54 protein-coding genes (1 of these 54 running past the window's edge) are annotated in these 57,671 nt (G+C 47.3%); 32 read left to right on the top strand and 22 right to left on the bottom strand.

What is annotated here, in order from left to right:
- The 3 genes from LZU85_RS15560 to envZ all read left to right on the top strand — a co-directional run.
- A protein-coding gene (locus LZU85_RS15560) for a carbohydrate-binding protein (protein ID WP_176299385.1) crosses the window boundary here: on the top strand, window positions 1-386 show its end. Its footprint begins 1,801 nt before the window's first position; 386 of the gene's 2,187 nt are visible here — the last part of the coding sequence; its start codon lies beyond the left edge, outside the window; the stop codon is at window positions 384-386.
- A gap of 203 nt (window positions 387-589) precedes the next feature.
- A complete protein-coding gene (gene ompR / locus LZU85_RS15555; protein WP_176299384.1) occupies window positions 590-1,309 on the top strand; it encodes an osmolarity response regulator transcription factor OmpR in 720 nt (239 codons plus the stop codon).
- Window positions 1,310-1,401: 92 nt separating this feature from the next.
- On the top strand, window positions 1,402-2,700 hold the full coding sequence (gene envZ, locus LZU85_RS15550; RefSeq protein WP_237287605.1) for a two-component system sensor histidine kinase EnvZ: 1,299 nt from the start codon (window positions 1,402-1,404) through the stop codon (window positions 2,698-2,700).
- Window positions 2,701-2,782: 82 nt separating this feature from the next.
- Here the strand turns inward: envZ and LZU85_RS15545 are convergent, their stop codons facing one another.
- The 6 genes from LZU85_RS15545 to gmk all read right to left on the bottom strand — a co-directional run bounded on the left by LZU85_RS15545 (window position 2,783) and on the right by gmk (window position 10,658).
- The gene (locus tag LZU85_RS15545) at window positions 2,783-4,186 is read right to left on the bottom strand and encodes a uracil-xanthine permease family protein (RefSeq protein WP_237287603.1); all 1,404 of its coding nucleotides are present in this window, start codon (window positions 4,184-4,186) and stop codon (window positions 2,783-2,785) included.
- 255 nt (window positions 4,187-4,441) lie between these two features.
- Window positions 4,442-6,523 (bottom strand): ATP-dependent DNA helicase RecG, encoded by a 2,082-nt coding sequence (recG, locus tag LZU85_RS15540; RefSeq protein ID WP_198102553.1) that lies wholly within the window; start codon window positions 6,521-6,523, stop codon window positions 4,442-4,444.
- A 183-nt stretch (window positions 6,524-6,706) separates the two neighbouring features.
- Window positions 6,707-7,393 (bottom strand): tRNA (guanosine(18)-2'-O)-methyltransferase TrmH, encoded by a 687-nt coding sequence (gene trmH, locus LZU85_RS15535; RefSeq protein ID WP_176299381.1) that lies wholly within the window; start codon window positions 7,391-7,393, stop codon window positions 6,707-6,709.
- An 87-nt stretch (window positions 7,394-7,480) separates the two neighbouring features.
- Window positions 7,481-9,601: a bifunctional GTP diphosphokinase/guanosine-3',5'-bis pyrophosphate 3'-pyrophosphohydrolase gene (gene spoT / locus LZU85_RS15530; protein WP_176299380.1), complete on the bottom strand. Its 2,121-nt coding sequence runs from the start codon at window positions 9,599-9,601 to the stop codon at window positions 7,481-7,483.
- A gap of 34 nt (window positions 9,602-9,635) precedes the next feature.
- Complete coding sequence (gene rpoZ / locus LZU85_RS15525) at window positions 9,636-9,908, bottom strand: DNA-directed RNA polymerase subunit omega (protein WP_017420484.1); 273 nt, start codon at window positions 9,906-9,908, stop codon at window positions 9,636-9,638.
- Between the two features lie 126 nt (window positions 9,909-10,034).
- Complete coding sequence (gene gmk, locus LZU85_RS15520) at window positions 10,035-10,658, bottom strand: guanylate kinase (RefSeq protein WP_176299379.1); 624 nt, start codon at window positions 10,656-10,658, stop codon at window positions 10,035-10,037.
- Window positions 10,659-11,314: 656 nt separating this feature from the next.
- Between gmk and LZU85_RS15515 the strand changes: the two genes are divergently transcribed.
- From LZU85_RS15515 to LZU85_RS15495, 5 genes are read left to right on the top strand one after another with little or no spacing between them, the layout of a single operon-like run.
- The gene (locus LZU85_RS15515) at window positions 11,315-12,340 is read left to right on the top strand and encodes an ABC transporter permease subunit (protein WP_176299378.1); all 1,026 of its coding nucleotides are present in this window, start codon (window positions 11,315-11,317) and stop codon (window positions 12,338-12,340) included.
- Window position 12,341: 1 nt separating this feature from the next.
- Window positions 12,342-13,385 carry an ABC transporter permease gene (locus LZU85_RS15510; protein WP_176299377.1) on the top strand — a complete coding sequence of 348 codons (1,044 nt, stop codon included), beginning with the start codon at window positions 12,342-12,344 and terminating at the stop codon, window positions 13,383-13,385.
- Window positions 13,386-13,426: 41 nt separating this feature from the next.
- A complete protein-coding gene (locus LZU85_RS15505) occupies window positions 13,427-15,256 on the top strand; it encodes an extracellular solute-binding protein (protein WP_176299376.1) in 1,830 nt (609 codons plus the stop codon).
- 24 nt (window positions 15,257-15,280) lie between these two features.
- A complete protein-coding gene (locus LZU85_RS15500; protein WP_176299375.1) occupies window positions 15,281-16,150 on the top strand; it encodes an ABC transporter ATP-binding protein in 870 nt (289 codons plus the stop codon).
- A gap of 10 nt (window positions 16,151-16,160) precedes the next feature.
- Window positions 16,161-17,000 carry an ABC transporter ATP-binding protein gene (locus tag LZU85_RS15495; protein ID WP_176299374.1) on the top strand — a complete coding sequence of 280 codons (840 nt, stop codon included), beginning with the start codon at window positions 16,161-16,163 and terminating at the stop codon, window positions 16,998-17,000.
- Between the two features lie 72 nt (window positions 17,001-17,072).
- On the opposite strand, the gene LZU85_RS15490 is transcribed toward LZU85_RS15495, so the two are convergent.
- Window positions 17,073-18,884: an LTA synthase family protein gene (locus tag LZU85_RS15490; protein ID WP_237287601.1), complete on the bottom strand. Its 1,812-nt coding sequence runs from the start codon at window positions 18,882-18,884 to the stop codon at window positions 17,073-17,075.
- 483 nt (window positions 18,885-19,367) lie between these two features.
- Entirely contained in the window at window positions 19,368-20,234 is an 867-nt protein-coding gene (locus tag LZU85_RS15485) for a YicC/YloC family endoribonuclease (RefSeq protein ID WP_011078902.1), read from the bottom strand.
- Between the two features lie 192 nt (window positions 20,235-20,426).
- On the opposite strand from LZU85_RS15485, the gene rph reads away from it, so the two are divergent.
- Both rph and pyrE read left to right on the top strand, forming a co-directional pair.
- On the top strand, window positions 20,427-21,143 hold the full coding sequence (rph, locus tag LZU85_RS15480; protein ID WP_011078901.1) for a ribonuclease PH: 717 nt from the start codon (window positions 20,427-20,429) through the stop codon (window positions 21,141-21,143).
- 128 nt (window positions 21,144-21,271) lie between these two features.
- Window positions 21,272-21,913 (top strand): orotate phosphoribosyltransferase, encoded by a 642-nt coding sequence (gene pyrE / locus LZU85_RS15475; RefSeq protein WP_011078900.1) that lies wholly within the window; start codon window positions 21,272-21,274, stop codon window positions 21,911-21,913.
- Between the two features lie 140 nt (window positions 21,914-22,053).
- On the opposite strand, the gene LZU85_RS15470 is transcribed toward pyrE, so the two are convergent.
- From LZU85_RS15470 to coaBC, 3 genes are all read right to left on the bottom strand, one after another.
- Window positions 22,054-22,992 carry a Kdo(2)-lipid IV(A) acyltransferase gene (locus tag LZU85_RS15470; RefSeq protein ID WP_237287599.1) on the bottom strand — a complete coding sequence of 313 codons (939 nt, stop codon included), beginning with the start codon at window positions 22,990-22,992 and terminating at the stop codon, window positions 22,054-22,056.
- A 3-nt stretch (window positions 22,993-22,995) separates the two neighbouring features.
- A complete protein-coding gene (gene slmA / locus LZU85_RS15465; RefSeq protein WP_011078898.1) occupies window positions 22,996-23,586 on the bottom strand; it encodes a nucleoid occlusion factor SlmA in 591 nt (196 codons plus the stop codon).
- A 150-nt stretch (window positions 23,587-23,736) separates the two neighbouring features.
- The gene (gene coaBC, locus LZU85_RS15460) at window positions 23,737-24,942 is read right to left on the bottom strand and encodes a bifunctional phosphopantothenoylcysteine decarboxylase/phosphopantothenate--cysteine ligase CoaBC (RefSeq protein ID WP_176299371.1); all 1,206 of its coding nucleotides are present in this window, start codon (window positions 24,940-24,942) and stop codon (window positions 23,737-23,739) included.
- Between the two features lie 277 nt (window positions 24,943-25,219).
- Between coaBC and LZU85_RS15455 the strand changes: the two genes are divergently transcribed.
- The 7 genes from LZU85_RS15455 (at window position 25,220) to LZU85_RS15425 (ending at window position 32,063) form a co-directional block, all read left to right on the top strand.
- Window positions 25,220-26,887: a methyl-accepting chemotaxis protein gene (locus LZU85_RS15455; RefSeq protein ID WP_237287598.1), complete on the top strand. Its 1,668-nt coding sequence runs from the start codon at window positions 25,220-25,222 to the stop codon at window positions 26,885-26,887.
- A gap of 113 nt (window positions 26,888-27,000) precedes the next feature.
- The gene (radC, locus tag LZU85_RS15450; protein WP_176299369.1) at window positions 27,001-27,675 is read left to right on the top strand and encodes a RadC family protein; all 675 of its coding nucleotides are present in this window, start codon (window positions 27,001-27,003) and stop codon (window positions 27,673-27,675) included.
- A gap of 311 nt (window positions 27,676-27,986) precedes the next feature.
- Window positions 27,987-28,223 carry a 50S ribosomal protein L28 gene (rpmB, locus tag LZU85_RS15445; RefSeq protein WP_176299368.1) on the top strand — a complete coding sequence of 79 codons (237 nt, stop codon included), beginning with the start codon at window positions 27,987-27,989 and terminating at the stop codon, window positions 28,221-28,223.
- 15 nt (window positions 28,224-28,238) lie between these two features.
- Window positions 28,239-28,409, top strand: a complete 171-nt coding sequence (rpmG, locus tag LZU85_RS15440; RefSeq protein WP_011078893.1) for a 50S ribosomal protein L33 — start codon at window positions 28,239-28,241, stop codon at window positions 28,407-28,409.
- Window positions 28,410-28,627: 218 nt separating this feature from the next.
- Window positions 28,628-29,125: a hypothetical protein gene (locus LZU85_RS15435; protein ID WP_237287594.1), complete on the top strand. Its 498-nt coding sequence runs from the start codon at window positions 28,628-28,630 to the stop codon at window positions 29,123-29,125.
- A gap of 29 nt (window positions 29,126-29,154) precedes the next feature.
- Window positions 29,155-29,964, top strand: a complete 810-nt coding sequence (gene mutM / locus LZU85_RS15430) for a bifunctional DNA-formamidopyrimidine glycosylase/DNA-(apurinic or apyrimidinic site) lyase (protein WP_237287593.1) — start codon at window positions 29,155-29,157, stop codon at window positions 29,962-29,964.
- A gap of 122 nt (window positions 29,965-30,086) precedes the next feature.
- On the top strand, window positions 30,087-32,063 hold the full coding sequence (locus LZU85_RS15425) for an LTA synthase family protein (RefSeq protein ID WP_237287591.1): 1,977 nt from the start codon (window positions 30,087-30,089) through the stop codon (window positions 32,061-32,063).
- A gap of 43 nt (window positions 32,064-32,106) precedes the next feature.
- Here the strand turns inward: LZU85_RS15425 and coaD are convergent, their stop codons facing one another.
- Genes coaD through LZU85_RS15405 form a run of 4 tightly spaced genes read right to left on the bottom strand, consistent with a single transcriptional unit; the run spans window position 32,107 to window position 35,504 of the window.
- Entirely contained in the window at window positions 32,107-32,583 is a 477-nt protein-coding gene (gene coaD, locus LZU85_RS15420) for a pantetheine-phosphate adenylyltransferase (RefSeq protein WP_237287590.1), read from the bottom strand.
- Window positions 32,584-32,586: 3 nt separating this feature from the next.
- Window positions 32,587-33,621, bottom strand: a complete 1,035-nt coding sequence (locus tag LZU85_RS15415; protein WP_237287587.1) for a glycosyltransferase family 4 protein — start codon at window positions 33,619-33,621, stop codon at window positions 32,587-32,589.
- Window positions 33,622-34,458, bottom strand: a complete 837-nt coding sequence (locus tag LZU85_RS15410) for a glycosyltransferase family 2 protein (protein ID WP_237287586.1) — start codon at window positions 34,456-34,458, stop codon at window positions 33,622-33,624.
- Entirely contained in the window at window positions 34,443-35,504 is a 1,062-nt protein-coding gene (locus tag LZU85_RS15405; protein ID WP_237287584.1) for a glycosyltransferase family 9 protein, read from the bottom strand. The genes LZU85_RS15410 and LZU85_RS15405 overlap by 16 nt, the downstream gene beginning before the upstream one ends.
- Window positions 35,505-35,605: 101 nt before the next feature.
- Between LZU85_RS15405 and LZU85_RS15400 the strand changes: the two genes are divergently transcribed.
- The 15 genes from LZU85_RS15400 to LZU85_RS15330 all read left to right on the top strand — a co-directional run bounded on the left by LZU85_RS15400 (window position 35,606) and on the right by LZU85_RS15330 (window position 50,174).
- Entirely contained in the window at window positions 35,606-35,995 is a 390-nt protein-coding gene (locus LZU85_RS15400) for a diacylglycerol kinase (RefSeq protein ID WP_013572545.1), read from the top strand.
- 23 nt (window positions 35,996-36,018) lie between these two features.
- Window positions 36,019-36,729 carry a 3-deoxy-D-manno-octulosonic acid kinase gene (locus tag LZU85_RS15395; RefSeq protein ID WP_237287582.1) on the top strand — a complete coding sequence of 237 codons (711 nt, stop codon included), beginning with the start codon at window positions 36,019-36,021 and terminating at the stop codon, window positions 36,727-36,729.
- 44 nt (window positions 36,730-36,773) lie between these two features.
- Window positions 36,774-38,609: a DUF3413 domain-containing protein gene (locus tag LZU85_RS15390; protein WP_237287580.1), complete on the top strand. Its 1,836-nt coding sequence runs from the start codon at window positions 36,774-36,776 to the stop codon at window positions 38,607-38,609.
- 11 nt (window positions 38,610-38,620) lie between these two features.
- Window positions 38,621-39,484, top strand: coding sequence for a glycosyltransferase family 2 protein (locus tag LZU85_RS15385; RefSeq protein WP_237287579.1), 864 nt, complete (start codon window positions 38,621-38,623; stop codon window positions 39,482-39,484).
- Window positions 39,481-40,542 carry a dTDP-glucose 4,6-dehydratase gene (gene rfbB, locus LZU85_RS15380; protein ID WP_176299357.1) on the top strand — a complete coding sequence of 354 codons (1,062 nt, stop codon included), beginning with the start codon at window positions 39,481-39,483 and terminating at the stop codon, window positions 40,540-40,542. Before LZU85_RS15385 ends, rfbB begins: the two co-directional genes overlap by 4 nt.
- A gap of 78 nt (window positions 40,543-40,620) precedes the next feature.
- Window positions 40,621-41,508, top strand: a complete 888-nt coding sequence (gene rfbA / locus LZU85_RS15375) for a glucose-1-phosphate thymidylyltransferase RfbA (protein WP_176299356.1) — start codon at window positions 40,621-40,623, stop codon at window positions 41,506-41,508.
- The gene (gene rfbD, locus LZU85_RS15370; RefSeq protein WP_237287577.1) at window positions 41,505-42,386 is read left to right on the top strand and encodes a dTDP-4-dehydrorhamnose reductase; all 882 of its coding nucleotides are present in this window, start codon (window positions 41,505-41,507) and stop codon (window positions 42,384-42,386) included. Before rfbA ends, rfbD begins: the two co-directional genes overlap by 4 nt.
- A complete protein-coding gene (gene rfbC, locus LZU85_RS15365) occupies window positions 42,386-42,940 on the top strand; it encodes a dTDP-4-dehydrorhamnose 3,5-epimerase (RefSeq protein WP_237287575.1) in 555 nt (184 codons plus the stop codon). The genes rfbD and rfbC overlap by 1 nt, the downstream gene beginning before the upstream one ends.
- 202 nt (window positions 42,941-43,142) lie before the next feature.
- Complete coding sequence (locus LZU85_RS15360) at window positions 43,143-44,333, top strand: UDP-N-acetylglucosamine 4,6-dehydratase (protein ID WP_237287573.1); 1,191 nt, start codon at window positions 43,143-43,145, stop codon at window positions 44,331-44,333.
- A gap of 12 nt (window positions 44,334-44,345) precedes the next feature.
- Window positions 44,346-45,491: a LegC family aminotransferase gene (locus tag LZU85_RS15355; protein ID WP_237287571.1), complete on the top strand. Its 1,146-nt coding sequence runs from the start codon at window positions 44,346-44,348 to the stop codon at window positions 45,489-45,491.
- A gap of 14 nt (window positions 45,492-45,505) precedes the next feature.
- Window positions 45,506-46,684, top strand: coding sequence for a UDP-N-acetylglucosamine 2-epimerase (gene neuC, locus LZU85_RS15350; protein WP_237287569.1), 1,179 nt, complete (start codon window positions 45,506-45,508; stop codon window positions 46,682-46,684).
- Between the two features lie 6 nt (window positions 46,685-46,690).
- A complete protein-coding gene (gene neuB, locus LZU85_RS15345) occupies window positions 46,691-47,764 on the top strand; it encodes an N-acetylneuraminate synthase (protein WP_237287567.1) in 1,074 nt (357 codons plus the stop codon).
- The gene (locus LZU85_RS15340; protein ID WP_237287566.1) at window positions 47,757-48,395 is read left to right on the top strand and encodes an acetyltransferase; all 639 of its coding nucleotides are present in this window, start codon (window positions 47,757-47,759) and stop codon (window positions 48,393-48,395) included. Before neuB ends, LZU85_RS15340 begins: the two co-directional genes overlap by 8 nt.
- 25 nt (window positions 48,396-48,420) lie before the next feature.
- The gene (locus LZU85_RS15335) at window positions 48,421-49,482 is read left to right on the top strand and encodes a nucleotidyltransferase family protein (protein WP_237287565.1); all 1,062 of its coding nucleotides are present in this window, start codon (window positions 48,421-48,423) and stop codon (window positions 49,480-49,482) included.
- Window positions 49,482-50,174: an acylneuraminate cytidylyltransferase family protein gene (locus tag LZU85_RS15330; protein ID WP_237287564.1), complete on the top strand. Its 693-nt coding sequence runs from the start codon at window positions 49,482-49,484 to the stop codon at window positions 50,172-50,174. The genes LZU85_RS15335 and LZU85_RS15330 overlap by 1 nt, the downstream gene beginning before the upstream one ends.
- A 25-nt stretch (window positions 50,175-50,199) precedes the next feature.
- Here the strand turns inward: LZU85_RS15330 and LZU85_RS15325 are convergent, their stop codons facing one another.
- From LZU85_RS15325 to rfaD, 7 genes are read right to left on the bottom strand one after another with little or no spacing between them, the layout of a single operon-like run.
- Window positions 50,200-51,201 (bottom strand): alpha-2,8-polysialyltransferase family protein, encoded by a 1,002-nt coding sequence (locus LZU85_RS15325; RefSeq protein ID WP_237287560.1) that lies wholly within the window; start codon window positions 51,199-51,201, stop codon window positions 50,200-50,202.
- Window positions 51,198-52,376, bottom strand: coding sequence for an O-antigen ligase family protein (locus tag LZU85_RS15320; protein WP_237287558.1), 1,179 nt, complete (start codon window positions 52,374-52,376; stop codon window positions 51,198-51,200). The genes LZU85_RS15325 and LZU85_RS15320 overlap by 4 nt, the downstream gene beginning before the upstream one ends.
- 1 nt (window position 52,377) lies before the next feature.
- The gene (locus LZU85_RS15315) at window positions 52,378-53,097 is read right to left on the bottom strand and encodes a glycosyltransferase family 25 protein (protein WP_237287557.1); all 720 of its coding nucleotides are present in this window, start codon (window positions 53,095-53,097) and stop codon (window positions 52,378-52,380) included.
- Between the two features lie 14 nt (window positions 53,098-53,111).
- The gene (gene waaA / locus LZU85_RS15310; protein WP_237287555.1) at window positions 53,112-54,374 is read right to left on the bottom strand and encodes a lipid IV(A) 3-deoxy-D-manno-octulosonic acid transferase; all 1,263 of its coding nucleotides are present in this window, start codon (window positions 54,372-54,374) and stop codon (window positions 53,112-53,114) included.
- Complete coding sequence (gene waaF, locus LZU85_RS15305; RefSeq protein ID WP_237287554.1) at window positions 54,368-55,426, bottom strand: lipopolysaccharide heptosyltransferase II; 1,059 nt, start codon at window positions 55,424-55,426, stop codon at window positions 54,368-54,370. The genes waaA and waaF overlap by 7 nt, the downstream gene beginning before the upstream one ends.
- Entirely contained in the window at window positions 55,423-56,415 is a 993-nt protein-coding gene (gene lpxM, locus LZU85_RS15300; RefSeq protein WP_237287552.1) for a lauroyl-Kdo(2)-lipid IV(A) myristoyltransferase, read from the bottom strand. Before lpxM ends, waaF begins: the two co-directional genes overlap by 4 nt.
- Window positions 56,416-56,460: 45 nt before the next feature.
- Window positions 56,461-57,402, bottom strand: a complete 942-nt coding sequence (rfaD, locus tag LZU85_RS15295; protein ID WP_237287550.1) for an ADP-glyceromanno-heptose 6-epimerase — start codon at window positions 57,400-57,402, stop codon at window positions 56,461-56,463.
- Between the last annotated feature and the right edge of the window lie 269 nt (window positions 57,403-57,671).

Raw genomic sequence — 57,671 nt, 5'->3', positions numbered from 1 at the left:
ACCAAATTACTGCTTCCGTCAGTGGGGTGGGTGGCGTCATTTCGCCAACACCAGATGCCGCTGGCGTGATCTCGGCACAAGGTGGCGCTGACTTTACGGTGAACTTCATTGCTGACACGGGCTATAAAGTGAGCACTATCGTGGTCAACGGTGTGACGCAACCTGTGGCGAGCAGCTTTACATTCCCATCTTTAGCCGCAAACCAAACGCTGGTGGTGAGTTTTGAACCGGGTAGTGCTTGTCCTGCCAACTGGGTTGCAGGACAAGTGTATGTTGGCGGCGATCAAGCGGTTTATCAAGGAAACATCTACCAAGCGAAATGGTGGACCAATAATGATAGACCCGATCAGGGTGGTCCTTGGCAGTTCGTTGCGCCATGTAACTAACGCTATTTTAGTTGAGACATCAAACCCGCCTTGTGCGGGTTTGTTTTATCTCAACGATTAGTGATGTGTAACGTTGCAACCTTGTGGTGCATAAGCTAAAAAGTAATAAAGATTAACAATTCTTTGCGCCACATTAGAATGATTGGTGTTACATTTTACCGAACCAAATTTGGTGGAAGCTTAGGAAATAGGTGGACGAACCCATGCAAGAGAATTTTAAAGTTTTAGTAGTCGATGATGATGCTCGCTTGCGTGCGTTATTAGAACGCTATTTGTCAGAGCAAGGTTTCCAAGTGCGCAGTGTCGCCAATGGAGAACAGATGGATCGCCTACTGACCCGCGAAAACTTCCACTTAATGGTACTGGATTTAATGCTGCCGGGCGAAGACGGTTTGTCGATCTGCCGCCGTTTGCGTAATGCCAATAACATGTTGCCTATCCTGATGCTAACAGCAAAAGGGGATGAGGTTGACCGCATCGTGGGTTTAGAAGTGGGTGCGGACGATTACCTGCCAAAACCATTCAACCCGCGCGAGCTGTTAGCACGTATTAAAGCGGTGCTGCGCCGTCAAACCATCGAGCTGCCAGGCGCACCAAGCGCAGAAGAGAAAGTGGTTGAGTTTGGTGAGTTTCGTCTGAACTTGGGCACTCGTGAGATGTTCCGTGGTGATGAGCCGATGCCCCTCACTTCGGGTGAATTCGCGGTGCTAAAATCATTGGTGACCAATGCGCGTGAACCGATGTCGCGTGACAAGTTGATGAACATGGCACGCGGGCGTGAATACTCCGCGATGGAACGTTCCATTGATGTGCAGATCTCTCGTCTGCGTCGCATGTTGGAAGAGGACCCAAGCAAGCCTCGCTACATTCAAACCGTATGGGGCTTAGGTTATGTCTTTGTTCCCGACGGTAAGCAAGCTTAACTTAATCTGACGATTTCTCCCCAATCCCTGGCTTTGACCAGGGATTGTTGTTTATTCTACTTTCGTACTCTACCTAGCTGCCGAGGTCCTTGATGCGTTTTCGTAGTTCTTTTACCCAATCCATTTTCATTTTCATTACGTTACTGCTCGCCAGTCAGGTGTTCTCGTATTACGCCGTCTTTAATTACGCATTGATGCCCAGTTTGCAACAGTTCAATAAGATCCTTGCCCATGAGTTAAACCTAGTGCTGGATGAAGACAGCGATTTGAAGGCAGATGGTCCTTTACGTCGACAGATGTTGGAACAGCTAGGGGTGACGGTACATAGCATGGACAGTGATCAAACGCGAGAGTTTGACCATGCGATGACCATTGACCTGATGAGTGAAGAGATGAGTCAGGAGCTCGGTTCTCCGACCGAAGTACGGTTGTTGCTTGGCAGTGAAAGCTACATTTTGTGGATGAAAATTGACGCGCTTCCAGGTTCACTGATCCGCATTCCGCTCTCTGAACTGCAAGAAGAAGATTTCGCTCCACTGTTTCGCAACAGTTTGATTGTGGCGCTGTTGATCATCGCTGGTGGTTGGCTGTTTATCCGTTTACAAAACCGCCCATTGATCGCGCTGGAGAAGGCGGCCAAGGAAGTCGGTCGAGGGGAAATCCCGCCACCGCTGCCAGAAAAAGGGGCCACAGAGATCCGTGCGGTGACGCGCGCGTTCAATCAAATGTCTCGCGGCATTCAAGAGTTGGAAGCTGACCGTGCGTTGTTGATGGCGGGTATTAGCCATGATTTAAGAACGCCGTTAACACGAATTCGCCTTGCGACTGAAATGATGTCACCAGAAGACAGCTATTTAGCGGAAGGGATCATCAGTGATACTGAAGAGTGTAATGAGATCATCAGCCAGTTTATGGACTACCTCAAACCGGTGAATACGCAAAGTTTCACCGAGGTCGACATCAATGGTATTTCTGGGGATGTGGCGAGCTCTGAAGGGGGTTACGAAGTGCAGATTGAGACCGCCTTCCAGCCTTCGATTCGCGCCGCTTTTGGCAGCCCGATTGCGATTAAGCGTGCCGTGAGCAACTTAGTGGTCAATGCACTGCGTTACGGTAATGGATGGGTGAAAATCAGCACGGGGATGACCGCAGACAGCAAGTTGGTGTGGGTGTGTGTGGAAGATAACGGCCCAGGGATTGAAAAATCACAAGTGGCGAAGTTGTTTGAACCTTTCACCCGTGGCGATACGGCTCGTGGTAGCGAAGGAACCGGCTTAGGGCTGGCCATTGTCAAACGTATTGTCAGCCAGCATCACGGCTCGGTGGTGGTGAACAACCGCAGCGAAGGTGGGCTCAAAGTGCAGTTGAGCTTTCCGACCAGCGAACGTTAGTCGTAACCCTATTTAGGACGGGTCAGAGTCAATTGGGTTAAAAAGGGTTGCCACAGTCGGCAACCCTTTTTCTTTGTGCAGATTAACGCTTTGTAATCGCGGGCTCGTGCGCCTTTTCCTCTTCTTCGTCCTGAAGCTTTTCAGGCAGAAGAAGGTTAAGCACAATCGCGGTAATGCCGCCAGCCGCAACGCCGGAAGAGAAAATGCTCTTAATGAACTCAGGCATAAACTGCAAAATCTCCGGTTTCTGCGCAATACCTAAACCCATCGAGAACGACAGGGCCATGATGAGAATGGCACGGCGATCGAGGTCAACACGAGAAATGATGCGCACACCTGCAGCGGCGATGGTGCCGAACATCACGATGGTTGCACCGCCTAAAACTGGTTCCGGAATCAACTGAACAAAACCAGCCACGCCAGGGAACAGCCCAAGCAGTACCAACATGCCTGCGATGAAGTAACCGACGTAGCGGCTTGCTACACCCGTTAGCAAGATCACGCCGTTGTTTTGGCTGAAAGTGGAGTTCGGAAAACTATTGAATACCGCCGCTAATGCCGAGTTCAGACCGTCGGCCAATACGCCGCCTTTAATGCGTTTCATGTACACCGGGCCTTTGACTGGTTCGCCAGACACTTCCGAGGTGGCGGTAATATCACCAATGGCTTCCAGCGCGGTGATGAGGAAAATCAGAACCAGTGGAATAAACAGCGACCAGTCGAAACTCAGACCAAACTGCATCGGGATTGGCAAGGCAATCAGTGCACTGCTGCTGGCTTGGCGAGTGTCTACCATGCCCATGAAGTAGGCCATGACATAGCCCACCAACATGGCAATCACAATCGACGCCACGCGTACGTAAGGGTTTTTGGCGCGATTGAGTAACACAATCAGGCCCAGTACGGTGCCCGCCAGCGCCAACTTATCGAGGCTGCCAAAAGTGCCATCGCCCAGGGCCGCGTAGCCGCCGCCCATCGATACCAAGCCGACTTGAATCAGGGTTAAACCAATTAAAGTTACGACGATACCAGAAACCAATGGCGTAATGATGCGACGCGCGTATTCCAGCACGCGCGAAAGGAGAATCTCTGCAAACGAGGCAACCAAAATGGTGCCAAAAATCGCCGCCATCATGCTCTCAACGCTGGCGCCGCCTGCCTTCAGCGCTAAACCAGCTCCGATAATCGGACCTAAGAAGTTAAAACTGGTGCCTTGTACAGACAGCAACCCAGAACCAATCGGACCAAAAGTGCGGATTTGAATAAAGGAAGAAATGCCCGAAGCAAACAGCGACATGCTGATGATGGTGTTGGTTTGTTCGGCAGACACGCCAAGCGCTTGGCAAATAATCAAGGATGGGGTGATCACAGCGACAAACATCGCCAGCAAGTGCTGCAGTGCAGCAAACAAAGTTTGAGGCAAAGGTGGACGATCGTTGAGTTGATAGATCAGATCCGTTTTACGCATCGGGTTCGGCGTTGTCATGGTATGTTCCTAATTGTTGTACGCAGACTTAGCGCTCGCTGAATGGGAGGCCAAGGTGAACGGATGTCATCATCTGTGATTGCTGTTATTCAGAAATCCGCTCTGGTTGGGAAGGTGAGAAAAGTCATCCTCACAATTTGTGCGGCATTATAGGGCGATTATTCTAAAAAGCAATCGTTTGCTATTTTCTATTGACGAAACAGGATGATGGATTCGACAGGGAGCGAAGAGAAGATGGTCAATGAAAGGCGTGGATCACGCCTTAGAATAAATATCACGCTCGCCCAACCAGCGTTCAATAATCGCGGCGGCATTTTGTGGGTAATTGTGGTGAATGTAGCGTGCAGCGCGCTGAACTTCGGGGATCAGTCGCTGGTCGCGGACGAGATCGGCAATTTTGAAATCCGCCAGGCCAGTTTGTTTGGTGCCGAGCAGCTCACCTGGCCCGCGGATCTCAAGATCGCGCTGAGCAATGACGAAACCATCGTTACTTTCGCGCAGCACCGAGAGGCGCTTTTGCGCCGTTTTGGACAGCGGAGCGTGATAGAGCAATACGCAGTGGCTTGCTACCGAGCCTCGACCCACGCGACCGCGCAACTGGTGCAATTGTGCAAGACCCAAGCGCTCGGGGTTTTCGATGATCATCAAGCTGGCGTTGGGCACATCGACCCCGACTTCGATCACTGTGGTGGCCACCAAAAGATGCAATTCATTGTTTTTGAACGCTTGCATCACCGCTTGTTTTTCAGCCGGTTTCATTCGGCCATGCACCAAACCAATGCGAACATCAGGCAATTTACGTTGCAGCTCTTCGGCAGTGTCTGCTGCCGCTTGGGCTTCCAATACTTCCGATTCATCAATCAGGGTACAGACCCAATACGCCTGCTTACCCTCATTGAGGCAGGCATGACGAATACGCTCGACAATGTCCTCGCGTTTGGTATCGGGAATCGCGACGGTTTGGATTGGGGTGCGCCCCGGCGGTAACTCGTCGATCACCGACGTTTCCAAATCGGCATAGGCGGTCATGGCCAATGTGCGAGGGATCGGAGTAGCAGTCATGATCAGTTGATGTGGGTAAGCGCCTTGTTTGGCGCCTTTTTCGCGCAGTTCCAAGCGTTGATGTACGCCAAAGCGGTGCTGTTCATCAATGATCACAAGAGCAAGATGGTCAAACACCACGTGTTCTTGGAACAGCGCATGTGTCCCGACCACCATTTTGGCTTCGCCACTGGCAATGCGGGCTAATTCGGCTTCTTTGGCTTTGCCTTTGAGCTTGCCTGCGAGCCAGCCAACGGGAATGCCCATTTTTTCAAACCAATTGGCGAAGTTGATCGCGTGCTGCTCGGCCAACAGTTCGGTGGGCGCCATCAGCGCCACTTGGTAGCCATGTTCGATAGCGCGTACCGCGGCCAAGGCTGCCACTAAGGTTTTGCCCGAGCCAACATCCCCTTGCACCAAACGCATCATCGGATGCGCTTTTTGCAAATCTTCTTCAATCTCTTGCACCACTCGCGCTTGGGCATTGGTCGGTGAAAAAGGCAGTTGGGCTAACAGCTGCTGTTTAAGCTGGTGGACGGGGGGAAGTGGCAGCGCGACATCTTGCTGACCTTTGCTGCGCACGGCGAGCATGGATAAGTTCTGAGCCAGCAACTCTTCCATAATTAAGCGAACTTGGGCAGGGTGCTTCCCTTCGTCGAACAGTTCCAGATTAATCTCCGGCGAAGGACGATGGATAATGTGCAGCGCTTGCCCCATGGTCAGTTGTTGGTCATACAACCCGGCAGGCAGTAACTCTTGAACCGCGGCTTTATCGAGCAGGGCGAGGGCTTGGTCTGTGAGGTTACGCAGCGTGATTTGCCTTAAGCCATCGGTGGTAGGATAAACAGGCGTTAAGCTCTGTTCCACATCGGGCTTTTGCGTTGGGGCGAAAAACTTGTAGTCTGGGTGAACGATCTCCAGCCCCATATTACCGCGCTTAATTTCGCCGTAAGCGTGTACTAACTTACCTTCAGCAAAATTGTTTTTCATTGCCGCGGTAAAGTTGAAAAAACGCAACGTGATGGTGCCATTCCCGTCACTGAGCTTCACCGTCAACATCTTGCGTTTACCAAACAAGGTATCCACTTGCATCACATGGCCCTGCACAGCGGCCCACAATCCGGCATGCAATTTGGCAATCGGGTAGATGCGGGTGCGGTCTTCGTAACGAAGTGGCAAGTGAAACAGCAGGTCTTGCACGCTGCTTAGGCCAATTTTCTCCAGTTTTTCAGCCACCTTAGCACCGACCCCACTGAGGGACGTGAGGGGGACAGCAGATAACAGTTGGGCAGACATATTGGCCTCAAGACAATGATAAACATAGCGTTATGTTAACCATTAGGCTGTGTTTTTGTACAGGAAAAAATAGGCTCTAGAAAACTAGAAAACTAGAAAACTAGAAAACTAGAAAACTAGAAAACTAGAAAACTAGATAACTAGATAACTAGATAACTAGATAACTAGATAACTAGATAACGACTATTTCTTTTGCATGTCTGCCCACCACGCAGGATCCGCAACAATTTGTCCGGCATCATCCAGTGGTGGGTAAGCGAGTCCTTTGCGTTTGGCGACCTTGGCCAACACCGGGTGGCCACGCTCAAACAAAATGCGGTTGATGGTTTCGGCATCAATCGAGCTTTCGTCGTTTTGGTACATACCCGCGGCTTCACGTTGGCGCTGCGCTTCATACAGAATCACCGCGCAAGCCACCGAAACGTTGAGTGATTGCACCATGCCCACCATAGGAATGATGATGTCTTGATCCGCCAGCGCCTTGGCTTGCTCAGAAACGCCAATCTTTTCGCTGCCCAAAATGATGGCGGTTGGTTGGGTGTAATCGATTTGGCGAAAATCGACGGCGCTATCAGAGAGGTTGGTCACCAACACTTGCATACCTTGTGCTTTTAAAGCGCTCACGGCGTCTGCGATGGAATCATGCGTATCCACTTCCACCCAGTTTCTTGCACCGGCAGAGGTGTTTTTCAATGTCTTCATCTGCTCGGTGGGCCACACAGCATGCACTTTGTGCAATCCCGTGGCATCGGCAGTGCGGATCATCGCTGACACATTATTGGGTTTATGCACTTCTTCAAGGCACAGGGTGAGATCGGTTTGACGCGCTTTTAAAACTTGTTGGATTCTCTGATAACGTTCTTCATTCATAACATTTTGAATTTGGCTTTCTGATAAAAATAAAAAGCCCTTGAAACCTTGATTTCAAGGGCGATGAAAAGCGATCGAATGCGGAGATCAGTTCTTGCGGCGACGCACGCGTGAACAAGATGGCATGACGCGAATCTTCTTCATGATGCCTGCAAGATGCACACGATCTTTGGTGGTCAGCAGCACCGTCACGGTATACAAACGGCCATCACGCTCTTCAGTCGACAGGCCATGGATGTTTGAACCGGTTTTGGAAATCACGTTAGTCAGCTCTGCCAAGGCACCTTGATGATTGAGCATGTCGACTTTAAGTTCCGCGATGAACTCTTGATCGTAATCGTCTGACCATGCCACCGCCATGTACTTGTCGGGCTCGCGTTGGTAGCCACGTACGTTTGGACAGGTCTCACGGTGAACCACCAAGCCTCTGCCGGGTGACACATGGGCAATGATGTGATCATCTGGGATGGGATGACAACAGTTGGCAAACGTCAGCAGTAATCCTTCCGAACCACGAATTGGTAGCTTCTTCTTGTTCTTGCTGTCACTTGAACGAAGCTCGGTGAGCTCGTCTGCATCACCTAACAAACGACGCGCAATCACGATACTCATACGCTCACCCAAGCCGATGGCGGCAAGCAGATCATCCAAAGATTGGATTTTGAGATCGCTCAAGACATGGTTGAGATTTTCTGGGCTGATGTCGGCAAGTGAGTGCTCACCGAGCGCATGATTTAACAAACGGCGACCCAGCGTCACCGACTCTTCACGACGCATGGTTTTCAGCACTTGGCGAATCTTAGTACGTGCACGAGAAGTCACCACATAGTTAAGCCATGCGGCATTTGGACGAGCACCTGGCGCACTGATGATTTCAATGGTTTGGCCATTTTTCAGCGCTTTGCTCAGTGGGTATGGATTGCGATCGACACGTGCACCAACGCAGGTATTACCGACATCGGTATGCACGGCATAGGCAAAATCCACCGCCGTTGCCCCGACAGGCAGTTCAACAATGCGGCCTTTCGGTGTGAAGACGTAAATCTCATCTGGGAAGAGATCTGATTTAACGTTCTCGATGAATTCGAAGGAGTTACCTGCGCTTTGTTGAAGTTCCAGCAAGCTTTGCATCCAGCGTTGCGCCTTCACTTGCGCCGTGGTGCCAGTGCGTTCGCCATTACCCTTATAAGACCAATGTGCCGCAACCCCTTTGTCCGCCATTTGGTCCATGTCTTCGGTGCGGATTTGCACTTCCACTGGAACGCCATGAGGGCCAACCATCGAGGTATGCAGCGATTGGTAGCCGTTGGCCTTAGGTACCGCAATATAGTCTTTCATACGACCAGGACGAGGCTTGTACAAGCTGTGCACCTGACCGAGTACGCGATAGCAAGTGTCGGCCGTATCGACCACGACACGAAACGCGTAAATATCCATAATGGTGTGAAAACGTTGCTCTTTGGTTTTCATCTTGTTGTAGATGGAAAAAAGATTCTTTTCACGACCGACTACGCGAGCTTTCAAACCCACTTCTTGCAAGCGGCCTTCAATTTCACTGTGGATACGTTGGATCATCTCTTTGCGGTTACCACGTGCAGATCGAACGACTTCTTTTAACACGCGGTAGCGATTGGGATAGAGGGCTTCAAAGCCGAGCTCTTCCAATTCGGTTTTAATATTGTGGATACCAAGGCGATGCGCCAGTGGAGAATAAATCTCTAGAGTTTCGCGTGCGATACGGCGTTTTTTGTCTGGTCGAAGTGCGCCCAAGGTGCGCATGTTGTGAGTGCGGTCGGCCAGTTTGATCAGGATAACGCGAATATCTTGCACCATCGCCAGCACCATTTTGCGGAAGTTTTCCGCCTGTGCTTCTTTGCGATCGCGAAATTTCAGCTTATCCAGCTTGGAAACCCCATCAACCAATTCCGCCACCGTATGGCCAAATTGTGCTTCGAGATCTTCTTTGCTGACGTCACAATCTTCAATGACATCATGGAGTAACGCTGCTTGTAGAGTTTCAACATCCAGGCGCATGTCGGCCAGAATGCGCGCCACCGCAACTGGGTGGATGATATACGGTTCACCGCTTGAGCGGGTTTGCCCTTCATGGGCATCTCGCGCTACCACATAAGATTGACGCAGAGCCTCTAGTTGAGGCTCTGTAAGGTATTCTTGGGCAACGTCTTTGAGGCTATCGAATAGATACAAATTATGGGCCCGGGATGTTGTGTTTTAAGGCGAATTAACGGTTGCGAGCGATGCTGCTAACGGCCGCTAATTCAGCTGCTTCTTGTTCTTGCTGTTCTTGACGCTCACGTGCATCAAGTACATCTTTAGTGATAAGGCCTTCTTCGATTTCGCGCAGTGCGATAACGGTTGGCTTATCATTCTCTTCCGGCACTAGTGAATCTTTGCCGCCAGTTTGCATTTGACGAGCGCGGCGAGCCGCAATCAGAACCAAGTCGAAACGGTTGCCAACTTTTTCAACAGCGTCTTGAACAGTTACGCGTGCCATGAGAACTCCAAATTAGTTAACTAAATTTTTTGAATGACGAGAAAGTATACAGGCTCTCAGTTCTCAGTGTCTAGCTTGAGCTACCTTGAGTTGTATTATTAGTGCCACAGAATGCTTTCTGGGGGCTTATTCTGCTAAAAGCGCGTCAAGCATACCGCTATATTTAGCAGCTTGTTTGTCTTGCTTCAATCTTTCTGCTCGGATAATGGCTTTAAAGTCCATCAAAGCAGTATCGAAATCATCATTGATGATCACGTAATCGTATTCGTTGTAGTGCGAAATTTCGGACTTTGCTTCCGCCATGCGTTTAGCAATCACCGCTTCGCTGTCTTGACCGCGCGTGTTTAAGCGGCGCTCAAGCTCACCATTGGATGGTGGTAAGATAAAGATGCTTTTGGCGTGTGGCATTTGCTCACGAATTTGGCGAGCGCCTTGCCAGTCGATATCGAGAAAAACATCAATGCCTTTATCTAGGGTGTTTTCAATCCAAACACGTGAGGTGCCGTAGTAGTTACCAAACACTTCTGCGTATTCCAGAAATTCACCTTTTGCAATCAGCTCTTCAAAATGCTCTTTCTCCACAAAATGGTAGTGCACGCCGTCTTGTTCGCCAGGGCGCATACCACGAGTGGTGTGAGAGACCGATACTTTCATTGCGTAAGTCGGATTTTTTTCCAGCATCGCGGAGATTAGACTGGATTTGCCTGCACCACTTGGCGCAGAGACGATATAAAGAGTACCTTTGCCCATCTGTTTTAGTCCACGTTTGGTTTGGATTGAGAGCGGATAGGGAATATCTGCCACTACTAAAAGATAGCACTGGCCGTGATGAACTCATCAGTTGATGACTTTTCGGCCAGAAAAAATGGAGGCGAAGAGTATCACGAACCGCGGGTGGTTACCAGTTGAAGTTCAGAGAGCTAGCCAGAATCGCCCAGTGATTGCGCAAGAGAGTAGGAAAGCGAAATAAAACAGAACGCGCTTCTTTAATACGCTGCTGAAATGGGGTTATGGTAGGGATATATTATGCCATACGAATAAAATGAGTATTCAATGTTGTTCGCATTGATCTCTATATTTTACCGCTTATCATGCTGTGGTATTAATAATTAACTTAGTAAGAATTTCTTACGAAATAGATCAATTATTTTCGATGTTCTCGGTTATTTGTTACGTTTTTTTCAGAAATACTTGATGCTTTGATTCATTCGAGATAAATATGTCGCTCATTATCTCGCTGACTGGTCATAAGACCGTTATTGAGATTGTTCAGGAAGAACAATACGTCGAGAAACATGCGTTTCGTGAACGTAAATTGTCTGCTGAGAGGTTTGCACATTCACTTAGTAAAACGAAGTGATAGAGATCCTTTGCTTTTCTAGACAGTGAACATGGAGTAGTTGTATATGCTGTCCTATTTTCTGCGCCGACTGGCGCTTGTAATTCCGACTTTTTTGGGAATTACTATCCTTATTTTTGCCATTACCCGTTTTGTTCCTGGTGGTCCAGTTGAACGCATGCTGTCTAAAATGCAGGCACAAGGCGACGGTGCTGCAGCGATGACGACCGCAGGTGGCAATTCTGCTCTGTCTGAAGAGCAAATGGCGGAGCTCAACGCTTTCTATGGCTTGGATAAACCTGTCGTAGAGGCTTATATTGATTGGTTGAGTAAGCTGGTCATGCTGGATTTTGGTGAATCCACGCGTTACTACGAACCGGTCGGTGACATGATCGCAGAGCGCCTTCCCGTCTCGCTTTTCTACGGTGGAATGACCTTTTTTATCAGCTATTTTATCTCTATTCCGCTGGGCTATTACAAGGCGCTTCGACATGGGTCGGTGTTTGATTCTGCCTCCTCCATCTTGATTTTTATTGGTTATGCGCTGCCTGGTTACGTGGTGGGTGTTCTGCTGATCACACTCTTTTCTTACCATTTAGAGTGGTTCCCGATGGGGGGCTTTGTCGGCGATGATTTCGATGATTTGGAAACGTTTTTTGAACGTGCCAAAGACGTCATGTGGCATGCGGTGCTACCACTTATCTGTTATTTAATTGGTGACTTCGCCACACTGACGCTGACGATGAAAAATAACTTAATGGAAAATTTGTCATCCGATTATATTCGTACCGCCATTGCGAAAGGTTTGCCATTTAAAACCGCAGTCCGTAAACACGCTTTGCGCAATAGTTTAATTCCTATCGCTAGCCATTTTGGTAACTCGTTACTCTTCTTTATGACCGGAGCGTTTTTGATTGAAGTTATTTTCAATATCGATGGTATTGGCTTATTAGGCTATGAGTCGATCATCGAACGCGATTATCCGGTTGTAATGGGCATTGTTGCTATTAATGCGGTACTTCTTCTGTTGGGTAATATTATTTCCGACATTTGTGTGGCACTGGTTGACCCTCGCGTGAAGTTTGGAGCTTAATATGATTAACGTAAGCCCTTTAACTCAAAAGAAAATTCGTAGCTTTAAAGCGATTAAGCGTGGCTACTGGTCATTTATTATTTTGTCCATCATGTTGGTGCTGTCGCTGTTTGCGGAACTGCTGATTAACAGCAAAGCGCTGGTGGTGAAATATGAGGGAAGTTATTTCTTCCCTGTGATCAGTGATGTTCGTAGTGGGACGGAGTTTGGTCAGGATTCTGCGGGTGAAGCCAACTATCGCGATTTGCAAAAGCAGTTTGCTGCGCAAGACAATGGCAACTTTGTCATCATGCCAATTGTGCCGTGGAACCCTTACGAGCAGGATTTTTCTGGTGATTTCCCGCCTACCGCGCCGAATGCAGAGTCTAAGCACTATCTTGGCACGGACGTGATTGGGCGAGATATTTTAGCTCGCTTAGTGTACGGATTCAGAACGGCAATGGGCTTTGCTCTGCTCACAATGGCCATTTCTTACACCATTGGCACCGCTGTGGGCTGTGCAATGGGCTACTGGGGTGGCAAGTTTGACCTGTTTGTACAGCGACTGATTGAAATCTGGTCAATGGTGCCGTTTTTGTACGTCATTATGATCTTGGTGTCGATAGTACAACCGACCTTCGCGCTCTTTGTTGGCATCAACGTTCTATTTGGATGGATGGGGATGACTTGGTACATGCGTACCATGACGTACAAAGAGTCCGCACGTGAATATGTATTAGCAGCGAAAGCGCTGGGTGCATCAACCGCTCGCATTCTTTTTCAACACATCTTGCCAAATACCATGGTGATGATCGTAACCTTAGCGCCGTTTACTATTGCTGCAAACATTACGGCTTTAACAGCATTGGATTACCTTGGTCTAGGGCTGATGCCACCAACGCCAAGTTGGGGTGAGTTGCTGCAACAAGGGAAATCCAATCTTGATTCTCCTTGGATTGTGGCGTCAGTGGTGACTTCTATCGTCGCAGTGCTTGTTATGGTGACCTTCATTGGTGAAGCGATTCGCGCCGCATTTGATCCGAAAAAATTCACCCGCTACGTTTAAATAGTCAATACTGTTGGAACGGATAATATAGGGACATACAGATGAAAAAAACATTATTAACCACAGCGTTATCGCTGATGAGTACCAGCCTCTACGCAGCGAGTTTACCTGCGGATGTGCAGTGGCAAACGAATTGGGATGAGCCATTGTTTGCTTCTTCTGAGGCAAAATTCGGTGGTACTTTTCGTACTCACATCTCAAGCTTCCCACAAACCTTGCGCAGTGTAGGGCCAGATTCTAACTCGGGATTGCGTTCGTTCATTCTGGATGAAACGCCAGCACTGGTTGATCAACATCCAAACACGCTAGAGTGGATCCCTGCGTTAGCCAACGAATGGGCATTCGCTGATGATAAACGCACGGTCTATTTTAAACTCAATCCGAAGGCTAAATGGTCTGACGGTAAGCCAGTCACAGCGGACGATTTTGTTTTTATGCTCAAGTTTTACCGCTCAAAAGACTTGGTGGCACCTTGGTACAACGAGTACTACACCAACGTGATTGAGGATGTGCAGAAAATTGATCAGCACACCTTCGCGGCGGTAAGCAAAGTTGAAAAAAACCAAGAAGATCTGCTTTATACCCTAGGTGCGCTTCGCCCACGTCCTGCACATTTCTATGCCAACCCGAGCAAAGATGAGAATGGTGACGGTATCGACGATAATTTCGTGCGTAAATACAACTTCAAGTCAGAACCGACCACCAGTGCTTACTACCTTGATGACATCAAGAAAGGTAAAAGTGTCACCTTTAACCATGTTGGCCAAGATTGGTGGGGTTACAGCAACAAGTATTACCAGCATCGTTACAACGTGGATAAGATTCGCATTACGGTGATCCGTGATAACGATATTGCGATGAAGCACTTTGAAAAAGGTGACTTGGATACGTTTGCATTGATCCTGCCTGACCTATGGCACGACAAATCGAACACCGAACCTTATCAGAAAGGTTACATAGAGAAATTCTGGGGTTATAACCAAACACCACAAGGTGCGGGTGGCCTTTGGATGAATGTCTCCACTCCTTTGTTAGATGATCTCAATGTGCGTAAAGGGATCATGCATGCCAGTGACTACGACGGCATGATCGAGAAGATCACTCGTGGCGACTACTCACGTAAACCTCATGCGCTGGGTGCGGGGCATGGTAAGTATGACTTACCGAATCCGGTTGCGCCGAAGTTCGATCCTGAGTTGGCCATTCGTTACTTTGAAGCGGCCGGTTTTAGCCAAATTGGATCAGATGGTGTTCGCGTCAACGACAAGGGGCAGCGCCTTAGTTTCGCCATTACTTACGGTTTTGCTCATCACACCCCGCGTATTGCTTATTTGAAAGAGCAGGCGAAGAAGGCAGGCCTTGAGTTTGAACTCAAATTGGTGGATGGGTCTTCGGCATTTAAGTTTATTCTTGAGAAGAAACATGAACTGGCCTTCTTAGACATGGGCACCTCTGATGTACCGGCTTACTGGGAATACTTCCATTCTGCCAATGCGAATCGCCCACAAACCAACAACCACACCAACTTTAGCACGCCTGAACTTGATGAGCTGATCATGGCATACAAAAACGAGTTTGATTTAGAGAAGAAGTACAACTACTCGCATCAAATTCAGCAGATTGTCACCGATGCAAACGTGATTGTCCCTGGCTACATGGTGCCTTATACCCGAGTGGGCTACTGGCGTTGGTTGAAGTACCCAAAAGCAGCGATGACCAAGAAGTCAGAAGTGCTGTTTACCAGCGGTGGTGCGATTGGTTTGGGAACCTTCTGGATTGATAAAGACGTCAAGAAAGAAACCGAAAAAGCGGTGAAATCCAACAAAGCCTTTGCGCCTGTCACCATTATTGATGACACCTATAAATTATAAGTTGGCGGCAAGGAAGGAAGAGCAATGCAGGATGATGTGATTCTGAGTGTGAGAGACCTTGAGGTCTCTTTCATGACCGATGATGGCCCGGTTAAGGTTTTGCACGGCGTCAATTTTGACGTGCGAGCAGGGCGTACTTTGGGATTGGTGGGTGAGTCTGGCAGTGGCAAGAGTGTCACCTCCATGTCGATCATGGGGTTATTGCCAAAGCCGTATGGCCAAATCGTCAATGGTCAGGTGCTGTATCGTGGCACAGATCTGGTGACCTTGCCTGCGGAACAGATGTACGCGATGAGAGGGGATCGTATCTCCATTATTTTCCAAGATCCGATGACGGCCCTCAACCCTGTCCATACCGTGGGTCGCCAGATCAATGAAGTCTTGGAACTGCATCGTCCTGATCTGGATAAACGTGCGCGTAACGAATACGCTCTTGAAATGCTAAAAAAAGTGAAAATTCCACTGCCAGAGAAGCGTCTCAATGAGTACCCGCACAACCTTTCCGGTGGCATGCGCCAACGCGTGATGATTGCGATGGCACTCGCGTGTAAACCGGATATTTTGATCTGTGATGAGCCAACCACCGCGTTGGACGTGACCGTTCAGGCATCCATTTTGGAACTGATGAACGAGTTACAGCAAGAAACCGGGATGGCGATGATCTTTATTACGCACGATCTGGGTGTGGTAGCGGAAGTGTGTGATGACGTCGCGGTGATGTACGGTGGACGAATTGTTGAATACGCCGAAATTTTTGAGCTGTTTGATCACCCCAAACACCCCTACACAGAAAGACTAATGGGTTTGATGCCGAGTTTGGATAGTGAACCGAAGCAGTTGATCGACATTAAGCCGATTGATAGCAGCATGTTTGAGCCGAGTCGGGCGAGCTAAGGAATTCAGGATGAGTAAAGAAGTATTAAGGATTGAAAACCTCAAGCAGCATTTTGTCTCAGGCAAAGGTCTGTTTCGTAAAGGTTATACTGTGAAAGCGGTGGATGGCGTCAGTTTGTCAGTGAACCAAGGGGAAACCTTAGGTTTGGTTGGTGAGTCGGGTTGTGGCAAAAGCACCTTAGGGCGTACGCTGCTCAAACTGTATGAGCCAACGGAAGGAAGCATTTTCTTTGAAGGGCGTGATATCACCAAACTTTCCGCTAAAGAAATGCGCCCGCTGCGCAAAGAGATGCAGATTGTTTTCCAAGATCCGATGGAGTCGCTCAATCAGCGTCATACCATTGGTATGATTTTGGAAGAGCCTTTCATCATCCATAAGGTCGGTACACCGGAAGAGCGTAAAACGTGGGTGAAAGAGCTACTGGTGAAAGTGGGCTTGCCCGCAGAAGCCGTCAATCGCTATCCACACGAATTTTCTGGTGGCCAGCGTCAGCGTATTGGTATTGCACGCGCCATTGCACTCAAACCTAAGTTACTGATTTGTGATGAGTCCGTTTCTGCGTTGGATGTCTCTGTGCAAGCACAGATCCTCAATTTATTGCTGCAACTTCAGCAAGAGATGAATTTGGCGATCATCTTTATTTCGCACGATCTGTCGGTCGTCAAACACGTTTCCGACAAAGTGGCAGTGATGTACTTCGGTAAAGTGGTGGAAGAGGGCAGTGCCAAAGAGGTGTACGCCAACCCACAAAACGATTACACCAAAACACTGCTTTCAGCGATTCCGATTACTCATCCAAAGTATCGCAAACACAAGCGCAAAGCCGAACATCAGCAAGGGGCCGCTTAAGGTCTGAGCTTGACATAAACAAAAACAGCAGCGATTCGCTGCTGTTTTTGTATTCGCTCATTGTCATTGGCATTAAGGAAGCGGGCGATAGTCGGTAGTGCGTCCTTTAAACAGTAAATGTTGTGAAATGGCGTTGTAGTAGCTGGCTTCTTGGTAGAGTGTTTCAGCCCAAGTCGTTGCTTCACATCCGATCACTTGTTTGGTCACGCGGTCATCGCCAATCTCGAAGCATTGAGCCAGTTCCCCGGTTTTGACATTGATGGCAATACCATGATCTTTGGCTAGCCAAAAGAACCCAGTACCAAAGGCAAAACTCGCACGGCCAGAGTATTGCTCATCGAGCAATGAGTGACCCGTAAACCAAGGCGCGTAGCCACCAAGCCAATCCAAAATGGTTGCACCCACATCGCGTTGTGATGCGCTGATCGGCAGGACTTTTATCGGCAGTGAGTGGTCACTCGCATACATCGCTAGTGGGATCGCATTTTTAACAAAGCCACCTTTAACCGTTTTGGCGGTGTGATCGGCCACGAGTACCACCAGCGTCGGCTTGTCCAACTGAGCCAACTTGGCATCGAGTTGAGGTATAAATTGTCGCAAAGCATCGTCGGCATGCTTCATGACACTGCGTCGCTCGTTAATCGGAGTGTCGCGTCCAAAAGCATATTCTTCTTCAGGGAGATAGGAGCCGTGAGTCGTGCCCGTATTGATGGTGATAAAAAAGGGCTGAGACGACTGGCTCAAACGCTCTATCTGTTGCATTGAATAGCGATAGATGTCGCCGTCCATATACCCCCATTCATTGTGTACGGCTTCAAAGGGGTAGTCATGTTTACCGAAAGATTCGGCAAAGCCCAGCGTTTGAGCAAAGGAACCGACTTTTCCCTTGGCACTGCCTTGGATAAAGGTGGTTTGCCATCCCTGCTTGCGCAAAATGTGCGGTAAGCAAACATAGTGAGCATTTTGCAGCTGGCTGGTGGAAATGATGCCATCAGTCGGGTTTGGGTATGAACAGAAAGTGGCAAACATCCCTTGCACGGTGCGATAACCATCAGCGTAGCTGGAGTCGGTGGTTAGAGTACGCTGGCGAAGTTCGTCAAAGAAGGGCGTCGTATTGACAACGCCAGAGTAGCTTTGCATATCGTATGCGGGCCAGCTTTCCAGCAATATCATCACCACGTTGGCTGGCTTGAGTGATGTCAGTTGTGCTGGGCGGCTGTGTGCTAGGGCCGCTTGCCACTGCGCCAACTGCGCTGCGGATGGATCTTTGGTGATTTTAGCAATGGCGGCACGATCGCCGTTGGCTAAGTAATAGGTGATGCTATAAGGCGCACTCCAAGCGACGAAGGCTTGCTCACTATTACCGATGTTGTAAGCACGCATTGGGGTTTGCGGTGCATCGCCCCAGCCTCCGCGGATAATGGTGATACTCACCACCAGCCAAATAAGGCCAAAAATGCCATTGAGATACCAAGGATGACGCGCAGGATGGCCCAGGGAGATTTTTTTCCATAGTAGGTATTGGCAAATCACCAGCCAGAAAGAACCTATCGCGATGGTTCCCCAGTAGCTTTTAAAGGCGGTGACTAGCAATGCCCCTTCTACGCCTTGCGCGGTAAAAAGCTCAAACGTGACATGTTTACTGGCATCTTTAGCGTAAATCGCATCGGAAAATGTTGTCGTCACGATCCACAGTACGCCTAAGCTCATCAGCCCTTTTATTAGAAACTGACTATCGCGATGAATGAAAAGAAACGGGATAGTGAGTAAAAAAATCGGCACCGTCAGCATGGTTGCTATCGTAGCGTCAAAGCGGAGCCCAAAAAACAGCGCTTCGGTACCTTGTGCTGAAAGTAATTCGGTAGGCAATTGTGCAAAAGTCATGAGTGCGAGAAATTTGCTGCTTAGTGCCACCACGAACAGGAAAAAAAAGGATGTGAGCGTATTGCGAATAAACATGGTTGAATAAATACAAGTGATCAATAGATGGTGCGGGTTGGCAACTATATCGCAACAGGGAAAAGATGCGCAGAGGATTTTTGTATCCTTCTCTCAGAACAAGAGATGGCGCAAACTGGACTGAGCAGAGTTCGAAGGTTTTGACGCTCTGACCTCGGTAGAGTTAAACGGCCATGTTACACTTTGAACCTATTTATTGGCTTTGCAGATTCAACCTCTACAAACGGGCACATTCCGTTTCACGATCAACGAATTGTAATCAAGCAAATGGTAGTCGGTTAGCAGACATATTCCTTCAAACCGATTTGGATGGAGAAAATAAAAAGCCCTGTATTTACCAGGCTCTTCACAAAGTAATACAGGGCTTTTATGACATTCTAGGACGGATAGCTTTCTACCCTAGAGAATCTATTCGATGTTTTGGATCTGCTCGCGCATTTGTTCAATCAACACCTTAAGCTCTACACCTGAAGCGGTGATGTCAGTGGCGATCGATTTGGACGCGAGCGTGTTGGATTCACGGTTGAACTCTTGCATCATGAAGTCCAAACGACGGCCAACGGCGCCGCCTTTTTTCAAAATATTGGTGGTCTCTTTAACGTGAGAATCGAGGCGATCCAGCTCTTCTGCCACATCCGATTTCTGTGCCAAAATGATCAGCTCTTGCTCTACGCGAGAAGCGTCCAGTTCCACCTTGGCTTCTTCAAATTTCGAGAACAGACGCTCACGCTGCCACTCAATGATCTCTGGCATGCGGGCGCGTACTTTCACTACTTCCGCGGTGATGGCTGTTAGGCGCTGCTCAATCAAGGCTTTCATGTTGTCGCCTTCACGGCCGCGCGCTTCGATAAACTCGTTAAGTGCTTGGTCAAAAGCGGCCAACAATTGCTGATTAATGGCGTCCATATCTTGCTCTGGCGTTTCCATCACACCAGGCCACTGCATCACTTGGAATGGGTTGATGCGGCTATCTTCACCGGTGAGTTGCATGATTTGTTTTGCGGCACCAATCACTTGGCTCGCTAAGGTCTCATTGATCGTCAGTTCGCTGCGCGCCGCTGGATTGGCTTCAAATCTTAGGCTGCACTCCACTTTGCCGCGAGCAAGGCGTTGGCGGAAACGCTCACGCAGCACGGGTTCTAGACCGCGGAACTGCTCTGGCATGCGGAAGTAGGTTTCTAGGTAGCGTTGGTTAACACTGCGGATTTCCCATACCGCGCTGCCCCAATCGGCTTTGATCTCTTTGCGCGCGTATGCGGTCATGCTGTAAATCATCGAATTTTCCTGTTTTATCATCTTTGAAAATAACGCTTGGCAATAGTAGCACAGAATGGCGTTGCGGCTAGGCGTGAAGCATTGTTGCTAAAACTGTGAGCTAAAAACCGTGAGCCTTTCCCTAGTGCCTTGCGGTGGTTTCCGCTATACTTCACCCCCAATCAAATCGATCCCCAGAAAAGGTATTCATCCATGCGTCCAAATGATCGCGCGGCAGACCAAGTGCGCCCAATTAAAATTACTCGTAACTACACGGCCTATGCGGAAGGCTCCGTGCTGGTTGAGTTTGGTAATACCAAGGTGCTGTGTAATGCGACCGTGGAAGAATCGGTGCCTCGTTGGCTAAAAGGCCAAGGTAAAGGCTGGGTGACGGCGGAATATGGCATGCTGCCACGCGCAACTCATTCACGTACTCGTCGTGAAGCGGCTAATGGTAAGCAAGGCGGTCGTACCATGGAAATTCAACGTTTGATCGCACGTAGCCTGCGCGCAGTCGTGGATTTGGAAGCGATGGGTGAGTTTATGATCACCGTTGACTGTGATGTGATCCAAGCCGATGGCGGTACGCGCACCGCGTCAATCAGTGGTGCTAGCGTGGCGATGGCGGATGCATTTCAGCACCTTGTTGATAGTGGCAAGCTAAAAGCAAACCCAATGAAAGGTCATGTGGCTGCGGTTTCGGTCGGCATTTTGGGTGAAGATGTCCTGTGCGATTTGGAATACGTGGAAGATTCGGCGGCGGATACCGACATGAACGTAGTGATGACGGAAGAAGGCAAGATGATCGAAATCCAAGGCACTGCCGAAGGCGAACCGTTTAGCCATGAACAATTGCTGGCTCTGCTAGAGTCGGCCAAAAAGGGCATTAGCGAGATCGTCGCCGCGCAGAAGGCGGCGTTAGCCAATTGATTTAGATAGCTCCCATTTGGGGGCTATTTTTTTGTTTGTTGCTAGACCCTAGACCCTAGACCCTAGACCCTAGACCCTAGACCCTAGACCTAGCACCTATTAACCCATTAAACATCGAGAGAGTATTCATGAAAGCATACCAGCGTGAATTTATTGAGTTTGCACTAGAGAAACAAGTCCTTAAGTTTGGCGAGTTTACGTTGAAATCTGGCCGTAAAAGCCCATATTTCTTTAACGCTGGTCTTTTCAATACAGGTCGTGACTTGGCACGCCTTGGTCGTTTTTATGCGGCGGCGTTAGCGGATTCTGGCATTGAGTTCGACGTACTCTTTGGTCCTGCGTACAAAGGCATTCCCATTGCTACTACGACAGCCGTTGCGCTGGCGGATCACCACGATATCGACACGCCTTACTGTTTCAACCGTAAAGAGGCCAAAGATCATGGCGAAGGCGGTAACTTGGTTGGCTCGGCGCTAGAAGGGCGCATTATGCTGGTGGACGACGTGATCACCGCGGGCACAGCGATTCGCGAATCGATGGAAATCATCCAAGCCAATGGTGCCGATCTGGCTGGTGTATTGGTTGCGATTGACCGCCAAGAAAAAGGTAAGGGTGAGCTGTCGGCGATTCAGGAAGTTGAACGTGATTTCGCTTGTGCGGTGATTTCTATCGTTAGCCTGTCGGATTTGATCACTTTCTTGGAAGAGAAAGGCGATGCAGCCGAGCATCTTGATGCGGTGAAAGCGTATCGCGCCCAATACGGGATCTAAGTAAAGGCAGGGGCTAGATTCTAGGAAAAGCAGCTCCTAGAATCTAGTTATCTAGTTATCTAGTTATCTAGTTATCTAGTTATCTAGTTATCTAGTTATCTAGGCTTCTAGTCCCTAGTCCCTAGCAACCTAACACCTAACTATTTATAACGAATGCCGCGTGGTTGGCTTGGGTCAGCCATGCTCTTAAAGCGTTTGTGCAGCCACATCCATTGATCTAATCCACGCAAAATCACTTTCTCAATCGCTTGGTTCATCACCGTTGCCGCACCAACCGCGTCTTTACGTGGGAATTGGTCGCTGATATCTGGGTCGATTTCCAGCGTATAGGTTTCGCCTTTGCGGAAACTAGACGCGGTGATCACCGCACACTTACTCGCATCCACTAATACGCCTGTTCCTGCCGTTGTACACGCATCGGGTACGGCAAAGAAGGGGACAAATACCGCATGGTTGTTGCCATAATCATGGTCAGGCAAATACCACAAGCGACCACCGCCGCGTAGAATTTTCAACATGCCTTTGACGTCTTTACGATCCACCATTTGGTTGCCACAACGAGTGCGGCCCCAAGTTTGAATAAAGTCGTAAGCGGGGTTGTCATGTGGGCGATACACGCCATAACCGGGCGCAAACAATGAAAAGGCACGCGCGGTTATCTCAAGGTTAAGTGAGTGCGTACACACCACTAACACCCCTTTTTTATTGGCATCCAGTTCCATCAGTTCTCGGGTGTCACCAAAAACAACATGACGTTTGATGCGCCAATCTGGCCAAAACCACGCGATGCCTGTTTCAAACAATGCTAAGCCGGTGTTTTTGAAGTTTTCAAGCACAATGGCCTCGCGCTCTTGCTGGCCCATTTCTGGAAAGGCTAGTTCCAAGTTGCGACGCGCGACATGCACGCGGCTTTTCGCGAAGCGCATTGCAAAGTGGCCAAGGCTACGACCCAACCAAAGTTGCAATTTGTACGGCAGGATGGTGACAAGGATGGCAAGTAAGCCAAAGCCTAGCCAAACTGGCCAGTATTTAGGGTGAAGCAGCGAAATTGAAAACGCAGGTTTTGTTGCAGTTGTCATAAATTATTTAATCTGTGCACTGAGCAATGCCCAGTATTCCTCAAAATTTTCAGTTGGTTGGTATTTAAAGTCGGAACGGACGAAACGATTCAAACTGCCTTCTACTTGGCCTAGTAACTGGGCAGCGAGGATCTTTTCTTCGACAGGGAAGGATTTCCCCTCACGCAATTTGCGCTCGCGTAGAATCTGACGCAGTTGAGTTTCGATGCGTTCAAACAGTTGGTTAATGCGATCGCGTAGTCGTTCATTTTCAAACATCAGCGCATGGCCAGACATAATACGCGTCAAGCCTGGGTTGCGCTCAGCAAAGGCGAGCAGCAGTTGCAGTACCAAACGAATACGTTCTAGCGTGTCTTTCTCTTCATCTAAGATACGGTTGATACGCGACATCAAGGCTTCTTCAATAAACTCAATCAAACCTTCAAACATACGCGCTTTGCTTGGAAAGTGGCGATAAAGTGCCGCTTCTGACACGCCTACTTGTTGTGCCAACTTCGCGGTAGTAATACGCGATGCCCCTTCCGCAGACTCCAACATATGAGCAAGAGCTTGGAGGATCTCTTCACGGCGGTTTGATTTTTTACTGCCTGCCATTGATTAACTTCCTTTTGAATAGACGTTTTTTCGTCAGCGATTATATCAGCATGCCCAGTTCAAGACATCAGGTATCGATCAGGTTTTGTGATACTGTTAAGCAAAAAGCTGTACAAATAACCTAGTCAATAACGGAGGGCGATATGTCGATTACTGACCTATCAAGGTTTGGATCTGTTTCAAGATCTCCATACTTAATGCCGCTTTGCTGTTGAGTGGCAGCGCTTTCTCTCCCTGTGGCCAGTAAAGCGTAATCGCATTGTCGCTGCTGTTGAAGCCTTGCCCTTCCACGGAAACGTCGTTCGCGCAGAGCAGATCGAGCTTTTTCTTTTCCAGTTTACGGCGAGCGTACACTTCAACGTCGTTGGTTTCTGCCGCAAACCCGACCGTAAAAGGACGATTTTCTGTCATGGCGGAGACCGACGCGACGATATCGGGATTCTTCACCATAGTGATGGTCATCTCATCACTGTCGTCAGTTTTCTTCAGTTTTTGCTCAGCAATCGTGGCTGGGCGGTAATCTGCCACAGCCGCGCAACTGATGAAGATATCGTGATCAGAGGCCTGAGCCATCACGGCGTCATACATTTCTTGAGCACTGTCGACGTTGATACGATTGACATTGACGGGGGTTGGCAGAGAAACCGGGCCGCTGATAAGTGTTACATTCGCACCCAACTGCATCGCTGCTTGAGCCAGCGCGTAACCCATTTTGCCTGAGCTGTGGTTTGTAATGTAGCGCACAGGGTCAATGGCTTCACGAGTTGGACCCGCAGTGATCAAAATCGATTTGTCTTGTAACGGTTTTGGCTGGAAGAATTGTTCGCACAGCGCAACCAATTGCATCGGCTCTAACATACGGCCTGGGCCCACATCACCACACGCTTGTTCGCCAGCCGCTGGGCCCCAGATTTCCATACCGCGTCGGCTCAGAGTCGCAATGTTCTCTTGGGTCGCGACGTTGCGATACATCTGTTGATTCATCGCTGGAGAGACCGCAACAGGGGCGTCAGTGGCCAACACTAAGGTGGTCAGTAGGTCGTTGCCCATGCCAGCGGCCATACGCGCAATCAGATCCGCAGTAGCAGGGGCAAGTAAGATAAGGTCGGCCCACTTCGCCAGCTCGATGTGGCCCATTGAGGCTTCGGCGGCTGGATCGAGTAAACTATCTGAGACAGGACGACCGGAGACCGCTTGCATGGTTAAAGGGGTAATAAATTCTTTTGCGGCTTTGGTCATGACGACTTGCACCTCTGCGCCTCTTTCTTTAAGACGTCGGGTGAGGTCTGCACATTTGTAGGCCGCAATACCACCACTGATACCCAGTAGAATCTTCTTTCCTGCCAATGTTTGCATTTGATTACTCTCCAAAATAATTGTTGCCGATCCTAACACAAATTATTTGCTCAGGTGATTGAAAGATAGGCGATTGAGCATTCGGATCGCTGGTGTGACGATGTCGTCAAATTGAACGAGAAGTAAGATCCGACCTCTCTGATTTGAGACAAATATGACAAATCGATCAGGAAAAGAGAATGTCGCTCACGGACATTATTGGTGCAGATACCAGATAATGCTGGCGATACATCTCTTAAAAATTAAAACAATCATATGGATAGCGACGGAACTTGTCATGAAGAGTCGGAACAAATTATTACTGCTTACTATCATCCCTTTAGTGCTGCTGACCGCCATGGTGACTGCGGTTTTTTACTTCAATAGCCTCAAAAGTCTAGAAGTAGAGTTGAGTGAGTATCGAAACGAACTGATAGAAACACGCAAAACAGAGTTAAAAGCGTATCTAATGATGGGGGTTACCGCCATTAAGCCGCTGTATGACGCAGATGTGAATGGCAATAATCAACAACAAGCCAAACAGATTTTGAAAGCAATGCGCTTTGAGAGTGATGGTTACTTCTTTGCTTATGATTCTAAAGGTGTCAACACGCTGCACGCGATTAAGCCGGAGTTGGAAGGTAAAAATCTATACGGCATGAAAGATGACAATGGTGTTGCGGTGATAGCAGGGCTGATTGATGCTTCACAAAAAGGCGATGGCTTCCTGTATTTCTCATGGCACAAACCGACTATCAATGCACAAGCGCCTAAACTGGGTTATGCGGAATATCTGCCAAAATGGGACTGGGTACTTGGTACGGGGATCTACATCGATGATATCGACATGCAAGTGGCAGAGCATCGTGTACAAAGTATTGCCAGTTTGAATGAGCATACCTTATCGGCGATTGGATTCACGCTGGTGGGTCTATTGATTGCTTGCGGTGTGATTGGCGTGATGGTTTCCCGAGCGATTTTACCTCTGCAGCATATCGCGTCCTCGTTGCAAGATGTGGCAGCAGGCGGTGGCGATTTGACCGCTCGCTTGAGTGTGGACAGTCAAGATGAAGTGGGGGAAGTGGCAAAAGCGTTCAACCAGTTTATGGACAAGTTGCATCCATTGATGGTCGATATTCGCAGTTCGGCACAAACGGTGCAAAGCGCGGCCACTGGGCTGGTTCAGCAAGCCTCGTTTGCCAGTAACCAAATGCAAACGCACTGTTTGGAGACGGATAAAGTAGTGACTGCTGTGACGGAAATGAGTGCTACCGCGAGAGAAGTCGCCAACAATACCCATGCCACGGCACAAGCGATTGATTCTGCCAATGCGCAGATCTCAGAAGCGCAAGTCGAAGTGAATCACGCGATAGAAGGGATTGGTAAATTGGTCGACGAAGTGAACATCACCTCAGACGCCATTTCTCAGCTTAGCCAACAGACCGTTCAAATCACCAAAGTGTTGCAAGTGATAGGCGAAATTGCCGAGCAAACGAACTTACTGGCACTGAATGCTGCCATTGAAGCGGCGCGTGCGGGAGAACAAGGTCGCGGGTTTGCCGTGGTAGCTGATGAAGTTCGTTCACTGGCGAGTCGCACACAAAACAGCACCTTAGAAATTGGTGATATGCTCAAGCAGTTGCAAAACGGTGTGGCCAGAGCGGTCACCACTATGTCTGCCAGCCAAGAGCGTGGTGAGCAAACGGCGCTTGAGTCAGTGCAAATCAAAGAATCACTTGCTGGCATCCAGTCGGCGGTGGAAATGATCCGTGATATGGGCATTCAAACGGCATCCGCCGCTGAACAACAGAGCGCGGTCGCTGAGGATATCAACCAAAACCTTGTCACCATTCAGCAAATCGTTAATGAGATCAATCACAACTTACAAGAGTCGGAAGCCATTAGTTCACGCTTAAATGTATCTGGCCAAGAGATGCATGACTTGGTCGGTCATTTTAAGCTCTGATAAAACGCTTGGTTACATTCTCTTGTTGCATGAATAGCGAACCAGCATCGTCACACTAGACTTTGCTGGTTTTCTCGTTGCAATAGGCACATCTAAAAAAACAGAGAAAGATGATGAGCCTAAAAAATCTGCCCAGTGAATCGATGCCAAGAGAAAAATTGCTTCAGCGTGGCCCTCAGTCTTTGTCTGATGCGGAGCTACTTGCGATCTTTTTGCGAACAGGCACACAAGGAATGAACGTGATTGAACTTGCCGATTTTTTGTTGCGAGACTTTGGTTCGCTGAGAAAACTCTTTTCTGCCGATGAACAGAGTTTTTGTCGTCACAAAGGATTGGGGCAGGCAAAGTACGTTCAATTACAAGCCGTTTTGGAGATGACGCAACGCTATTTGGCGGAAACATTGCAACGTGGTGATGCGCTCACCAGCCCTCAGCATACTAAGCTCTATCTTTCTTCAATATTGCGCGATCGCCATCGTGAAGCGTTTTATATTTTGTTTTTGGATAATCAAAACCGTGTCATTAAAGATGAGGTGATGTTTGAAGGCACCATTGATGCCGCTTCGGTTTACCCACGAGAAGTCGTCAAACGAGCACTACACCATAACGCCGCTGCCCTGATTTTGGCACACAATCACCCCTCAGGCGTAGCAGAGCCAAGCCAAGCAGATAGGCGTATTACACGCCGTTTGAGTGACGCACTGGGTTTAGTCGATATTCGGGTACTGGACCACTTTGTTGTCGGCGATGGAGAGGTGGTTTCCTTTGCGGAAAGAGGTTGGATATGAAGCGCAAAAATCATCGCTCTTGACAGGCAAACTTTTTGTTGTTCATAAGTGAGTTTCTGCTACAATCCTCGCCACTCAAATATTTTAATTTACATTCAGCTTGGACTGCTTGAAAACGTGCTGTCTAAAAAAAGATCACGAAAACCTGTAAAAAGGATCTGTTCGGGTCTTGAGCAATGCATGGCAAGTTAGTATAATGCGCGACCTTTGATAGCCTTGTATGGATTTTCCATAATGGTATTTGACCTCTAATTGATGAGGTTCGGCCACCAAGGTTGATATCGAGCTGAAACGATTTGGAGAAGACATTCATGTCCCGAGTATGCCAAGTAACTGGTAAGCGTCCTGCAGTTGGTAACAACCGCTCACACGCACGAAATGCTACTAAGCGTCGTTTTCTGCCGAACCTACAAACTCATCGTTTCTGGGTAGAGAGCGAAAAACGTTTTGTTAAACTACGCCTGACTGCAAAAGGCATGCGCATCATCGATAAGAAAGGCATCGATGTTGTTCTAGCTGATATGCGTGCACGCGGCGAAACCGTTTAATAAGAGGAATTAGCAATGGCTAAGAAAGGCATTCGTGAGAAAATTCGTCTAGTATCTACTGCAAATACTGGTCACTTCTACACAACTGACAAAAATAAGCGCAACATGCCAGGCAAGTTCGAGATCAAAAAATTTGATCCAGTAGTACGCCAGCACGTTGTGTACAAAGAAGCGAAAATCAAGTAATTGATTGAGTCTCTTTGAAGATTGTAGAAAACCCAGCTTTCGAGCTGGGTTTTTTATTGTTGTTCTTTTAAGCTCCTCCTAGAACCTAGAACCTAGAACCTAGAACCTAGAACCTAGAACCTAGAACCTAGAACCTAGAACCTAGAACCTAGAAAACTAGTACCTCGCAGTTCCCTTGGTTGGTATACTTTGCACAGTTATCAGTCTGGATTGAGAATATGCGGGTTTCACCAAAGCGTCGCCGGAAATGGAATAATATCCTCATCGCTGGCATCACCTTCTTTATTGTGATCATCAATGCCCCGACGTTGATCAAAACCTATTTGCTTGACGATCAGAGCACGACTCAGATTGAAAGTACCAATGGCTATCCTTCTCTACTCAACCCCAATGCTCAGCTGCTCTCTATCCAGCTTGCAGGCAATGCTTTAGAGTGGAATAACGGTGCTTGGAGCGTAGAGCGTGAGATCACTATTTCTCCACAAGAGTGGGGAGAAAGATGGCAAACCTTGATTGGTACTCGTCTCGACGAAGCCACGATGAAGACATTAGCCTCCCAGTTGATCAAACCAGAAACCATCGAAGTGTGGTACCAAGATCAGGAAGAGCCACAAAGAGTGACTTTTTATCGTCTGGCGGATTTCTGGGTATTCCAAAACTGGCAGGATCACTGGATTGCCATATCGGTTTCCCCTGATTACTTGTTTCCCTACTAGAGATTGAGTCTCTTGACCTTGGAGCCACCATGCCTGAATTACCAGAAGTGGAAGTGAGCCGAATGGGCATCACGCCGCATTTGCTCAATCAAACCATCCAATCACTGATTTTTCGCACGCCTAAGCTGCGTTGGGTCATTCCAAGTGAGCTAAAAAAGCTGCAAGGGCAAGTGATTCGTCACATTGGACGCCGAGCTAAGTATCTGATCATCGAAACCGATGTTGGCAGTGCGATTGTCCATTTAGGCATGTCTGGTTCATTGCGCGTGTTGGATGCTGACTTCCCGGCAGGCAAACACGATCACGTCGATCTCAAGCTCTCTAATGGTAAAGTGTTGCGTTACAACGATCCACGTCGCTTTGGTGCTTGGCTTTACGCAGCGCCAAATGAAGATCACTCGGTGTTGGGCAATATTGGCCCAGAGCCACTAACGGATGTTTTTGATGGAGCATACATGCTTGAAAAAGCGCAAGGTAAACGTGTGGCGGTGAAGCAGTTTATTATGGACAACAAAATCGTCGTGGGCGTGGGGAACATTTATGCCAGCGAATCTTTGTTTCGCTCACGCATCCTTCCGACCAGAACGACGATGTCACTCAGTGCTGAGGAATGGCAACGCTTGGTGAGTCACATCAAGCAAACCTTGCAAACGGCGATTGAGCAAGGTGGCACGACTCTGAAAGACTTTTCCCAAGCCGATGGTAAGCCGGGGTATTTTGCCCAAGAATTGCAAGTGTATGGAAAAGCCGGAGAGCCATGCCCAGAATGCGGCGAAGCGATTCAAGAGCTGAAAATTGCCCAGAGAAACACCTTCTTCTGCCCACGATGCCAGCATTAACCTCCTCTTCAAAAATCGTTCGTGTGTTTGATCACTGCTTTGGCATCGGCAGCTAAAGGGTTGATTGGCCACTATGTTAAGATGTGCGCCTTTTCGCATTGATACCCACAGGTTTTGATTCAATGAATTTTCAGCAGAATGCGTACAAAACAATTCGCATTATATTTTCGTTAATCGTAGTGGCTCTGCTGCTGCTCACGGCGTCCCGTGGTCTTTTTTTGCTGTTTGCGGCCGATGTTTCGGAGCTTGCAGGTTTAGGCAATGATCTGTTGCGAGCATTCTGGGTGGGTGCGCGTTTTGATGCCAAAATCATTGCGATTGCTTTCGCGCCGCTATTTTTAGTTGGGTTGATACTGGCCTCTTTTCCACGAGGCTTTTCGCTTTGGCAGCGATCTGTGCCTAATTATGCGTTCGTGATTTTCTTTTTACTCACGGCCTTTTCCATCGGTAATTATTACTACTACGTCACCTACGGCAACTATATTGATGTGTTCGCGTTTGGCTTGTTCGATGATGATACCGAGGCGGTCTTAGAAAATGCTTGGGATGATTACCCGATCTTGCGTTCCTTCTTTGCTTCGCTTGCCGTGGCATGGTTGGCGAGAAAGTGCGGCCAATGGTTGGTTGGATGTTCACAACAATGGCGGTTTAAAGCGCTTCATTGGAGTGTGGCTGCAGTAACGATCGTGGTTACAATTTTGCTGTATGTTGTGATAGCAAGAGGGTCGGTTGGTACGCTGCCACTCAAACGCTATCACGCGAACGTTTCAGAAAATAGGCTGCTAAATATTATTACCCCCAACGCCTTTATGGCGCTCGATTGGGCAAAAAGTGACTATAAAAAGCAATCGAAATTTGAGCCCATTTCTGCCCAAGAGGTGGAAGCGCAAATGATAAAAGTACTTGGTCAGCCACAGCCTTTATTTGCCACACCAGAGAACACCTATCTCGCGGACAATCCTCCGCATGTCGTTATGGCTTTGATGGAGGGAATGGGCAACAACGTCTTGATTGAAGACGATGCTCAGAGTAACGATTTGTTAGGTTCATTACGTGAAGGATTTGAGCAAGACTTTGTTTTCAAACGTTTTATGGCCGGCACGTCGGCAACCATTGATAGCATTGTGATGATGCTAATGCATAGCGATGTACCGACGATCAGCCATTCGAATGCACAGAAAAAGCCGCTGGCTTCTTCAGCGGTATTGCCATACAAGCAGGCGGGCTATCGTGTGGTGTTTGTCTATGGTGGCAATGGGATGTGGCGCAACTTGTCCAACTATTTGCCGGTGCAAGGCTTTGATCAGGTCTACGATGAAAACAGCATTAAAAACGCCTTTCCTGATGCCGCTAAACATGCCGATACTTGGGGCGTGCCCGATGCGTTTACCTTCAAGTTTGCTCGTAAAGTCCTTGATGAGGCCACGCAACCGACGCTGATTTACATCATGACAGTGACCAACCACTCACCATTTCGCGCCCCGGGTGATTATCAGGCTAAGCCTGTTAAAGCAAGTGAGCGATTAAAAACTCTACTGGGGCCGATGGAAGAAGAAGCGGAAGGCTTGTTGCAAGCGTACCAATATGCGAACGATTCTCTAGGTCAATTTGTCCATGGTGTGAAGCAATCCCCGTTGGCTGAGAAAACCGTTATTGCCGCTTCAGGTGATCATCGCGTGCGTTACCTCGCCGTCGATGAAGAGGCGGAGTTTGGTTTGACCTTTGGAGTGCCGTTCTATCTCTATGTGCCTGAAAGCATCCTACAGCATGTGGAACATCAATATGATCCAAGTCGAATTGGTTCTCATCGCGATATTTTCCCTACGCTCTACCATTTGAGTTTATCCGCGCAGCAGTATGTCTCCCTTGGTGGGGAAAATATGCTCTCAACGCGAGGCGTGAGTAATATCGGTTTTAATACGTCACGAGTGATCACAGATCAAGGGGCGTATAGTAGCGCTCAGCCAGAAGTGTTATATCCGTGGGGGGAAGGTTGGTTAACCAAAACGGAAACGGAGGTTAACTCAAACCCTGAATGGGCAAAGGAGTATCGCCAGTTAATGAATGCTTACTTGCGCTATCAAGTTACTCAACCTTAACGATCTTCCGCTGAGCGACTCGTTCAGCGGAAAGTTTTGGGCGTTAGATTTTCTTCTTTTGATGGAGTGCCTGCGCAACAATTGGCGGAACAAATTGGCTCACATCCCCGCCATGAATAGCCACTTCGCGCACAATGGTCGAGGAGATAAAGGCATGTTCTTCTGAAGGGGTGAGAAAAACGCTTTCAAGCCCAGGTAGCAAGCGACGGTACATGTTGGTCAAGCCAAACTCATATTCGAAATCGACCGTGGTACGTAGGCCGCGAATTAAAATGTCTGCTTTAATCTCCGCAGCGAAGTCGACAAGTAAGCCGCTAAACCCCATGCTGGCCACATTGGGGAGATGTTGAGTGACTTGACGGGCAAAGTTGACGCGCTCTTCCAAGGTAAACATGGTGTTTTTACTTGGACTGGCTGCGACTGCGATGATGACGCTATCAAACATTTTTGCTGCACGCTCGATCAAATCGAGATGGCCGTTGGTAATGGGGTCAAAGGTTCCTGGGTAAATTACTTCCATTGTTTATTTCTCGCTATAGATGCAGTAGAGGTTTTGATAGCTAATGGCTGTTGTGGCAACCTCAAACTGGTTTAAATGACGATTTGCACCTTCGATCAATCGTGTTCTTAGAGCGGAATCATTGAAGATTCTGAGAATGCTAGATGCAAGTTGTTCCGAACTACCCACATCAAATAGCAGACCAGACTCCTCATTCTTAATCACATCGGGAATTCCACCCGCTTTCGAACCGATGACAGGCAATCCGGCCGCCATCGCTTCTAGAATCACGGATCCCATCCCTTCAGTGTAAGAGGTATGAATCAAAAGATTTGCGGCAGCATACCAATCGCCCATGTCGGCCTGATTTCCAGCAAAAGAGAGATTATTGAGATCCGCAGCCAGTGCCTTGAGTGCTTGTTCCTCAGGGCCGGAACCGAGTAACACAAAGTGAATAGAATCACTGTGCGATTGCAAGAGCCGAGCAGCATTGATCGCGACATCAAAACCTTTGTGTTTTAGGTGTTTGGCTGCTTTGATAACCAAAAATTTGTCGTGATATTGCGCTCGAATTTTTTGGACATTGTTTAAGTTCGTTGGGTAACGCGCTGGAGAGTCTGGAATAAAACTGCAGTTTGCTTTTGGATGGCGTTTGAGGACTTCTTCGATAACCGCTTTGCTTACACCGACGACGTGAGCTGCGTGTTGATAGGCTTTTTCAGATAGCCACTTGCGCTTAAGCGGGTTATCAATACGTCGTGTAATGATATAAGGAACACGAAAGCACAAATTTTGTAAAAAAGCCCAGTAGATGGCTTTGCCTTCATGAACATGCATGACATCACAATGTTGTGTTACGGCTTTCTTGTGTGCATGCCACATGCTTTTGGCTGCAATCATATTGCACCCCAGCGCTTCAGCTTGTTTGAAAAATGGACTTACGGGATTGGCGACCACGGTGAGTTGGTAACCCAACTCCCGTTGTTGTGCGAGCAATACCATAGTTTGCTTTTCACCACCGCTAAAACCCGAGGCAAGATTAACGTGACAGATGTGCATTTATTTTTCAACCTTGTTGATTAGCCTGTTCTCGAACTGCTGTTCTGCTAGCATTCTCGACTTAGTTTGGGTTCTTATCCAGAGATCAGCGTACTTGGTTAAGGTGTAATGGGTTGATAGAAGTGAAAGCAAAAGTCCTTGTTTTCCATCTAAAAAGCCAGCTTTTATGATGTACATTTTAATGAAGCATGCAACAGAGTGAGTGATGATTGAAGCAAATGAGCAACTCTTGCCGCGATCAGCTCGATCTTTTGACCATGCAAGGGCATAAGAGGAGGACTTATTCAAGTAATGACGTAAATCATTATACGTATAGTGAATGGCATCCCCTTTTAGAGTTGCTATGTGCATCGTTTCTGAAACTTCAACTTTTTCATGCACTTGTGCGTCATTGTATTGTGTGAGCTGAGTGGGATACAGTCGGACCACGTGGTCAGGGTACCAGCCACAGTGGCGGATAAAGCGACCAAACACCCAACTTAATCGGCAAATTTGGTAGACGGTTGAAGGTTTGTTACTTGTAACAGCCTGTTCAATACTTGCTTTAAGCTCAGGTGTGACACGTTCATCGGCATCGAGCCAAAGCACATAATCGGATTCAACATACTGCTGAGCAAGACGGCGTTGTGGGCCAAAGCCGGGCCACTCTTTGTTAATAAAAAATTTGTCGGTGTAGCGTCTGGCAACGGCTTCGGTTTCATCGCTGCTGCCTGAATCCAAAATAACGATCTCATCAACCCAACCTTCGACCGTTTTTAAACAGGCATCCAAGTTGGCGGCTTCATTTTTGACAATCAGAGCCACGGCGAGCGTTGGCTTATTTATTGATTCAGACATGCTGATTCCTTTTTCGTGATGTGGTCAAAGCTGCGAATCACATCGCTGACCGAGATTGCTTGCATAATATGATCGCCTTTAACGCGAGTGCTCCAAGGCAGAGTTTCAGCCGCTTTGCCGTGTTGTTCGACAATAAATTGCTCATAGACGCTCACTACCTCGGTGAGGTTATTGTATGGTCCGGTACGCTTGGGGTTACTGTGTCCATAAAGGCCAATGACGGGTGTGCCTTGGGTCGTGGCAATGTGCGCGGGACCAGAGTCGGGCGCCAATACCACGGCAGCTTTGTTTAATAGTGCGGTGAGTTGTTTGAGGTTGGTTTTACCCACTAAATTCAGCGCAGGGTGCTGCATGTGGCGCAGAATATCCGCAGCCAAGGCTTTTTCGCGTTCAGCGGGAGAACCACAAATCACCACTTGATAGCCTTGTTCATAAGCGTAATCACCTAATGCGGCGTAGCGGTCTGTCAACCAGTTACGCTCATCCTTACTCGCTGCCGGCGAAATGACAAGAGTCGGTTGGTCACCGAGGGTCTCTTGGGCAAAGTGATGATCAGCATCGCTGATGGGCAATTGCCATTGAGGAGACGTTCGGGGCACACCCAAATATTCGATAAACGAGTAGAAACTGTCTAAGACGTGCGCGGATTCGGTATCGGAGATCTTGCGATTGGTGAACAGCCATTGCCCTTCTTTTGCGCGTTTAAAGTTAAAGCCAACCTTATACGTGGCTTTGATGCCAAGAGTGACTAAGCTTGCTCTTAGGGCAAGTTGCATATGAACAAGCGCATCAAAACGACGCCCTTTCAACTGGCGCCAAACGGCTTTCATGCCATCGAGCCCCTGTTTTTTATCAAAAACGATCAGCTCAACGCCTTCTAAACCTTGTAGTAGTTGCGCTTCGGCTTTGCCAATCACCCAGGTCACCTTGGTGGAAGGCCAATGGCGTTGCAACGCTTGAACGGCGGCGACCGCATGGCAAACATCACCAATGGCAGACAAACGGAGGAAACAGACGGAGTTTGGGGCTTGTTCAAAAAGCGGCATAAGTTCTGCTCAAAAAAATATCTGGCTAAATTATGCAGATACCCAAGATAAATGTAAAATACCCCTCTTTCATTGATGGCAACGATAAGGCATTCCTTTCTATGACTCAGCCCAACATAGGCAAGCCAGGCAACACTGGTATTAAGCGCATAATAAAAGCCACAGGCTACTCGATTCAGGGCTTAAAAGCAGCATTTAAACATGAGGCTGCGGTTCGTCAGGAGTTTGCTTTGCTCGTCGTTGCGATTGTGCTAGCGACTTGGCTTGATGTATCGATGCTTGAACGTATCACGTTGCTTGCGGTGGTTGTGCTGGTGCTGATTGTTGAATTAATGAATTCAGCGGTGGAAGCGGTGGTGGATCGCATCGGGGTGGAGCATCACGAACTCAGTGGCCGAGCTAAAGACATTGGTTCGGCGGCGGTGCTGGTGGCGTTGATTTTCGCTGGTTTTACATGGCTTTATATCGTTGGTAGTCATTATTGGTGGTAAAGCATGATTGGTGGTGGTAAAGCATGATTGAACAACAGCAGTTTGGTCAAAGTCGAATTTGTTACGACAGCGAATGGGTAAGTTCGCCAGAGCTGGCTTTATTTGACCCGCAGTATTGGCAAGCACAAAACAAAGTGGTAGGAAGTGCCACCGGACGCGGCACCACGTGGTTTGTGCAACTGCCCAAGATCACAGCAGCATTGCGTCACTATCGTCGCGGTGGACTATTCGGCAAGTTGGTGAAAGATCACTATTGGTTTCGAAGCTGGTCTGCAACACGCAGTTTCGCAGAATTTCATCTGCTTAAACAATTACGCGAAGCCGGGGTCAATGTCCCGAGACCGATCGCAGCCTATGCGATGAGAAAAGGGCTTTTTTACCAAGCGGATTTGCTGAGTGAACGCATTGCCAATGCGCAAGATTTAGTGACCATACTGCAAAAACACTCATTGAGTGCGGAGCTTTACCAAAAAATCGGTGTCGAAATTGCGAAAATGCATCGTGTTGGTGTCAATCATACCGATCTTAATATTCACAATATTCTGATTGATGCGCAGGAAACGATCTGGATTATCGATTTTGATAAATGCTATCCGCAAGCTGGGGACGGTTGGAAAAAAGAGAACTTAGATCGACTCAAACGCTCATTTAACAAAGAGCGAGTGAAGCGAAGTATTCACTGGCACGACAATGATTTTCATGCCTTACTGACAGGTTACAAAAGTCAGCAATAATCGCTATTCTCGTAAATAGACGTAAGTCTCAGGAAGTTAGTTACATGTCTTTTAAGCAAAAGCTGCACGCTCACGGATGGTTTATTCTAATTAACGCTTTGGTGTTAATGTTGATTGCCAGTCGTTATTTCGCCTTTCTGCCAGAGTTCCCGACGGATCCATTAGGCATTACCTTTATTCTTGCTGGTACTTGGGGGCAGATGACGCTACTTGCTGCCATCATTGGTTTAGTGACCATTCCCACTTTATTTTTGCCGAAACCATTTCGTAATGGTACCCAAGCTCTGATTGCTTCGTTAGGTGTCGCGATTTTGTTTATTGATACCATCGTGTTTGCACAGTATCGATTCCATATTAATGCGGTGGTGCTAGAGCTCGTGATGTCGGGGCAAATTGTTAGCTTCCCGTTGATCACTTGGTTAATGGTGATTGGCGGTGTTGCCTTATTGCTGGCCGCGCAGTGGTGGACAATTCGCTGGCTAGAAAATGGTGCACCCGTCAGAGCGCTGAAACTTGGCCGCAAATTTGCGTTGTTGACCTTTGCCGCGTTACTGGCCACCAATGCAATTCATATTTGGGCCGCAGCGCATGCTTATCAACCGGTGACCACGGTGAAGCGCTATTTACCGCTGTTTTATCCTGCCACCGCAGATAAGTTTATGCGCAAACAAGGTTGGGTGGATGAAGAGGCGCTTGAGCGTCAAAAGGCACTGGCGTTTAACCGCAAAAATGATTTGAATTACCCATTAGCACCACTTCAAGCACAACCTGTAGAGAAACCGCTCAATATTATGTTACTGGTGGTGGATTCTTGGCGCGCCGATACCTTCAATGCAGACAATACGCCAAACATGTGGAAATACGCGCAGTCGGGTGTGGTTTTCAATAACCATATCGCGACAGGCAACGCGACCCGTACGGGGATTTTTGGTCTGTTTTACGGCATTCCGGGTACTTACTGGCATGGCTTCTTAGCAAATCAACAAAGCCCGGTACTGATCGACTGTCTACAGGCTCTGGATTACCAATTAGGTATCTTCACTGCCGCTCAGTTGCGTAAACCGGAGTTCAATCAAACGGTTTTCACCAAAGTGGAAAACCTACGTATTGGCTCTGAAGGTGACAGCCCGTCTGAGCTGGATGCCGACCTCACTCAAGATTGGTTAGCTTGGTACGATCAACGTGATAAATCGAAGCCAACGTTTTCTTTCTTGTTTTACGATGCGCCCCATGGCTACGATTTCCCCGCAGATTTTGAGCCGAAATACGAGCCGATGCTCACCGCAGTGAATTATCTCAAGCTAGACAACGACACGGATCCGACGCCATTTTTCAATCGCTACAAAACCAGTGTGCGCTACGTCGATTCAATGGCAACGAAAGTGCTCGATAAACTCAAAGAGAGTGGCGATCTGGAAAATACCTTGGTGATCATTACCGGTGACCACGGGCAAGAGATGAACGACAACAAACTCAACTTCTGGGGGCACAACAGCAACTTTACCGACGCGCAGGTCAACGTGCCGTTTGCCATCTTTGGCCCTGGCGTTGATGCGGCGAAGATGCAGTGGAGTACCGAAGCGCTCACCAGTCACCAAGATGTTGTACCGACGTTGATGAAGCACTATCTCGGGGTGACCAACGATGTAAAAGATTACTCTGTGGGTGATGATTTGCTTGGTGAAGCCGTGAAACGTGACTGGATCATTTCCTCAAACTACAGCGGTTATGCCATTATCACCGATGACAACATCCTAGAAGTGAGTGGCGGTGGCCAGTACCAATTTATGGACAAAACTAATCGCCAGTTGAAAGGTCAACAACCGAATTTCACCTATCTGCAGCAAGCCTTAGAGCAGATCAGCCGATTCAGTAAATAAAAAGGCAAACTATGACACGGAAAGTTTCTCTCATCATCGCGTTCTACAACAACACTCAAGCGCTTGGTTTGATTTTTAAAGCACTCTCAGCGCAATCCTGTATGGATTTTGAAGTGGTGATTGCGGATGATGGTTCAAAAGAAGATGCAGTCACTTGGCTTGAGGAACAGAAGAGCCATGTCCCGTTTGCTCTAAAATCAGTCTGGCACGAAGATAAAGGTTTTAGGAAAAATCGCATTTTGAACCATGCGGTACTGGCGGCTGAGTTTGAGTATCTTATTTTTATTGATGGTGATTGCATTCCGGAAAAGCACTTCATTGAAGACCATATTAACAATGCACAACGAGGCAGCACGCTGAGTGGCCGTCGAGTTGAGTTGCCTGAACCTTTCACTCCCTTAATGCAAGCCAGTGAAAACCCTGAAACGTTTTTCAGCCAATATAAATGGCAAATATTCCGCCAGTATTTGTTTACCTCTCCAGATGCTGAAACGAAAGGGCGTTGCAATCGAGGCCGTCACGTTGAAAAAGGGATCCGATTGCCTTATGCCTGGCAGCAGAAGTTGATTGGTGGCTTTAAGCCGGCGGGCATCTTGGGCTGTAATTTTTCTTTGTATAAAAGCGACTTGCTCAAGGTGAATGGGTTCGACATGCGCTATGAAGCGCCTTCGGTGGGAGAGGATACGGACCTTGATTACCGCTTGGGCTTAATTGGCATCAAGAACCGAGTCATGAAAGGTTTGGCGATTCAACTGCACATCTACCACCCTTGGCTTAGCCGCACTTCACCAAACAATGAACTGTTCCAAGAGACAGTAAGGCAACAGCGTTCTTGGACAGAGCAAGGGATTGATACTTTGAAGGAAGCAAAATGAAAATTTTGGTGACAGGAGGAGCAGGTTTCATCGGCTCTGCGGTAATAAGACATATTATTAATCACACCCAAGATAGTGTCGTCAACTTAGATAAGCTAACTTATGCGGGCAACCTTGAATCGTTAAGTGATGTTGCTGAGAGCTCGCGATATGTTTTTGAACAAGTTGATATTTGTCATCGTGCGGAGTTAGAGCGTGTTTTTGCTCAGCACAAGCCAGATGCCGTGATGCACTTAGCTGCGGAATCGCATGTGGATCGCTCAATTGATGGACCCGCAGCGTTTATTGAAACCAACATCGTTGGCACCTATACACTGCTGGAGGCAGCGCGTGCTTATTGGCAAACCCTAGAAGAAAGTTCGAAAGCACGCTTTCGCTTCCATCATGTCTCGACAGATGAAGTATATGGCGATCTAGAAGGTACGGATGATCTGTTTACTGAAACGACATCCTATGCACCGAGTAGCCCTTACTCAGCTTCCAAAGCGTCCAGCGATCATCTTGTGCGAGCGTGGCAGCGTACTTATGGCTTGCCCACACTCGTCACCAATTGCTCAAATAACTACGGGCCTTACCATTTCCCAGAAAAACTGATCCCTCTGATGATTTTAAATGCCTTAGAAGGCAAGCCGTTGCCTGTGTATGGTGATGGTATGCAAATTCGTGATTGGTTATTCGTTGAAGATCATGCTCGCGCACTCTATAAAGTCGTGACGGAAGGTGAGATCGGTGAAACGTACAATATCGGCGGTCACAACGAAAAAGCCAACATCGAAGTGGTGAAAACCCTTTGCGCCTTGTTAGAAGAATACCGACCAAACAAACCTGCGGGTATCGATGCCTACGAATCCCTGATTACCTACGTCAAAGATCGTCCAGGCCATGACGTACGCTACGCAATTGATGCAAGCAAAATTGAGCGTGAACTTGGGTGGAAGCCAGAAGAGACGTTCGAATCAGGAATTCGTAAAACGGTTGAATGGTACTTAACCAACCAAGCATGGTGGTCTCGGGTCTTAGACGGTTCTTATTCGCGCGAACGTCTCGGCACAAACTAACTTGCATATTTCAATTGCTGGTTCTATGCCCTTGCTCTTGTCGGGGGCTAGGGCCCAGAAATCTAGGATCTATTTTCAATGAAAGGGATTATTCTTGCCGGCGGTTCAGGCACACGTCTCTATCCGATTACGCGCGGCGTATCCAAGCAGCTGTTGCCTGTCTACGACAAACCGATGATCTACTACCCACTGTCGGTGCTAATGTTAGCAGGTATCCGTGAGGTTTTGGTCATCACCACACCAGAAGACCAGGCGAGCTTTCGGCGACTGCTCGGTGATGGGGCAGACTTTGGGATTTCTCTGCAATACGCCATTCAACCGAGCCCAGATGGTTTAGCGCAAGCGTTCATTATTGGTGAAGAGTTTATTGGTGAGGAGTGCGTTTGCCTCGTGTTGGGTGACAACATCTTTTATGGGCAGGGCTTTACCGCCAAATTGAAAAGCGCGGTTGAAAATGCACAAAGTGGCCAAGGTGCCACGGTGTTTGGCTACCAAGTCAAAGACCCAGAGCGCTTTGGCGTGGTGGAGTTTGACGACAACATGCAAGCGCTTTCGATAGAAGAAAAACCGCTTGTGCCAAAATCCGATTTCGCCGTGACGGGCCTCTACTTCTACGACAACCGAGTGGTCGAAATGGCCAAGAGGGTGAAACCTTCAGCACGCGGTGAACTGGAAATTACCACGTTGAACCAAGTCTACCTCGAACAAGGAAACTTAAATGTGGAACTGCTTGGTCGTGGTTTCGCCTGGTTGGATACCGGCACGCATGCGAGCTTGCACGAAGCGTCTTCGTTTGTCGAAACGATTGAAAACGTGCAAGGTTTGAAGGTCGCTTGTTTGGAAGAGATCGCTTGGCGCAGCGGCTGGCTGAGTCGCGACCAACTCACCACCTTGGCTAAGGCGATGCTTAAAAATGATTATGGCCAATACCTGCTGAAGTTGGTCACGGAGAAGGCAAATAAATGAGAGTGTTGATTGTTGGAGCGAACGGACAACTGGGGAGATGCTTGGTGAGAGCGTTGCATTCGGAGTATCCGATTTTGGCGCTGGATCGTCAGCAACTGGACATTTGTGATGAGCAAGCAATAGAGAGGGTGTTGGCAACTTTTCAGCCTCAGTTCGTGATTAACGCTGCAGCCTATACCGCGGTCGATAAAGCGCAAAGTGAGCCAGAGAGTGCGTATCTGGTCAATGAAGAAGGGCCCAAGTTATTGGCTCAAGCCTGTCATCAGCATGGCAGCGTCTTTGTTCATATCTCCACAGACTATGTATTTGATGGTGAAAAACATGGCCTTTACAACGAAGACGATATACCAGCGCCACGCAATATTTATGGCATGAGTAAACTTGCCGGAGAGCGCGCCGTACAACACGCTTGTACACAACACTATATTCTGCGCACATCGTGGGTATTTTCAGAGTTTGGCAGCAACTTCGTTAAAACCATGTTAAGGCTAGGGGCAGAGCGATCGCAGCTGGGCATCGTCTCTGACCAAGTGGGTGGGCCAACCTATGCTGGGGATATTGCGTGTGTTATCGCGAGGCTACTGAAGTGCTTTCAGAGTGGCAAGCCTGTGGATTATGGTCTGTATCATTTTTCGGGCATGCCACACGTGAGCTGGTTTGAGTTTGCTCAAGCGATTTTTTCCTTGGCGCACCAACAAGGGGTGTTAGAACGTTCTGTGCAGCTAAAACCGCTTCGCACACTAGAGTATCCGACCGCCGCAGCAAGACCGATGAACTCAAGGTTAGATTCAACCAAACTTCGGACCTCCCTGCAGCTTGAACCAAGTGATTGGAAAGCCGCACTCAATCAACTCGACCGCTATGTGGAGCAAAAATAATGAAAGTGATCGATACCACTATTCCTGACGTCAAAATTATTGAGCCAACGGTCTTTGGTGATGAGCGCGGCTTTTTTATGGAAACTTGGCATCAGGCCAGGTTTGAAGAGCGGGTGACAGGGCTGCCAACCCGATTTGTCCAAGATAACCATTCGAAGTCAAACAAAGGCATCTTACGAGGCTTGCATTATCAGACGCAACACACCCAAGGCAAATTGGTGCGCGTTGTCTCCGGTGAGGTTTTTGATGTGACAGTGGATATTCGTCAGCACTCACCAACCTTTGGCCAGTGGGTCGGGGTCTATCTATCGGCTGAGAACAAACGCCAATTATGGGTGCCAGAGGGGTTTGCTCACGGGTTCTATGTAACCAGTGAAGAAGCCGAGTTTGTCTACAAATGCACCGACTACTACCACCCTCAATCAGAGCAGTGCATCGCCTGGAACGATCCTGCCATCGGCATTGAGTGGCCATTAGAAAAAGCTGGCGAACCGCAATTGTCGGCAAAAGACAGCTTGGGCACTTTTATCGGTAAAAACGCGATATTGTTGTGAGCAGAATGCTCAAGCGAGCGAGGCGTGTGCCTTCGGGTTTTCAACGGTTCATCCGTCATGTTCGGCGAGAGGTTATGCTGCCTTTGATGGAATTTTGTATCACTAGATATTGAGTATCTGGTACTTTTATTAACCTTACCTTTCCCCAATCCTTGGCTTGGTTTAAAATCCGACTATTAGTCATAACTCGTAGTCATCTCTTATGAACCCAATTCTACCTCTTATCGGTCGTACCGACGCGCTGTTTACTCAAGACATTGCTCAGCACGAAGCTGAGCTATCTCGTATTGTTTCACAGTCACGCTTTCTTGTTCTTGGCGGTGCGGGGTCGATTGGCCAAGCGGTCACTAAAGAAATCTTTAAGCGTCATCCGCAGAAGTTGCACGTTGTTGATATCAGCGAGAACAATATGGTGGAGTTGGTCCGCGATATTCGCAGTTCATTCGGTTACATAGATGGTGATTTCCAAACTTTCGCGTTGGACATCGGCTCTATTGAGTATGATGCGTTTATTAAGGCGGATGGCCAATATGACTACGTATTGAACTTATCTGCACTTAAGCATGTTCGCAGTGAGAAAGACCCATTTACCTTAATGCGTATGATCGATGTCAATGTATTCAACACTGACAAGACGATTCAACAGTCGATTGATGCTGGCGTTAAAAAGTACTTCTGTGTTTCGACGGATAAAGCGGCCAACCCCGTCAATATGATGGGGGCGTCCAAACGCATTATGGAAATGTTCTTGATGCGTAAGAGTGAGCAAATTGCCATCTCAACTGCGCGTTTTGCTAACGTGGCCTTTTCTGATGGTTCGCTGCTACACGGTTTTAACCAACGTATCCAAAAAAATCAGCCGATTGTCGCACCAAACGATATCAAACGTTATTTTGTCACTCCTCAAGAATCGGGTGAGTTGTGTTTGATGTCGTGTATTTTTGGTGAAAATCGCGACATCTTCTTCCCGAAACTCAGTGAAGCATTGCATCTGATTACATTTGCGGATATCGCGGTGAAATACCTAAAGCAACGTGGTTACGAGCCACATTTATGCGCGAATGAAGATGAGGCGCGTGAGCTCGCCAACACACTACCCGCACAAGGAAAATGGCCTTGTCTTTTCACCGAAAGTGATACGACGGGTGAAAAGGATTTCGAAGAGTTTTTCACTGATAAAGAAGTGCTTGATATGGCTCGTTTTGAAAATTTGGGCATCATCAAAAATGAACCTCTGTATCAACCGGAGCTGTTGAGTCTTTTTGAAGAACAAATTGCCCAAATGAAAGATCAACGAGCTTGGAGCAAAGAGCAGATTGTAGCGCTCTTCTTTAGGATGATCCCCGATTTTGGTCATAAAGAAACGGGCAAATACCTCGATAGCAAGATGTAAGGGTGAAGAAGAATGAACGCACAGCTACTGGTTGAGTTTGTACGCGACCAATACCAAACCCAAGAATTTATTCCGTTGCATGCCCCTACTTTTACGGGCAATGAGAAAGCGTATGTAATGGAAACCATTGAAAGCACGTTTGTCTCCAGCGTCGGTAAGTTTGTCGATCAGTTTGAACGTAAAATGGAAGCGTTTACTGGTACTCCAAAGGCGGTGGCGACGGTCAATGGTACCGCCGCCTTGCACGCCGCCCTTTACATGGCAGGGGTTGAACGTGGTGATTTGGTGATCACACAAGCGCTGACGTTTGTTGCAACTTGCAATGCGCTTTATCACATGGGTGCCGAGCCGATTTTTGTGGATGTTTCCCCTGTAAGCTTGGGGCTTTGCCCTAAAGCGATGAGTGCTTTCTTAGAAGAGAATGCGCAAGTCACTGAGGCAGGTTGCATCCATAAGCAAACGGGCAGAAGAATCAAAGCCGTGGTGCCAATGCACACTTTTGGTCATCCGGTAGAATTGGATGAACTGGTTGCTGTTTGTTTGAAATGGAATATTTCGTTAGTCGAGGATGCTGCGGAAAGCCTAGGTTCGTTTTACAAGGGTAAGCACTCGGGGACAATCGGTGATTTTGGCGCGGTGAGTTTCAACGGCAACAAAATCATTACCACAGGTGGTGGCGGTATGGTGCTTTGCGGGAGTGAAGAAGCGGGTAGACGCACTAAGCACGTGACTACGACAGCGAAAGTGCCGCACCCGTATGAGTTCTTCCATGATGAGCCAGGGTTTAACTACCGCATGCCGAACTTAAATGCGGCGCTGGGCTGCGCGCAGATGGAAGTGTTGGAAGGCTATCTGGCGCAAAAGCGCCAATTGGCACATCAATACCAAGCGTTTTTCGCCTGCAGCGATGTGACGTTTGTGGTTGAGCCAGAATACGCACAGTCAAACTACTGGCTCAACGCCATCATTTGCGTGGATGCACAGCAGCGCAATGAACTGCTTGAGCAAACTAATGCCGCTGGCGTAATGACTCGCCCAATTTGGCAGTTAATGCACCGTTTACCAATGTTCGAACAAGCCCTACGTGGGGATTTGACCCATTCAGAGTTTATTGAAGCACACCTGATTAACTTGCCGAGTACGCCGGTTGGCGCTTAGGTGAGGGAACGAGCATGAGCGTAAATCAGAAAAAAGTCGCCGTTTTTACCGGAACAAGAGCAGAGTATGGTCTGCTCTTTTGGCTTTTAAAAGAAATCCAAGCCGATCCTGATCTTCAACTTCAATTGCTGGTATCTGGTATGCATTTATCGCCAGAGTTTGGTGAAACCTATCAGCAAATTGAGCGAGATGGTTTTCATATCGACGAAAAAATCGAAATCCTGCTTTCCTCAGATTCAGCAGTAGGCACCGCCAAAAGCATGGGTCTGGGCGTGCTGGGGTTTGCGGATGCTTTGGCAAGGCTTAACCCAGACGTTCTGGTGATTCTTGGCGATCGTTTTGAAGCTTTAGCAGCGGCACAAACTGCGATGATTCTGCGTATTCCAGTGATTCATTTACATGGCGGTGAAATCACCGAGGGTGCTTATGACGACGCCATTCGTCATGCGATCACCAAGCTGAGTTATTTGCATGGCACCTCGACCGAAGCGTATCGTCAGCGCGTTATCCAGTTAGGGGAAGCACCGGAGCGTGTGAAAAATATCGGCGCTATTGGGCTTGACCACCTTAAGCGTGCGCAGTTTATGGATGTGCCTGATCTGGCTCAATCACTCAACTTCCCTTTGACTCAGCCGTACTTTTTGGTGACCTACCATCCCGTTACCTTGGGTGAAGAAGCGCCCGAAACCAGTTTTCAAGCATTACTGGATGCATTGGATTCGTATCCTGAACATCAAATTATCCTCACTTATCCGAATGCAGATGATGGCGGACGTCGTATCATTCCAATGCTCGAAGCGTATGCTGCGGCAAATCCCCAGCGTGTGCTTGCTATTCCTTCCTTGGGGCAAGTGCGTTATCTCAGTGCTGTTAAGCATGCTAGCGCGGTGATTGGCAACTCTTCCAGTGGCATTATTGAAGTGCCTGCTTTTGATGTACCGACGGTGAACATCGGCGTGCGTCAGCAGGGGCGTTTGGCTGCGAAAAGTGTCTTGCATTGCCGGGCATCTAAAGAAGAGATTGAACAAGCAATTCAAACGGCCATTACCATATGTTATAAGGCTGACGGTGAGGTGATCGATAATCCTTATGGCCAAGGTGATAGCAGTGCACAAGTGATTGCAATGATAAAATCACTTCATTTTGAACCTTGTAAGTCATTCTATGACTTACCCTTTGAACCAATTGAGTGAGGCAGCATGACTCTAATCATTGCAGAAGCGGGTGTAAACCATAATGGCGACGAAGCACTGGCGTTTAAACTCGTCGACGCTGCGCATCAAGCTGGCGCCGATATTGTTAAGTTTCAAACCTTTAAAGCCAAAAACTTAGTGACAGAACAAGCCAAGCAAGCGGATTACCAAGTGGTCAATACGCAAAAGCAAGAGTCACAGCTAGCCATGCTTAGCCGACTTGAGCTGTCTTACGCGGCTCACCACCAGTTAGTCAAACATTGTGAGTCACTGGGTATTGAGTTCCTTTCGACCGCTTTTGATTCTGAAAGCTTAGATTTCCTCGTCAATGATCTTGGTTTAATGCGACTGAAATTGCCTTCTGGTGAGTTGACCAATGCGCCATTAGTCCTTGAGCATGCGCGTACCGGATGTGATTTAATCGTGTCTACGGGGATGGCGACACTGGCCGAGATTGAAATGGCATTGGGCGTCATCGCTTTTGGCTACACTGCAGCGGAGCACGTTGCACCATCGGTATTGGCTTTTCAGCAAGCTTACGCATCAAATGAAGGGCAGAAAGCTCTGAAAGAGAAAGTGACGATCCTGCACTGCACCACCGAATACCCAGCCCCGATGGCAGAAATTAATCTGAAAGCGATGGATACGCTCGGCAAGGCGTTTGATTTGCCTGCGGGTTACTCTGATCACAGCGAAGGGATCACCATACCGATTGCCGCCGTTGCGCGCGGTGCGGTGTTGATCGAAAAACACTTCACGCTGGACAAAAATATGGAAGGGCCAGATCACAAGGCATCACTTGAACCTGATGAACTTACCGCGATGGTGAAGGCCATCCGTCAGGTTGAGTTGGCGTTAGGATCTGCAGTGAAATCTCCAACCGTCTCTGAAGTCAAAAACAAAGCGGTGGCACGTAAAAGCTTGGTGGCAAGTCAAGCGATTCAAGCAGGCGATGTCTTTAGTGCAGATAACGTGACGATTAAGCGCCCGGGTAATGGCATGTCTCCTTATCAGTATTGGGAGATGCTCGAGCGTAAAGCAAGCCGAGATTACCAAATCGGAGATTTGATCATTGAATAAACCGTTACCGCTTGTTTTGATTGGAGGAGGCGGGCACGCCAGTGTTTTGGCTGATATCTTACTTGGCCAAGGACGAGAAATACTTGCCGTCATTTGCCCTGATGACGTTTCATCACGGGCGGCATTGGCAGGCATTCCCCATCTTACGCAAGATGAGGATATTACACGTTTCTCTCCAGATAGTGTGCGGTTGGTAAACGGTATTGGCATGATGCCTCGTTCTACTTTTCGTCAGCGTATTAACGAGAAGTTTCTCGCACAAGGGTATGTTTTTGAAACGGTGATTGCGAGTGACGCTAAGGTCTCTTCCTTTGCTGAAGTGAAATCGGGAGCACAGATTTTTCCTGGTGCGAGAGTACAGACTGGCGCGGTTATTGGCGAGCACACCATAGTGAATAGCGAAGCTTTGATTGAGCACGATTGCAGAATTGGTGCCTACAATCACATCGCGCCTCATGCCACCTTATGTGGCGACGTGTTTACGGCTGAAGACGTGTATATCGGTGCAAATGCAACAGTCATTCAAGGTTTGATTTTAGAATTGCAGAGCGTCGTTGGGGCCGGGGCGATAGTGACTCAATCACTTAAGAAGGGTAGTACATGCTATCCAGCTCGCGTCTATATTAAATAAAACAAATAAAATTCAAGGATATTCCATGAGCTATTGCTGGAACAATGTATTGATTAAACCTGATAACTCAATACGCGATGCGCTGGAGATCATTAATAACGAGGCCTTAAGGGTTGCGTTAGTGGTTGACAACAACCAGCATTTGGTTGGAGTTGTAACCGATGGCGACATTCGCCGTGGCCTGCTCAAGAATCTGACGTTGGCTGAGCCTGTCTCTTTGGTGATGAACCTATCTCCGACGATAGCCAAGATGGGAACCCGTCGAGAAGATTTAATTGAGCTGATGGAGAAAAAAAGCATCCTATCTATTCCGCTTCTAGATGAGGCAGGAAAGGTGGTGGGGCTTGAAATCTTGCATGGCGCATTGCATCGCCCGAAATATCAAAATCCAGTCTTTTTGATGGCGGGTGGATTTGGCACTCGTTTGCGTCCGCTGACGGATAACTGTCCTAAGCCCATGCTCAAAATCGGCAACAAACCGATCCTTGAAACAGTGATCCGTAGTTTTATTAAGGCGGGCTTCGTCAATTTCTATATCTCAACTCACTACATGCCAGAGTTGATCCATGCTCACTTTGGTGATGGTTCAGAGTTCGGTGTCAATATCACGTATGTCCATGAGGAGTCACCATTGGGCACTGGTGGCGCGCTGGGACTATTGCCGAAAGATCTGCCAAAAGATTTACCGCTTATTATGATGAATGGTGATGTGCTGACCAAGGTCGATTTTCAACGCCTTCTCGATTTTCATGTGAGCCATGACGCCGACGCAACCATGTGTGTTCGCGAATACGACTATCAAATTCCCTACGGGGTGATCAACGGCGAAGGCAACAAAATTATCAGTATGGTGGAGAAGCCTATTCAACGTTTCTTTGTCAATGCTGGGATTTACGTGGTTTCTCCAAGGGTCATTCAATCGGTACCAGAAAATCATCGTATTGATATGCCGACGCTACTAGAACAACACATGCAGGAAAGAAACAACGTCTTGATGTTCCCAATTCACGAGTATTGGCTGGATATTGGCCGAATGGATGATTTCAATCGAGCGCAAGCGGACATACACAGCCTAGGGGTGTTGTAATGATTGATGGTAGAAAGGTACTTGCAGTAATTCCTGCTAGAGGTGGTAGTAAGCGTTTACCGAGAAAGAACACATTACTACTGGCTGACAAACCATTGATTGCATGGTCGATTGAGGCCGCTTCCATGTCGAGATATATTGACCAAGTACTAGTAAGTACTGATGACGAAGAGATTGCATCGATATCTCGTCGATTCGGCGGTGAGGTACCAGAACTCAGACCTGCTCATCTATCGTCGGATACTGCGACAACAGAAAGCGTTTTGCTTTATATTTTGGAAGCGTATGGTAAAGGCGCGGAAATACTCGTATTGCTTCAACCCACTTCACCACTACGAACCTCCACCCATGTGGATGAAGCTTTAGATTTTTTTGTCAATAATGATGCTGAGTCGGTGGTTTCTGTAACTCCATGTGAGCATTCCCCACTGTGGGCGAATACACTTCCAGATGATTTTTCAATGGGGAATTTTATTAGGTCTGACGCACTGCAACGTTCACAAGATCTTGAACAACAATATAGGCTGAATGGTGCAATATATATTTTTGATATTAATAAACTGAAAGAAAACGGTGGAATTCGTTATACATCAAAGTCTTTTGCATATGTTATGGATAATACATCATCAGTTGATATAGATAGTAAGTTGGATTTTCAACTTGCAACTCTTTTAATTTCAAAAATTAAGTAGCGATTTTAACGTCGCCACTTATATATCAGAGCCACTTTTTTACATTGGTTGCCGAAAGATACGTATCTACGATATGAACGAGATATTCTAGTCTTTCAGGATGATCAAAATCATCATGTGTTAATTTTCGAGTAAAAATACTAATTTTGGGGTAAAGTTTTGAAAGACTAAATAATGCGGTTGAATAAAAACCGTAAATAGCTTCTATGTTTTTAAATTTTGCTAACTCGAGTTCTATAGAACCTTTACTGTTAGTCGCATATTGAAGATTGTTGATTAAAGATATTCTATCTTTTACATGTTGCTTTTCATTTCGATGAGGGAAGTAAACTACTTTAACTCCTTTTGTGGATATTTGTTCAATATATCTACAGTATGAGTCTAGGTTTAAACCTAAGTCAGTACCACCATCACCAATGAAAGCGATAATTTTTTCATCTATGATTGAAGGAGTTGCTAAGATTTCACTTTTTAAAACATCCAAACTATTTTTAATAATTGTTATATTCTTATCTTGAATGTCAAAAATAGTAAACAAGTTGAAATTTTGACCTGGAGATCTCGGTCTAGGAGCTTTATACCCAAATAAATTTAGCGTTAAGCTTCTTTTAAGGCTAGAGCCTTCCGTTTTTGCCTGTTTTTTTAAATGTGTTTCATAAGCACGAAGAGTCCAAGTGCCATCGTCAAACATTACTTCGTTATATAATATATTGATATTAGCAAGGACTGTTTCTATATGACGACTTGGATACTCTGCATAAAATACGTTGTCAAATGTTAAGTTAGTATTTGTACGTTTTAGACTTCCCAATAGCCTTATAAGTCGAGGTTTTATTCCAGAAGACTTTCTAGGTAATGTAATTATATCTAACCAATCATATCTATGTAACAGGTTTAGCAGTTTTTGATCGGCGTCGCTACTCTCCAGTTCCCTGATGACTACTATATTATCTTTACAGTTGTATTTCCTGATAGCTTCAAAAGCATTTAACGCTTGGAACGGCGTTGATATGAAAAATAGGTTCATTGCGGTTCTGTCTTTTGGTTGGCTAGGTAGTAATATGTCAGAATGATGAACAAGGGGATTACTTCTAGAAGTTCAAAGCTTCGATCTGTCAATCCACACGCTAGAAGCGATACTATTAGGATCACTGCAGGCATAGATTCTTTACTTTCACTTGCTAGCTTAATTGAATAGGAAATATAGATGAAAAATACGCTTAATCCTAAAACTCCTTGTTTCACAAAGCGATCTAGATACTCATTGTGAAGGTGATTTGGATGCCAAGTCAAGAACGCCGAACTTATTTCGCCTGCATTGGCATAATCAAGCATTACTTTCTTAAAATCAGAACCAAGACCCAATAGATAGTTTCCTTGAGTGATAATAAATGCACTTTTCCACATTTCTAACCTTAATCCAATAGATTCAAGAGCTTCACCGGAAGATATTTTCTCTAAATTATCTAAAGTACTTGCTACTCTATCATCGATAATAACGTAGATAATGATTATTGACATAACAGCAATAAAAAAACTAGCAAGTTTGTTGTTTTTCAAATGTATAATAACTTTCTTTCTCGTTAGAATAATCGTGAGTAGCGATGTGATAATTAGAGAAAGCCAACCACTCCTAGTTTCTGAAATTAAAGATGCTAATATTCCGAATGAAACTATTGAAGTTAAAAGTAATTTGCAATAAAAATTATTTTTCTGAGTTAATAGCTCATAGATGGATATAGCAACAATACTAACTGTTATCGCTGATATGGTAGATGCAGTAACAATCCATTGACTTTTATGAATGTAGTCAATCTTATTATTATAAGCTACGTAAATTAGAGAGTATATAGTTGCGACTAGTAACACAGAGTAAAACTTTTCTTTTTTTACACTGAATGAGCCAATAAATGCAATTATACACAGTGAATAGAAATAAGTGCGAAGTCTTGATGAGCTATAATCATTGATAGATTTTTCTATTAGAAGAAATACAACGAATAAAGCAGTTGCAAAAATGAATTTTCTAGAGGGAGTGTTGGTGAGTCTATAATGTTTTCTATCTAGTAAAAATGTTGCTAATGACGTTATTGCGAAAAGATACGTATATTGTGATGAGTTATTTACAATAAGTGGCATGGTTGAAATAAAAAACAGCATCAGAATGAAAGTGTTTTCCCTGATATGGTTTAGGTTTTTCATACTATATTTTCTTTCTCATGTTATAAATTTTTTGACGTAATCTCTTGTAAGATCTATATAGTTCAGAAGTTATTAAGTTAAACCGACTTCGATTATTCTTGTTTTTCCTGCCACCGATGGTTGATGCCGAAGAATTTCTAGAAATTAGCCAAGGTTCATAGCTGTATATAGTTTGTTTGCTCCGCCATTCTGCATCCATAAAATCATCGACTGGCTCGAAAAATCCATGAACATGTTTCAAGTATCTTTCTGCAGCGTTAGGGGATATAGCGTATGCAGACGTTCCACAAGCCCCTTTTAGGTTGCTAATTAGTGTGTAGTTGTCATCTATTTTAGTTATTTCTATGTGCTCTCTATGAAAAAAATTTCCCAATTTTATCACACCATACTTTGTGGTTAGTGAATTGATATTCTCTAGCTGTGCAGATAAATCACCTAAAACAGCGATGTTATCCTCGATAACCAAAAAATTCTCGTTACTCTCGAGACATTCTTTCCAAAGTGAGATATGGCTTGCAAAGCACCCCAACTCAGCCACTGTGAGTTTATAACCTTTAAGTTGTTGGCTCTTTTTTGAGTCATAAAGAGAATAAATAAAGTGGCTTTTGTTATCTTTAATATATTCTGCATCAAAGAAATCGAATGGGATATTAGATAAAGCAAAAGCGGTGTCTTTTCTTCTATCAATCGAATCTTTAAGGCTAATAACTTTTATCTTCATTGTTTAACTCTGCTTTAACTTAAGTGGGCCAAAGTGTTGACTAAAGCACCTTGATTCTTCCAGACATGGCTTTTAGCATTATTGCTGATTTTATGCTTTCTTCGCTGACAGGTGAAAAGAGTGTTTAGTTCTTGAATTAGGCTACTCGTACTGCGAGCAATAATAATAGCATCGTGCTTAATCAGTTCTTCCACTATCTCTTTAAAATTGAAATAGCTTGGCCCGGTGATGACTGGCACGCCGAGCGCAGCGGGTTCAAGCACGTTATGTCCACCCACTGTGTTACCTACTAAACTACCGCCCATAAAACAGAGATCAGCCGCCCCTAACAATAGCAGCATTTCCCCCATGGTGTCCGCAAGATAAACTTGAGTAGTTTGTTCGACAACGTTTGGACTGGTGCGTCTGACGGTATCAAACCCTTGCTTTTGGCACAAGTTGAATACTGCATCGAAACGCTCTGGGTGGCGGGGGACTAATATCAATAGCGCATTTGGATGTGTTTCTAGCACCTGGCGATGAGCGTCTAGCACTTGCTTATCTTCACCTTTGTGAGTGCTCGCGGCTATCCAGATAGGTCTATCTTGGCCAAGCTGAGTGCGTAACTCTGCGCCTTTGCGCTTAATATCATCGGATATCTGAATATCGAACTTAATGGAGCCCGTGACGATGATCTTCTCCGCCATGACGCCAAGCTGGGCAAAACGATCCGCATCCGCCTGAGATTGGCACAACACTTTACTCAAACAAGGCTGAATCAGGTTAAACAGAGGCTGTACCTTGGAGTAGTTTTTCTGTGACTTTTCTGACAAGCGCGCATTCACTACAACGATCGGAATGCTGGCTTGGTGCACCGTAGCTAACGTATTGGGCCACAGCTCGGTTTCGATGATCAACATCTTGGCGGGGTTGACCGCGTTAAGAAATCCGCGTACTGCAAAAGCAAAATCGATCGGCATGTATCGGTGCTCAACCAAATCACCCAACTTCTCGATCTGTTCTGCGCCAGTGCTGGTCGTCGTCGTAACTACGATCACTTGCGCAGGATTGGCGGCTTTGAGCGCTTTAATCAAAGGCACCGCTGCGAGACTTTCGCCCACAGAAACGGCATGGATCCAAATGGGCCGCTCAGAGCACACCAGTGTAGGGGTGAAACCAAAGTGTTCCTTCCAGCGTCGGCCGAACTTGGGTTTGTTTGGCTTGCTTCGATACAAGCCAAACAGCAGCACTGGCGATGCAACCACCAAAAGAAAGGTGTACAGCAGTCGCACTAGCATGCGTTCACCGTGATGGCATCGAGCTTACGCACGCTATCAAGCACCTGCTTTGGCGTGAGTTCCGATAAACACTTGAGATGTTGATATTGGCACTCACGCTTAAAACATGGGCGACATTCGATATCGGTATGTACGATCTCTACTTTTTCCGCTAGCGGTGGTGTGTACTTAGGGGACGTTGAGCCATACACCGCAACCACATTGCAGCCAACCGCCGCAGCGACATGCATTAAACCAGAGTCGTTACTCACCACGGTATGACAAGCACCGAGCAGATCCACTGCTTCGATCAAACTGGTTTGGCCGGCCAACACGTGAATTTGGCGATGAAACTCACCAGGTACACTCTGTTTAATGCCGTTACAAGTATCGAGATCTTTTTGCGAACCAAACAACCACACTTGGTGGCCTTGTTGGCACATGGCGTGCGCGACCTCTGCGTAGTGACGTTCTGGCCATTTCTTAGCGGGACCAAATTCCGCACCCGGACAGAGGCCAATCACTTTGGATTCTGTTGAGAGTTCAAACTTAGCCAAGGTTTGTTGCTGAGCGTTGGTATCAATGAGCAATTTTGGGCGTGGTAATGTTTCAAGCCCGCCCAGAGAAGCAGAACCCACCATTTCTGCGCGAGGATGGGCCAACGCGACATAACGTTCGACCATATACTGAAAGGCTTTCTTATTAGGCCTAAGATCGTTCAGTAACCCATAACGCATTTCACCACGCCAGCCGGTGCGTTTTGGAATGTTTGCAAACCAAGGGATGAGCGCCGATTTGGCTGAGTTTGGCAACACGTAAGCATGGTCATAAGCAAATTCGCGAAGGGATTTACCAATTTCACGGCGCCCTAATAGGTTGAACTCGCCATGCCCGAGTGGCATTTCAATCGCGCGGTGAACTTCCGGCATCCGTTCAAGGATTGGCTTGCACCATCCTGGCGCGATGACGTCGATGAGCGCGTCCGGGTGTTGCTGTTTCAGCGTGGTATAGAGCGATTGTGACATCACCATATCGCCAACCCATGAAGGGCCAATGATTAGAATCTTTTTCATGATTTTGCCGTTGGTTTTTTTAGCATTTCATTGTAATAGGGGCTTGCTTCTTCCGGATCAGGACGAGTTCGGAGCAACTGGAAAATCCACATATATTGCTCTGGGTATTGCGCGATCTGCTGTTCAATAAAAGCGTTCATTTGCCTGGCATCGGCGTGCTCATCTTCGGATGGGAATGCGTCCCACGCAGGGTAAATGCGCACTTCGTAACGTCCGGTCTCGGTGTTCAATCGAGTAAAGCAGGAAAGCACCTTGGCTCGGCTAACTTTGGCGAGCTTACCTAGGCCAGGTAGGGTGGCTTTCTGGGTGGCAAAAAAATCGACAAACAGACTTTGCTCTCGACCATGATCTTGATCGGGCAGATAGTAGCCTATGTACCCTTCTCGAATGGATTTCATATAGGGTTTGATGCCCGCACTTCGCTCATAAATGCGCCCACCAAATTGAATGCGTTGCCTGTGCATCAGCCAGTCACCGACCGGATTTTTTTGCTCTTTAACCATCGCCACTACAGGGCTACCTTTGGCAGCGAGTAATATTGGGAGAACATCAATGGCCCAAGTATGCGGTGTGAGCAAAATGACGTTGTTGCCTTGTTGTCTGGCAGCCTCAAGGTGTTCTAAACCTTCGATGTCACACTGTTTCTCTAGGTAACGTTGACCAAACAGGGTGATCAGTGGAAAGTTAAGCAGGAAAACGCCTGCCGTGGTCAAGCAGTCACGTAAAATCGCTTCTTTTTCTGCGTTGCTTTTTTCGGGGAAGCACAGAGTTAGGTTAGTCCAGATATTGTGCACCGTGCGCGGTGGCTTGTTGGCTAGCCAGTTGATGATTTTGCTCACTAACCAACGTTGGATGCGGATAGGCAGCAAGGCGAGCGGAATGCCGAGCAATAAACCTAACCAAGTTCCCCAATGCTTAGGAGCAAGAAAACCCCACTGAAAGGTGGGGTTATACGCCTTGGGATCAAAATCGTTACGTTCAGTTTTCATGTCATCGTCAGTATCGAGTTTTTGTGTAACCTAGTAACCTAGAACCTAACCATTAACAATCGCCAAATATTCAGCCACGCCTTCCGACACGGTTTTAAATTCCACATCACAGCCAGCTGCGCGCAGTTTTGTTAAGTCTGCTTGAGTAAACTCTTGGTACGCACCTTTCAAGTGATCAGGGAATGGAATGGTTTCAATCTCCCCTTTGCCGTGATGCTTGATCACTGCTTTTGCCACTTCTTCAAAAGACTCAGCGTTGCCTGTGCCACAGTTGAAAATGCCAGAAACGCCATTTTGCATAAACCACAAGTTGACTTTACACACGTCACCTACGTAGATGAAGTCACGTTTGAACTGCTCGCTACCTGCGAACAGTTTTGGATTTTCGCCCGCAAGGATTTGGTTGTTGAGGTGGAAAGCAACCGATGCCATGCTGCCTTTGTGTTGCTCACGCGGGCCATACACATTGAAGTAACGGAACCCAGTGATTTGCGATAAGGTTTCACCGTGTTCTTCGGCATCTTGCCATAGGCGACGAACATAGTTGTCAAACTGCTGCTTTGAATAGCCGTATACGTTCAACGCACCTTCGTATTCACGCTCTTCTTTAAACTCGGTGGTTTCGCCATACGTTGCAGCAGAGGAAGCGTAAAGGAACGGAATACCGCGATCCAAGCAGTAATGCAGCAGCTCTTTAGAGTACTCATAATTGTTGAGCATCATGTACTTGCCGTCCCATTCTGTGGTTGCAGAACAAGCGCCTTGGTGGAAGACCGCTTCGATAGGGCCAAAGTTATCGCCAGCCATGATCTGAGTAAGAAAATCATCGCGATCCATGTAATCGGTGATATCAAGATCAACCAAGTTCTTGAACTTTTTGCCGTTCTTTAGGTTGTCTACCACCAAAATGTCATTGATGCCAATCTCGTTGAGGGCTTTAACAATGTTGCTGCCAATCATGCCAGCACCGCCAGTGACGATGATCATATATCTTCCACCTTAGATAAAAATTTTCTCGGGAATTCTAACAAGAAACAGAAAACAGCGCTACGGATGGGGGTAAGAAAGGGGAGATGCTAGTTTGCTAGTTTGCTAGTTTTCTAGTTTTCTAGTTTTCTAGTTTTCTAGTTTTCTAGCTTCCTAGTCCCTAGTCCCTAGTCCCTAGTCCTAGTCCCTAGTCCTAGTCCCTAGTCCCTAGTCCTAGTCCCTAGTCCTAGTCCCTAGTCCCTAGTCCTAGTCCCTAGTCCTAGTCCCTA

Origin of the sequence: Vibrio floridensis, from assembly GCF_021852965.1 — a bacterium.
Taxonomy (GTDB): Bacteria; Pseudomonadota; Gammaproteobacteria; order Enterobacterales; family Vibrionaceae; genus Vibrio; species Vibrio floridensis.
The sequence above is the reverse complement of the archived record's forward strand: the minus strand, read 5'-3'. Positions and strand labels throughout refer to the sequence as shown.

Coding starts and splice junctions, on each gene's coding strand:
- waaA (WP_237287555.1), bottom strand. CDS start 54,374: ATGCTAGTGCGACTGCTGTACACCTTTCTTTTGGTGGTTGCATCGCCA.
- LZU85_RS15385 (WP_237287579.1), top strand. CDS start 38,621: ATGACACGGAAAGTTTCTCTCATCATCGCGTTCTACAACAACACTCAA.
- LZU85_RS15425 (WP_237287591.1), top strand. CDS start 30,087: ATGAATTTTCAGCAGAATGCGTACAAAACAATTCGCATTATATTTTCG.
- LZU85_RS15410 (WP_237287586.1), bottom strand. CDS start 34,458: ATGTCTGAATCAATAAATAAGCCAACGCTCGCCGTGGCTCTGATTGTC.
- LZU85_RS15490 (WP_237287601.1), bottom strand. CDS start 18,884: ATGACTTTTGCACAATTGCCTACCGAATTACTTTCAGCACAAGGTACC.
- rfbC (WP_237287575.1), top strand. CDS start 42,386: ATGAAAGTGATCGATACCACTATTCCTGACGTCAAAATTATTGAGCCA.
- rpoZ (WP_017420484.1), bottom strand. CDS start 9,908: ATGGCACGCGTAACTGTTCAAGACGCTGTTGAAAAAGTTGGCAACCGT.
- trmH (WP_176299381.1), bottom strand. CDS start 7,393: ATGAATGAAGAACGTTATCAGAGAATCCAACAAGTTTTAAAAGCGCGT.
- LZU85_RS15405 (WP_237287584.1), bottom strand. CDS start 35,504: ATGCCGCTTTTTGAACAAGCCCCAAACTCCGTCTGTTTCCTCCGTTTG.
- ompR (WP_176299384.1), top strand. CDS start 590: ATGCAAGAGAATTTTAAAGTTTTAGTAGTCGATGATGATGCTCGCTTG.
- neuB (WP_237287567.1), top strand. CDS start 46,691: ATGACTCTAATCATTGCAGAAGCGGGTGTAAACCATAATGGCGACGAA.
- LZU85_RS15455 (WP_237287598.1), top strand. CDS start 25,220: ATGAAGAGTCGGAACAAATTATTACTGCTTACTATCATCCCTTTAGTG.
- LZU85_RS15510 (WP_176299377.1), top strand. CDS start 12,342: ATGATTAACGTAAGCCCTTTAACTCAAAAGAAAATTCGTAGCTTTAAA.
- coaD (WP_237287590.1), bottom strand. CDS start 32,583: ATGGAAGTAATTTACCCAGGAACCTTTGACCCCATTACCAACGGCCAT.
- LZU85_RS15500 (WP_176299375.1), top strand. CDS start 15,281: ATGCAGGATGATGTGATTCTGAGTGTGAGAGACCTTGAGGTCTCTTTC.
- recG (WP_198102553.1), bottom strand. CDS start 6,523: ATGTCTGCCCAACTGTTATCTGCTGTCCCCCTCACGTCCCTCAGTGGG.
- pyrE (WP_011078900.1), top strand. CDS start 21,272: ATGAAAGCATACCAGCGTGAATTTATTGAGTTTGCACTAGAGAAACAA.
- LZU85_RS15485 (WP_011078902.1), bottom strand. CDS start 20,234: ATGATTTACAGCATGACCGCATACGCGCGCAAAGAGATCAAAGCCGAT.
- coaBC (WP_176299371.1), bottom strand. CDS start 24,942: ATGCAAACATTGGCAGGAAAGAAGATTCTACTGGGTATCAGTGGTGGT.
- LZU85_RS15470 (WP_237287599.1), bottom strand. CDS start 22,992: ATGACAACTGCAACAAAACCTGCGTTTTCAATTTCGCTGCTTCACCCT.
- neuC (WP_237287569.1), top strand. CDS start 45,506: ATGAGCGTAAATCAGAAAAAAGTCGCCGTTTTTACCGGAACAAGAGCA.
- rfbA (WP_176299356.1), top strand. CDS start 40,621: ATGAAAGGGATTATTCTTGCCGGCGGTTCAGGCACACGTCTCTATCCG.
- mutM (WP_237287593.1), top strand. CDS start 29,155: ATGCCTGAATTACCAGAAGTGGAAGTGAGCCGAATGGGCATCACGCCG.
- LZU85_RS15495 (WP_176299374.1), top strand. CDS start 16,161: ATGAGTAAAGAAGTATTAAGGATTGAAAACCTCAAGCAGCATTTTGTC.
- rpmG (WP_011078893.1), top strand. CDS start 28,239: ATGGCTAAGAAAGGCATTCGTGAGAAAATTCGTCTAGTATCTACTGCA.
- LZU85_RS15325 (WP_237287560.1), bottom strand. CDS start 51,201: ATGAACCTATTTTTCATATCAACGCCGTTCCAAGCGTTAAATGCTTTT.
- rfaD (WP_237287550.1), bottom strand. CDS start 57,402: ATGATCATCGTCACTGGCGGTGCTGGCATGATTGGCAGCAACATTGTT.
- rfbD (WP_237287577.1), top strand. CDS start 41,505: ATGAGAGTGTTGATTGTTGGAGCGAACGGACAACTGGGGAGATGCTTG.
- rph (WP_011078901.1), top strand. CDS start 20,427: ATGCGTCCAAATGATCGCGCGGCAGACCAAGTGCGCCCAATTAAAATT.
- LZU85_RS15415 (WP_237287587.1), bottom strand. CDS start 33,621: ATGCACATCTGTCACGTTAATCTTGCCTCGGGTTTTAGCGGTGGTGAA.
- waaF (WP_237287554.1), bottom strand. CDS start 55,426: ATGAAAAAGATTCTAATCATTGGCCCTTCATGGGTTGGCGATATGGTG.
- rpmB (WP_176299368.1), top strand. CDS start 27,987: ATGTCCCGAGTATGCCAAGTAACTGGTAAGCGTCCTGCAGTTGGTAAC.
- LZU85_RS15505 (WP_176299376.1), top strand. CDS start 13,427: ATGAAAAAAACATTATTAACCACAGCGTTATCGCTGATGAGTACCAGC.
- radC (WP_176299369.1), top strand. CDS start 27,001: ATGAGCCTAAAAAATCTGCCCAGTGAATCGATGCCAAGAGAAAAATTG.
- gmk (WP_176299379.1), bottom strand. CDS start 10,658: ATGGGCAAAGGTACTCTTTATATCGTCTCTGCGCCAAGTGGTGCAGGC.
- LZU85_RS15390 (WP_237287580.1), top strand. CDS start 36,774: ATGTCTTTTAAGCAAAAGCTGCACGCTCACGGATGGTTTATTCTAATT.
- envZ (WP_237287605.1), top strand. CDS start 1,402: ATGCGTTTTCGTAGTTCTTTTACCCAATCCATTTTCATTTTCATTACG.
- LZU85_RS15360 (WP_237287573.1), top strand. CDS start 43,143: ATGAACCCAATTCTACCTCTTATCGGTCGTACCGACGCGCTGTTTACT.
- LZU85_RS15320 (WP_237287558.1), bottom strand. CDS start 52,376: ATGAAAAACCTAAACCATATCAGGGAAAACACTTTCATTCTGATGCTG.
- LZU85_RS15315 (WP_237287557.1), bottom strand. CDS start 53,097: ATGAAGATAAAAGTTATTAGCCTTAAAGATTCGATTGATAGAAGAAAA.
- LZU85_RS15330 (WP_237287564.1), top strand. CDS start 49,482: ATGATTGATGGTAGAAAGGTACTTGCAGTAATTCCTGCTAGAGGTGGT.
- lpxM (WP_237287552.1), bottom strand. CDS start 56,415: ATGAAAACTGAACGTAACGATTTTGATCCCAAGGCGTATAACCCCACC.
- slmA (WP_011078898.1), bottom strand. CDS start 23,586: ATGGCAGGCAGTAAAAAATCAAACCGCCGTGAAGAGATCCTCCAAGCT.
- LZU85_RS15335 (WP_237287565.1), top strand. CDS start 48,421: ATGAGCTATTGCTGGAACAATGTATTGATTAAACCTGATAACTCAATA.
- LZU85_RS15515 (WP_176299378.1), top strand. CDS start 11,315: ATGCTGTCCTATTTTCTGCGCCGACTGGCGCTTGTAATTCCGACTTTT.
- LZU85_RS15545 (WP_237287603.1), bottom strand. CDS start 4,186: ATGACAACGCCGAACCCGATGCGTAAAACGGATCTGATCTATCAACTC.
- LZU85_RS15435 (WP_237287594.1), top strand. CDS start 28,628: ATGCGGGTTTCACCAAAGCGTCGCCGGAAATGGAATAATATCCTCATC.
- LZU85_RS15395 (WP_237287582.1), top strand. CDS start 36,019: ATGATTGAACAACAGCAGTTTGGTCAAAGTCGAATTTGTTACGACAGC.
- LZU85_RS15355 (WP_237287571.1), top strand. CDS start 44,346: ATGAACGCACAGCTACTGGTTGAGTTTGTACGCGACCAATACCAAACC.
- rfbB (WP_176299357.1), top strand. CDS start 39,481: ATGAAAATTTTGGTGACAGGAGGAGCAGGTTTCATCGGCTCTGCGGTA.
- LZU85_RS15400 (WP_013572545.1), top strand. CDS start 35,606: ATGACTCAGCCCAACATAGGCAAGCCAGGCAACACTGGTATTAAGCGC.